This is a genomic window from Streptomyces echinatus (genome assembly GCF_014203595.1).
Lineage (GTDB): Bacteria > Actinomycetota > Actinomycetes > Streptomycetales > Streptomycetaceae > Streptomyces > Streptomyces echinatus.
This window is the reverse complement of record NZ_JACHJK010000012.1, coordinates 262,235-308,618: the sequence shown is the minus strand read 5'-3', so window position 1 is coordinate 308,618 and position 46,384 is coordinate 262,235. Positions and strand designations below refer to the sequence as shown.

44 protein-coding genes, 7 tRNA genes and 1 pseudogene are annotated in these 46,384 nt (G+C 73.0%); 15 read left to right on the top strand and 37 right to left on the bottom strand.

The features are described from left to right. The 9 genes and pseudogenes from FHS34_RS30330 to pgsA form a co-directional block, all read right to left on the bottom strand. Positions 1 to 137 (bottom strand): annotated as a pseudogene (locus FHS34_RS30330) (pyridoxal 5'-phosphate synthase lyase subunit PdxS); the annotation flags it as partial. Positions 138 to 319: 182 nt separating this feature from the next. Then, positions 320 to 751: a lasso peptide biosynthesis B2 protein gene (locus tag FHS34_RS30325; protein ID WP_225817673.1), complete on the bottom strand. Its 432-nt coding sequence runs from the start codon at positions 749 to 751 to the stop codon at positions 320 to 322. Next, the gene (locus tag FHS34_RS30320; protein WP_308288319.1) at positions 748 to 981 is read right to left on the bottom strand and encodes a lasso peptide biosynthesis PqqD family chaperone; all 234 of its coding nucleotides are present in this window, start codon (positions 979 to 981) and stop codon (positions 748 to 750) included. Before FHS34_RS30320 ends, FHS34_RS30325 begins: the two co-directional genes overlap by 4 nt. 1 nt (position 982) lies before the next feature. Continuing rightward, positions 983 to 2,818, bottom strand: a complete 1,836-nt coding sequence (locus FHS34_RS30315) for a lasso peptide isopeptide bond-forming cyclase (protein WP_184971256.1) — start codon at positions 2,816 to 2,818, stop codon at positions 983 to 985. Between the two features lie 33 nt (positions 2,819 to 2,851). Beyond that, positions 2,852 to 2,992, bottom strand: coding sequence for a keywimysin-related RiPP (locus FHS34_RS30310; RefSeq protein ID WP_184971254.1), 141 nt, complete (start codon positions 2,990 to 2,992; stop codon positions 2,852 to 2,854). A gap of 218 nt (positions 2,993 to 3,210) precedes the next feature. Continuing rightward, the gene (locus FHS34_RS30305; RefSeq protein ID WP_184971243.1) at positions 3,211 to 3,756 is read right to left on the bottom strand and encodes a LemA family protein; all 546 of its coding nucleotides are present in this window, start codon (positions 3,754 to 3,756) and stop codon (positions 3,211 to 3,213) included. A gap of 137 nt (positions 3,757 to 3,893) precedes the next feature. Next, positions 3,894 to 5,057: a glycosyltransferase family 4 protein gene (locus FHS34_RS30300; RefSeq protein ID WP_184971240.1), complete on the bottom strand. Its 1,164-nt coding sequence runs from the start codon at positions 5,055 to 5,057 to the stop codon at positions 3,894 to 3,896. After that, positions 5,054 to 5,962, bottom strand: coding sequence for a phosphatidylinositol mannoside acyltransferase (locus FHS34_RS30295; RefSeq protein ID WP_184971239.1), 909 nt, complete (start codon positions 5,960 to 5,962; stop codon positions 5,054 to 5,056). Before FHS34_RS30295 ends, FHS34_RS30300 begins: the two co-directional genes overlap by 4 nt. Further along, positions 5,959 to 6,681, bottom strand: a complete 723-nt coding sequence (gene pgsA / locus FHS34_RS30290) for a phosphatidylinositol phosphate synthase (protein WP_184971305.1) — start codon at positions 6,679 to 6,681, stop codon at positions 5,959 to 5,961. The genes FHS34_RS30295 and pgsA overlap by 4 nt, the downstream gene beginning before the upstream one ends. A gap of 252 nt (positions 6,682 to 6,933) precedes the next feature. Here pgsA and FHS34_RS30285 point away from each other — a divergent pair, with 252 nt between their 5' ends. Continuing rightward, entirely contained in the window at positions 6,934 to 9,135 is a 2,202-nt protein-coding gene (locus FHS34_RS30285) for an elongation factor G-like protein EF-G2 (RefSeq protein ID WP_184971237.1), read from the top strand. 218 nt (positions 9,136 to 9,353) lie between these two features. After that, positions 9,354 to 11,000 carry an AbeC-like domain-containing protein gene (locus FHS34_RS30280; protein WP_184971235.1) on the top strand — a complete coding sequence of 549 codons (1,647 nt, stop codon included), beginning with the start codon at positions 9,354 to 9,356 and terminating at the stop codon, positions 10,998 to 11,000. Between the two features lie 188 nt (positions 11,001 to 11,188). Here the strand turns inward: FHS34_RS30280 and FHS34_RS30275 are convergent, their stop codons facing one another. Continuing rightward, the gene (locus tag FHS34_RS30275) at positions 11,189 to 11,752 is read right to left on the bottom strand and encodes an HIT family protein (RefSeq protein ID WP_184971233.1); all 564 of its coding nucleotides are present in this window, start codon (positions 11,750 to 11,752) and stop codon (positions 11,189 to 11,191) included. A gap of 67 nt (positions 11,753 to 11,819) precedes the next feature. On the opposite strand from FHS34_RS30275, the gene FHS34_RS30270 reads away from it, so the two are divergent. Further along, entirely contained in the window at positions 11,820 to 12,476 is a 657-nt protein-coding gene (locus tag FHS34_RS30270) for a potassium channel family protein (protein WP_184971231.1), read from the top strand. A 36-nt stretch (positions 12,477 to 12,512) separates the two neighbouring features. Here FHS34_RS30270 and thrS read toward each other — a convergent pair whose 3' ends face one another. The 3 genes from thrS to FHS34_RS30255 all read right to left on the bottom strand — a co-directional run bounded on the left by thrS (position 12,513) and on the right by FHS34_RS30255 (position 16,396). Further along, positions 12,513 to 14,489: a threonine--tRNA ligase gene (gene thrS / locus FHS34_RS30265; protein WP_184971229.1), complete on the bottom strand. Its 1,977-nt coding sequence runs from the start codon at positions 14,487 to 14,489 to the stop codon at positions 12,513 to 12,515. Between the two features lie 99 nt (positions 14,490 to 14,588). After that, a complete protein-coding gene (locus tag FHS34_RS30260; RefSeq protein WP_184971227.1) occupies positions 14,589 to 15,833 on the bottom strand; it encodes a hypothetical protein in 1,245 nt (414 codons plus the stop codon). Next, positions 15,830 to 16,396 carry a DUF4365 domain-containing protein gene (locus FHS34_RS30255; RefSeq protein ID WP_184971225.1) on the bottom strand — a complete coding sequence of 189 codons (567 nt, stop codon included), beginning with the start codon at positions 16,394 to 16,396 and terminating at the stop codon, positions 15,830 to 15,832. The genes FHS34_RS30260 and FHS34_RS30255 overlap by 4 nt, the downstream gene beginning before the upstream one ends. 168 nt (positions 16,397 to 16,564) lie before the next feature. On the opposite strand from FHS34_RS30255, the gene FHS34_RS30250 reads away from it, so the two are divergent. Further along, on the top strand, positions 16,565 to 17,290 hold the full coding sequence (locus FHS34_RS30250; protein ID WP_184971223.1) for a 3'-5' exonuclease: 726 nt from the start codon (positions 16,565 to 16,567) through the stop codon (positions 17,288 to 17,290). Between the two features lie 53 nt (positions 17,291 to 17,343). Here FHS34_RS30250 and FHS34_RS30245 read toward each other — a convergent pair. From FHS34_RS30245 to FHS34_RS30230, 4 genes are all read right to left on the bottom strand, one after another. Further along, a tRNA-Val gene (locus tag FHS34_RS30245) sits at positions 17,344 to 17,415 on the bottom strand. 39 nt (positions 17,416 to 17,454) lie between these two features. Next, entirely contained in the window at positions 17,455 to 17,901 is a 447-nt protein-coding gene (locus FHS34_RS30240; protein WP_184971221.1) for an SRPBCC family protein, read from the bottom strand. Between the two features lie 587 nt (positions 17,902 to 18,488). Beyond that, a tRNA-Val gene (locus tag FHS34_RS30235) sits at positions 18,489 to 18,560 on the bottom strand. Between the two features lie 84 nt (positions 18,561 to 18,644). Continuing rightward, positions 18,645 to 19,109 carry a TIGR02611 family protein gene (locus FHS34_RS30230; RefSeq protein ID WP_184971219.1) on the bottom strand — a complete coding sequence of 155 codons (465 nt, stop codon included), beginning with the start codon at positions 19,107 to 19,109 and terminating at the stop codon, positions 18,645 to 18,647. Between the two features lie 191 nt (positions 19,110 to 19,300). Here FHS34_RS30230 and FHS34_RS30225 point away from each other — a divergent pair, with 191 nt between their 5' ends. Beyond that, entirely contained in the window at positions 19,301 to 19,714 is a 414-nt protein-coding gene (locus tag FHS34_RS30225) for an SsgA family sporulation/cell division regulator (protein WP_004002642.1), read from the top strand. 369 nt (positions 19,715 to 20,083) lie between these two features. Further along, the gene (locus tag FHS34_RS30220) at positions 20,084 to 20,644 is read left to right on the top strand and encodes a CGNR zinc finger domain-containing protein (RefSeq protein ID WP_184971218.1); all 561 of its coding nucleotides are present in this window, start codon (positions 20,084 to 20,086) and stop codon (positions 20,642 to 20,644) included. 57 nt (positions 20,645 to 20,701) lie between these two features. Here the strand turns inward: FHS34_RS30220 and FHS34_RS30215 are convergent, their stop codons facing one another. Together FHS34_RS30215 and FHS34_RS30210 are read right to left on the bottom strand one after the other, a co-directional pair. Then, complete coding sequence (locus FHS34_RS30215; protein WP_184971216.1) at positions 20,702 to 20,854, bottom strand: hypothetical protein; 153 nt, start codon at positions 20,852 to 20,854, stop codon at positions 20,702 to 20,704. A 154-nt stretch (positions 20,855 to 21,008) separates the two neighbouring features. Beyond that, the gene (locus tag FHS34_RS30210) at positions 21,009 to 21,452 is read right to left on the bottom strand and encodes a hypothetical protein (protein ID WP_184971214.1); all 444 of its coding nucleotides are present in this window, start codon (positions 21,450 to 21,452) and stop codon (positions 21,009 to 21,011) included. 186 nt (positions 21,453 to 21,638) lie between these two features. Between FHS34_RS30210 and FHS34_RS30205 the strand changes: the two genes are divergently transcribed. Then, positions 21,639 to 22,172, top strand: a complete 534-nt coding sequence (locus FHS34_RS30205; protein ID WP_184971212.1) for a DsbA family protein — start codon at positions 21,639 to 21,641, stop codon at positions 22,170 to 22,172. A 142-nt stretch (positions 22,173 to 22,314) separates the two neighbouring features. Here the strand turns inward: FHS34_RS30205 and FHS34_RS30200 are convergent, their stop codons facing one another. The 3 genes from FHS34_RS30200 to FHS34_RS30190 are packed head-to-tail and all read right to left on the bottom strand — an operon-like array spanning position 22,315 to position 25,061. Continuing rightward, positions 22,315 to 23,139, bottom strand: a complete 825-nt coding sequence (locus FHS34_RS30200; RefSeq protein WP_184971210.1) for a GNAT family N-acetyltransferase — start codon at positions 23,137 to 23,139, stop codon at positions 22,315 to 22,317. Between the two features lie 51 nt (positions 23,140 to 23,190). Further along, positions 23,191 to 24,012 (bottom strand): aminotransferase class IV, encoded by an 822-nt coding sequence (locus FHS34_RS30195; RefSeq protein ID WP_184971208.1) that lies wholly within the window; start codon positions 24,010 to 24,012, stop codon positions 23,191 to 23,193. Further along, the gene (locus FHS34_RS30190; protein WP_184971205.1) at positions 24,009 to 25,061 is read right to left on the bottom strand and encodes a chorismate-binding protein; all 1,053 of its coding nucleotides are present in this window, start codon (positions 25,059 to 25,061) and stop codon (positions 24,009 to 24,011) included. Before FHS34_RS30190 ends, FHS34_RS30195 begins: the two co-directional genes overlap by 4 nt. Positions 25,062 to 25,239: 178 nt before the next feature. Here FHS34_RS30190 and FHS34_RS30185 point away from each other — a divergent pair. The 5 genes from FHS34_RS30185 (at position 25,240) to FHS34_RS30165 (ending at position 25,710) form a co-directional block, all read left to right on the top strand. Beyond that, positions 25,240 to 25,312: transfer RNA gene (locus FHS34_RS30185), tRNA-Gly, on the top strand. Positions 25,313 to 25,350: 38 nt separating this feature from the next. Next, positions 25,351 to 25,424, top strand: a tRNA-Cys gene (locus tag FHS34_RS30180). Position 25,425: 1 nt separating this feature from the next. After that, positions 25,426 to 25,497, top strand: a tRNA-Val gene (locus FHS34_RS30175). A 40-nt stretch (positions 25,498 to 25,537) separates the two neighbouring features. Then, positions 25,538 to 25,609, top strand: a tRNA-Val gene (locus FHS34_RS30170). 29 nt (positions 25,610 to 25,638) lie between these two features. After that, a tRNA-Val gene (locus FHS34_RS30165) sits at positions 25,639 to 25,710 on the top strand. A 52-nt stretch (positions 25,711 to 25,762) separates the two neighbouring features. Here the strand turns inward: FHS34_RS30165 and FHS34_RS30160 are convergent. From FHS34_RS30160 to FHS34_RS30150, 3 genes are all read right to left on the bottom strand, one after another. Next, complete coding sequence (locus tag FHS34_RS30160; RefSeq protein ID WP_184971203.1) at positions 25,763 to 26,068, bottom strand: TFIIB-type zinc ribbon-containing protein; 306 nt, start codon at positions 26,066 to 26,068, stop codon at positions 25,763 to 25,765. Between the two features lie 80 nt (positions 26,069 to 26,148). After that, a complete protein-coding gene (locus FHS34_RS30155) occupies positions 26,149 to 27,132 on the bottom strand; it encodes a phosphotransferase family protein (RefSeq protein ID WP_184971201.1) in 984 nt (327 codons plus the stop codon). Between the two features lie 459 nt (positions 27,133 to 27,591). After that, positions 27,592 to 27,768, bottom strand: coding sequence for a hypothetical protein (locus FHS34_RS30150; RefSeq protein ID WP_184971199.1), 177 nt, complete (start codon positions 27,766 to 27,768; stop codon positions 27,592 to 27,594). Between the two features lie 603 nt (positions 27,769 to 28,371). On the opposite strand from FHS34_RS30150, the gene FHS34_RS30145 reads away from it, so the two are divergent. Beyond that, positions 28,372 to 29,817, top strand: coding sequence for a serine/threonine-protein kinase (locus tag FHS34_RS30145; protein WP_184971198.1), 1,446 nt, complete (start codon positions 28,372 to 28,374; stop codon positions 29,815 to 29,817). A gap of 168 nt (positions 29,818 to 29,985) precedes the next feature. Here FHS34_RS30145 and FHS34_RS30140 read toward each other — a convergent pair whose 3' ends face one another. From FHS34_RS30140 to FHS34_RS30100, 9 genes are all read right to left on the bottom strand, one after another. Then, positions 29,986 to 30,804, bottom strand: coding sequence for a TrmH family RNA methyltransferase (locus FHS34_RS30140; RefSeq protein ID WP_184971196.1), 819 nt, complete (start codon positions 30,802 to 30,804; stop codon positions 29,986 to 29,988). 74 nt (positions 30,805 to 30,878) lie between these two features. Further along, positions 30,879 to 32,111 (bottom strand): uroporphyrinogen-III C-methyltransferase, encoded by a 1,233-nt coding sequence (cobA, locus tag FHS34_RS30135; protein ID WP_184971194.1) that lies wholly within the window; start codon positions 32,109 to 32,111, stop codon positions 30,879 to 30,881. Positions 32,112 to 32,253: 142 nt separating this feature from the next. Next, a complete protein-coding gene (cobT, locus tag FHS34_RS30130) occupies positions 32,254 to 36,804 on the bottom strand; it encodes a nicotinate-nucleotide--dimethylbenzimidazole phosphoribosyltransferase (protein WP_184971192.1) in 4,551 nt (1,516 codons plus the stop codon). Between the two features lie 343 nt (positions 36,805 to 37,147). Next, complete coding sequence (gene cbiE, locus FHS34_RS30125; RefSeq protein WP_184971189.1) at positions 37,148 to 38,371, bottom strand: precorrin-6y C5,15-methyltransferase (decarboxylating) subunit CbiE; 1,224 nt, start codon at positions 38,369 to 38,371, stop codon at positions 37,148 to 37,150. A gap of 102 nt (positions 38,372 to 38,473) precedes the next feature. Next, positions 38,474 to 39,112: a GNAT family N-acetyltransferase gene (locus FHS34_RS30120; protein WP_184971187.1), complete on the bottom strand. Its 639-nt coding sequence runs from the start codon at positions 39,110 to 39,112 to the stop codon at positions 38,474 to 38,476. 228 nt (positions 39,113 to 39,340) lie between these two features. Beyond that, positions 39,341 to 40,171 (bottom strand): MetQ/NlpA family ABC transporter substrate-binding protein, encoded by an 831-nt coding sequence (locus FHS34_RS30115; RefSeq protein WP_184971185.1) that lies wholly within the window; start codon positions 40,169 to 40,171, stop codon positions 39,341 to 39,343. A gap of 66 nt (positions 40,172 to 40,237) precedes the next feature. Beyond that, the gene (locus FHS34_RS30110; RefSeq protein ID WP_184971183.1) at positions 40,238 to 40,975 is read right to left on the bottom strand and encodes a methionine ABC transporter permease; all 738 of its coding nucleotides are present in this window, start codon (positions 40,973 to 40,975) and stop codon (positions 40,238 to 40,240) included. After that, entirely contained in the window at positions 40,972 to 42,006 is a 1,035-nt protein-coding gene (locus tag FHS34_RS30105) for a methionine ABC transporter ATP-binding protein (RefSeq protein ID WP_184971181.1), read from the bottom strand. The genes FHS34_RS30110 and FHS34_RS30105 overlap by 4 nt, the downstream gene beginning before the upstream one ends. A 395-nt stretch (positions 42,007 to 42,401) precedes the next feature. Then, positions 42,402 to 43,052, bottom strand: a complete 651-nt coding sequence (locus tag FHS34_RS30100) for an HAD family hydrolase (protein WP_184971174.1) — start codon at positions 43,050 to 43,052, stop codon at positions 42,402 to 42,404. A gap of 69 nt (positions 43,053 to 43,121) precedes the next feature. Between FHS34_RS30100 and FHS34_RS30095 the strand changes: the two genes are divergently transcribed. Together FHS34_RS30095 and FHS34_RS30090 are read left to right on the top strand one after the other, a co-directional pair. Further along, positions 43,122 to 43,481, top strand: coding sequence for a hypothetical protein (locus tag FHS34_RS30095; RefSeq protein ID WP_184971172.1), 360 nt, complete (start codon positions 43,122 to 43,124; stop codon positions 43,479 to 43,481). A gap of 1 nt (position 43,482) precedes the next feature. Continuing rightward, the gene (locus FHS34_RS30090; protein ID WP_184971170.1) at positions 43,483 to 43,902 is read left to right on the top strand and encodes a hypothetical protein; all 420 of its coding nucleotides are present in this window, start codon (positions 43,483 to 43,485) and stop codon (positions 43,900 to 43,902) included. Between the two features lie 72 nt (positions 43,903 to 43,974). On the opposite strand, the gene FHS34_RS30085 is transcribed toward FHS34_RS30090, so the two are convergent. The 3 genes from FHS34_RS30085 to FHS34_RS30075 all read right to left on the bottom strand — a co-directional run bounded on the left by FHS34_RS30085 (position 43,975) and on the right by FHS34_RS30075 (position 46,291). Beyond that, positions 43,975 to 44,472, bottom strand: coding sequence for a GNAT family N-acetyltransferase (locus FHS34_RS30085; protein WP_184971303.1), 498 nt, complete (start codon positions 44,470 to 44,472; stop codon positions 43,975 to 43,977). A 44-nt stretch (positions 44,473 to 44,516) separates the two neighbouring features. Beyond that, positions 44,517 to 45,023, bottom strand: coding sequence for a sigma-70 family RNA polymerase sigma factor (locus FHS34_RS30080; protein WP_184971168.1), 507 nt, complete (start codon positions 45,021 to 45,023; stop codon positions 44,517 to 44,519). A gap of 92 nt (positions 45,024 to 45,115) precedes the next feature. Next, positions 45,116 to 46,291, bottom strand: a complete 1,176-nt coding sequence (locus FHS34_RS30075) for a glycerophosphodiester phosphodiesterase (protein ID WP_184971166.1) — start codon at positions 46,289 to 46,291, stop codon at positions 45,116 to 45,118. Between the last annotated feature and the right edge of the window lie 93 nt (positions 46,292 to 46,384).

The window sequence follows — 46,384 nt, the reverse complement described above, 5'->3', positions numbered from 1 at the left end:
GCGCCCGCGTCCTCGGCGATCTTCGCCTGCTCCGGCGTGACGACGTCCATGATCACGCCGCCCTTGAGCTGCTCCGCCATGCCGCGCTTGACCCGGGCGGTGCCGGTCTCGGGAGCCTGGTTCTCGATGCTGGACACGGGTGACCTCACTGAAGGGAAGACGATTGATGCTTCCCAGAGGAAACGCGAGTGGACCAGTCCACAGCAAGGGCCAATGGCAAGCCGGTGGATCCTTTTGGCCCGGCCCGTCCGCGCCGCCCCCGCCTCCCCACCCGCGGTTTCCCCTGCCCGACGCGCGGTTCCCTCTTCTCCGCGCGGGGTCAGCGGTCCCTGTCGCGGGACACCGGGGCGATGGACATCAGGGTCTTGAAGTGGCCCTTGGGGTGGCCCTCGCCTACGAGCCGGTCCTCGGCCTCGACCCAGGCGTGGGCGGCGAAGGGGTGGGTGCGCACGCCGGTGCACCAGGTGGGCCAGGAACCGCGCACCCGGCACAGCAGGGCCGTGGCGATCGAGCGCTGAAGGCAGCCCTGCCCGGCACAGCGCAGGCTGACGGACACGACCGCCTCCCGGGCGGCGAGCGCCTGGTCGAAGGTCGCCGGTGCCGCGCCGCGGCGGGCGAATTCCAGGACGGCGCGCAGTCGGGCGGGTCTGACCTTGGCCAGCAGCCGGGCGACGCCCACGACCAGCAGGGGAACCACGCGGCGGTGCGGGGGGAGCCTGCGCCGCTCGGCCAGCACGACGGACATGCTCACGGGATCACCAGCTTCGCGCCGCTCAGGCGCTCGATCACGGCGGTCACGTCGCGCTCCGCCTGCTGGAGGGCGATGCCGTACCGGTCGGCGAGCGCGGCGGCGATGCCGTCGGCCTCCCGCCCGTCCAGCAGTCCCTGGAGCACGCGGGCCCCGGTGTTGTTCAACTGCCAGTACCGGCCGGTGCGTTCGTTGAGCAGTACCGTGCCGTCGTCGGTGACGGTGCTGATCACATCAGGATGAAGACGCACGGGCGTCGAACCTCCAGGCAGGGGTGGGTCGGGTGGCGGCGCGCAGCCAGGTCTCGCAGCCGATCAGCGGTTCCAGCGCGATGCTCGTGGCGTTGTCCGGCTGCGGTGCCAGCAGCCGGGCGCGCAGTGCGCCGGGGTCGATCAGTCCGTGGGCGGCCAGGGCCGAGTCCTCGAACAGCTCCAGGATCCCGGGCAGGTTGTGGCGCAGGCCCCTGTTGGCCTCGTCGCTGAACTCGCCCTTGGTGGAGCGTCCCAGCACGGCCTCGGGTACGACGCCGCGCATCGCCTCGGCCAGCAGCGGCTTGTACCGCCATGGGCCGGCGTGTTCGTGCACCCGGACCGACAGCACGGCCTCGACCACGCGGTCGTCGAAGAACGGCGAGTCGAGCTGCACACCGGCGTCGGCGAACACCCGGGCCAGCAACCGGTACCAGGGGGCGCTGGTGCGCACCGCGAGGAGCAGCTGGTGCTGGGCCAGGTCGGTGGAGAGCGGCCGCACCTCGCTCGCGGTCTGCCGCAGGGCCTCGCGGGTCACGTCGATCGCCGCGTCGGTGGCCCACGCCGGTGCCCGCATCGGCCACACGCCCCATCCGAAAGCGGGGCGGCGCCGGGGCGGGGGCGGGTCGGTGAGCCCGTCGGCCTGGGCCCGCCACCAGGCGGCCTCGTCACCGGGGCGGGCCAGCGCGGCGAGGGTGGGCAGCACGGGCCACCGCCTGAGGGCGGCGTAGCCCCGGACATGCCGCAGGGCGGTCAGCGGGCGGCGCCGGAGCAGCGTGCGCAGATAGCCGGGGAACGGCGTGAACAGCTCGTCCCCGCCGTGTCCCGCGAGGTGCCGGCGTGAGCCGGTGCCGGCGAGCAGCCGCGCCGTGTGACGGGTGCGCGCGATGGTGCGGGCGAAGGGATAGGCCTCCTCCGGGTCCACCGGCCGGTCCGCGTCGGTGAACAGCGGCGGGAGTTCGCCGGGGGGTACGACGAGATGCTCGGCGCGGTCCAGGAGGCCGATGGCGTGGGCGGCGAAGGCGGCGTCGTCGTTGCCGGCCTCGGCCTCACCCCACCGGAAGGTCACCAGGTCGGGCACGTGGCGGGCGGCGAGGAAGCACAGGGAGGTCGAGTCCATGCCGCCGGACAGGTCCGAGCTCAGCCGGCCGTGGCCGGGGGCACGGTCGTCCAGGGCGGCGCCCAGGGCCTTTCCGACGGCTTCGGCGCCCTCGGCCAGGGACAGTTCCGGAGCCGGCGGCCGCCACCATCTCACCTCGCGCACCCGGTCCCGCTCCCACACCAGGCAGTGGTCCGGCGCCGGGGCGGAGATCCCGGACCACAAGGGCCGGCCGGCCAGCGGGGGCGGCAGGAATCCTCCTGTGGCCACCCGGAGGGCCAGCGCCGCTTCGTCGATCCCGGCGCCGGTCATCGCCGCGAGCACATCGGCCCGGTCGGCGGCCACGTCCACCTGGTCCAGCCGGGCGTGGAACACCCGGCGCAGTCCGGTCACGCTGCCCTGGAAGCGGACCTGTCCGTCGACGGACGCCGCCACATGGCAGGAACCGGGCAGGGCCGCCGCCAGCGCGTCCACGTCGGACACGCTCCGGACCCGGGCGGCGAGTCCGGTGAGCCGGGAGGCGGTGACCGGGCAGACCCCGATCACCGCCAGGCGCACCCGGCCCGCGGTGACGGCCGTGATGTCGCCGGGTGACCACCGGCCCACCAGCCACGGCCGCCCCGAGGCGTGCGAGAACTCCTGCGGCGCCTCCCAGGGGACGGCCGCGCGAGCCTCGTCCGCGGCCGCCGTGTCCGGCAGGACCACGAACCCGGTGCTACTCATGCGCTCAGCTCTCCGAGAACCGGTGACCGGTGATCAGAAGCCGCCGCCGTAGTGGCCGAAGATGTCCTTGCCCCAGCCGATGAAGCCCAGGGTGTCCTCGTTGAACTCCCCGACCTCCACCAGGGTCGGCGGCTCGTACGGCTCGGAGTTCGAGATCTCGATGTTCTCGTTCATAACGCCCTCCTCAGTCACGGAAAGCAGCTGGTCAGCTACCAACTGAACCGTACATATGATCGAAGGACATGATCAATCCAGTTTTCACTCACGTCACAGGGGGCCCTCAGGCGGGCCAGGGACACCGGCCGGATCGCCGGTGGCCTGGGGTGATGATCATGGAGCCGGCGGAAGAAAGCGTTCGCTTCACCTGCGCGCGGGTGGCTTGAAATCGAGGCTCATGCCCTCGAACGGTCCGTCAGCACCGCCGGCGGCTCGTCGTCCATCTCGAAGGCCAGCGGGAACGGTGCGTGGCCGGCCAGCCGGAACCAGCGCACCTTGCGGTGTTCACGGAGTCTGCGGGCGGCCCCGACGGCGTCGTTGTGGAAGCGGCGGGCCATCGGCACCCTGCGGACGGCCTCGGCCAGCTCGCGGGCCGCCTCCTCGCCGCCCGGGGCCTCGCGTACCGCCTCCACCTGTGCCGTGTCCTCGAAGACCGCCCGCAGCGCCTGGCTCAGCTCGCTCTCGGCGACCTCCCGCTGCTCCTCCTCGGCCTGCCGGGCCGCGTGGGCGGCCTCGTAGAGCACGATCGAGGCGGCCGGGTCCAGCACGCCCGAGGTCGCCAGTTCCTGTACCACGGAGGCCCGCCGCAGCAACTGGGCGTCGAGCGCGGCCCGGGCGGCATCCATCCGCACGTGCAGCCGGTCCAGCCGCCCGGCCGTCCAGCTGAGGTACACGCCGATGACGAGGAGCGCGACAAGGATCCAGATGAGGGTTGCGGTCACGGCCGAAGGCTATCGGCTGCCGGCCCCCGCTCCCGGCGCCGGTGACGAGCCGCCGCCACCCGCTCCCCGACGTCCCTCACGGTCCGCCGCCGCACTCCCCCGGCGCCGGTCCCGGTCGGCTCCGGGCCGGCCGCCGGTCAGTCCCGGGCCAGCCCGAACCGGGCCCGCAGCCCCGTCGTCCGCTCGTCCGCGCCGACCGCCGCGGCACCGGCCGTCACCGTCTCGTAGACGGACAGGATGTCCGCGCCGACCGTCGACCAGTCGAACCGCCGTACATGAGCGCTGCCGCGCTCACGCAGCTCGGTCCGGCGCACGGGGTCCGCCAGCAGCCGTACGGCCGCCTCGGCCAGCGCGTCCGCGTCCTCGTTGGCGAAGATCTCGCCGGCCTCGCCCTGGTCGAGGACCTGCACGAACGCGTCCAGGTCGGAGGCGAGCACGGGCGCGCCGGCCGACATCGCCTCGACCAGGATGATGCCGAAGCTCTCACCGCCGGTGTTGGGCGCGACGTACAGGTCGACACTGCGCAGGAAGCGGGCCTTGTCCTCGTCGCTGATCATGCCGAGGAACTCCACGCGCGAGCGCAGCTCCGCCGGCAGCTCCGCGACGGCCGCCTCCTCGTCGCCGCGGCCCGCCACCAGCAGCCGCGTCCCCGGACGGGCGGCCAGGATCGCGGGCAGGGCCCTCATGAGCACGGGCAGGCCCTTGCGGGACTCGTCGATCCGGCCGATGAAGCCGATGGTGTCGCCCTGCCACTCCGGCTTGGGCTCGGCCTCGGCGAAGAAGTCCACGTCGACGCCGTTGGGGATGACCACCGCGTCCCCGCCGAGGTGCTCGACCAGCGTGCGGCGGGCGTACTCGCTGACCGCGATCCGGGCGCTGATCTTCTCCAGCGCGGCCTGCAGGATGGCGTAGGCGGCGATCATCGCGCGCGAGCGCGGGTTGGAGGTGTGGAAGGTCGCGACGATGGGCCCCTGCGCCGCCCAGCAGGTCAGCAGGCCCAGCGAGGGCGACGTCGGCTCGTGGATGTGGACCACGTCGAACTTGCCCTCGTGCAGCCAGCGCCGCACCCGCGCGGCCGACAGGAAGCCGAAGTTCAGCCGGGCCACCGAGCCGTTGTACGGCACCGGGACCGCGCGGCCCGCCGAGACGACGTACGGCGGCAGGGGGGTGTCGTCGTCGGCCGGGGCCAGCACGGACACCTCGTGGCCGAGCCGGATGAAGTAGGCGGCGAGGTCGCGGATGTGGAACTGGACGCCACCGGGCACGTCCCAGGAGTACGGGCAGACGATCCCGATTCTCACGCGGGTCCCTTCGCGGGGTCGAGGTCGGCGAGCCACAGGCGCTGGAGCATGTGCCAGTCCTCCGGGTGCTCGGCGATCCCGGTGGCGAAGGCGTCGGCCAGCGACTGTGTCATGGCGGACGTCCTCTCGGCCCGGGTACCCGACTCGGGTACCTCGATCGGGGGATGGACCCGGCCCTTCATGATGGGCGAGTCGTCGTACCGGAGCGTGACGGGCAGCAGCAGCGCGCCCGTCTGCTGGGCCAGCAGGGCGGGCCCGGCCGGCATGCGGGCCGTCTCGCCGAAGAAGTCGACCTCGACACCGGAGGCGGACAGGTCGCGGTCGGCGACCAGGCAGACCAGGCCGCCGTCGCGCAGCCGGCGGGCCAGGGTGCCGAAGGCGGAGCCGCCGCTGTGCGGCAGGACCTCCATACCGAGGCTCTCGCGGTAGGCGACGAAGCGGTCGTAGAGCGTCTCGGGCTTCAGCCGCTCGGCGACCGTCGTGAACGGCGTCTCCAGCTTGGTGGTCACCCAGGCGCCGGCCAGGTCCCAGTTGGCCAGGTGCGGCAGGGCGAGGATCACGCCGCGGTCGGAGGCGAGCCCGTCCGTCAGGTGGTGCACGTCCTTGGGCTCGAAGCCCGTCCGCACCCGCTCGGCGCTCCAGGCCGGCAGCCGGAAGGACTCCATCCAGTAGCGCAGGTACGAGCGCATGCCCGCCCGGGACAGCTCGGCGAGCCGCTCCGGAGTCGCATCGGGCACCACGCGCGCGTAGTTGGCCTCCAGGCGCAGCACGCCCTTGCCGCGCCGTTTCCAGGCGAGGTCGGCGATGGTGCGGCCGAGGCGCACGGCGACGGGCTCGGGGAGTCTCCTGACCGTGCTCCAGCCGGCGCCGTACAGGGCGTCGGTCAGCCGGTCCGCCGCGCTCACTGCGGCGCCTCGCTCCCCTGGGCCGCCGCGGCGGCGGCCTCGGCCTCCGCGGATTCGCGGCGCACGGTGACGACCCGCTGGATCAGCGTGACGAGGCTGCCCGCGGCGACGATCCACAGCGCGATCGGCAGCAGCCACTGGATCCCGGGCACACCGAACTTGTGCAGGCCCGCGAAACCGGCCGCGACCAGCGAGATCACCAGTCGCTCGGCGCGCTCGACGAGCCCGTTGACGGCGACCGGCAGCCCGATCGACTCGCCACGCGCCTTGGTGTACGACACCACCTGGCCGCTGGCCAGACAGAAGATCGACACCGCGCACAGGACGTTGTCGTTCCCGTTGCCCGCGTACCAGAGCGCGAAGCCGCCGAAGATCGCGCCGTCGGCGACCCGGTCCAGGGTGGAGTCCAGGAAGGCGCCCCAGCGGCTGGAGCGGCCGAGCTGGCGGGCCATGTTGCCGTCCACCAGGTCGGAGAAGACGAACAAGGTGATGACCACCGTGCCCCAGAAGAACTCGCCCCGGGGGTAGAAGACCAGCGCGCCCGCGACCACACCGGCCGTGCCGATGAGCGTGACCGTGTCGGGGCTCACGCCCCGGCGGATCAGAAACGTGGCGAACGGTGTGAGGACACGCGTGAAAAATGCACGCGCGTACTTGTTCAGCATGGCCTTCCCGACGGTCGGTGACGCCGCGGCCCTTGCGGCCGCCGGCTGGCCCATCGTAGCCACGCGCGCGTGCGAGTGACGGGCGGGCACCCGTGGCCGCGCCGGGAAGCCGGGACGCTCCGCCGCGCGCGGGACGCGCGTGACGCGAACGGTGTCCCGTACGCACCCTTCGTAGTCCTTCGTATGGACGCGGCGTGACAGGAGTGGAAAGCTCGAATGACCGCGGGCGTCGCCGGAGCCGCCACCACACGCGGGTCCCGCGCGTCCGCGCCCACAGTGACCTCACCGTGCACGGGAGGCAGGATCATGGGCGACAAGGCACAGTCACACCACCCCGGGGCCGCCGGCAGGGCTCTGGCGGCCGACCAACCCGCGTCCGTACGGAATGTGGTGCTGGTCGGCCACTCCGGGTCGGGGAAGACGACTCTGGTGGAGGCCCTCGCGCTGACCGCGGGGGCGGTGAACCGGGCAGGCCGCGTGGAGGACGGCGGCACCGTCTCCGACTACGACGACATCGAGCACCGGCAGCAGCGTTCGGTGCAGCTCTCGCTGGTGCCGGTGGAATGGAACGGCATCAAGGTCAATCTCCTGGACACCCCCGGCTACGCCGACTTCGTCGGGGAGCTTCGGGCCGGTCTGCGCGCCGCGGACGCGGCCCTCTTCGTCGTCTCGGCCTCGGACGGGGTCGACGGCTCCACCCGGATGGTGTGGGAGGAGTGCGCGGCCGTCGGCATGCCCCGCGCGATCGTGATCACGCACCTGGAGGCCGCGCGCGCCGACTTCGAGGAGATGACCCGGACCTGCGCGGAGGCCTTCGGCGGCGACGACCCCGACGCCGTCCTGCCCCTCTACCTGCCGCTGCGCGGCCCCGAGGGGCCCGACGGCCACGCGCCCGTGACCGGGCTGATCGGCCTGCTGTCGCAGAAGCTGTTCGACTACTCCACCGGGGAGCGCAAGGAGTCCGAGCCCGGCGAGGACCAGCTGCCGGACATCGAGGAGGCCCGCAACCGGCTCATCGAGGGGATCATCGCGGAGAGCGAGGACGAGACCCTCATGGACCGCTATCTGGGCGGCGAGCAGGTCGACATCAAGACCCTCGTCGAGGACCTGGAGCGGGCCGTGGCCCGCGGCGCGTTCTTCCCGGTGCTGGCCGCCGCCCCGGCCGCCGAGGGCGCCAGGCAGGGCCTCGGCACGGTCGAGCTGCTGGAACTGGTCACCGGTGGCTTCCCGACCCCGTTCGAGCATCCGCTGCCCGGGGTCACCACGATCGACGGCAAGCGGCGCGAGCTGAAGCCGTGCGACACCGACGGTCCGCTGGTCGCCGAGGTCGTCAAAACCTCCTCCGACCCCTACGTCGGCCGTATCTCGCTGGTCCGTGTCTTCTCCGGCACCCTGCGGCCGGACCAGACGGTGCACGTCTCCGGGCACGGCCTCGCCGACCGCGGGCACGAGGACCACGACGTCGACGAGAAGGTCGGCGCCCTGTCCATGCCGTTCGGCAAACAGCAGCGCCCGGTGACCCACGCCGTCGCCGGCGACCTGGTGTGCGTGGCCAAGCTCGGCCGGGCCGAGACCGGTGACACCCTCTCCGCCAAGGACGACCCGCTCCTGATGGAGCCCTGGCAGATGCCCGACCCGCTGCTGCCGCTCGCCATCCACGCGCACAGCAAGGCCGACGAGGACAAGCTGTCCCAGGGCCTGTCCCGGCTGGTCGCGGAGGATCCGACGATGCGCCTGGAGCAGAACCAGGACACCCACCAGGTGGTCCTGTGGTGCCTGGGCGAGGCCCATGCCGACGTCGCCCTGGAGCGGCTGCGCAACCGCTACGGCGTCCAGGTCGACGTCGTCCCGCACCGGGTCTCCCTCCGGGAGACGTTCGCGAACAAGGCCTCCGGGCGCGGCCGGCACGTCAAGCAGTCCGGCGGCCACGGCCAGTACGCGATCTGCGAGATCGAGGTGGAGCCGCTGCCGGGCGGCTCGGGCATCGAGTTCGTGGACAAGGTGGTCGGTGGCGCGGTGCCCCGCCAGTTCATCCCGTCCGTCGAGAAGGGCGTGCGGGCCCAGGCGGCCAAGGGCGTCGCCGCGGGCTACCAGCTGGTGGACGTGCGGATCACGCTGCTGGACGGCAAGGCCCACTCGGTGGACTCCTCCGACGCCGCCTTCCAGACCGCGGGCGCGCTCGCGCTGCGCGAGGCCGCGGCGGACGCCCGGATCCATCTGCTGGAGCCGGTCGCCGAGGTGACCGTGCTCGTCGGCGACGACTACGTGGGCGCGGTGATGAGCGACCTGTCGAGCCGGCGCGGCCGGCTGCTCGGCACCGAACAGGTGGGCACCGGGCGGACGTTGATCCGGGCCGAGGTGCCCGAGTTCGAGATCGGCCGGTACGCGGTCGACCTGCGCTCGCTCTCGCACGGCACCGCCCGCTTCGACCGGAGCTACGCCCGGCACGAGCCGATGCCGCCGCAGATCGCCGAACGCATCCGCGAACAGGCGGGGGACGAGGGGTAGAGAGGTGGTACGCCGGCGCGCAACGGCGCACGGGCGGGCGGCTTCGGCCGTCCGCCCGCGGGCTGTCGGTACCGGCGGATACGCTGATCACCTGGTCACGTCGTGCCACGGCCGTCCGGCACTCGGCCGGTATCGGCACGGCGGCCGGTCCAACAGGTGTGCGGGGCAGGGAAGTCGGGAAGGCCGCAGGAACGGCACCGGCGGCGATGGGGGCGGGAATGTCGTTTGGAACGGAGTGGGACGGGCCCCAGGTGCCCGTCTCGGGCGACGAGGGGCAGGCCGCGACGGCCGCGCTGGCCTCCGCGGCGTACCGGGACAGCCCGATCGAGGAGATCAAGAAGGCGGACAACGAATGGCACCAGTCGGCCGTCAAGGCGGGCCGGATCAAGCTGTTCCGGCCCAATCTCGGTGAGGCGTTCTCCCGCGCCCTGGTCGACCGGCTGCTCGCCCCCGGCCGCAAGCCGCTCATCCAGTCCTTCGGCACCGAACCGCAGTTCGTGGTGGAGCACGCCCTGGCCGCCAACAACATCCGCCGGGAGCGCGACAACCGCCTGACCGCCGTCACCGTCGTCTGCGGCCTGCTCTTCCTGCCCGGACTGCTGGTCTGGCTCCTCGTCTTCCAGCTGCGCACCCTCGTCGCCAGACGCGACGACAAGCGGGCCGGGACGCTGGCCACCGCGCTCCTCCTGGGCGTCGGTGTGCTCGCCGCCCTGTTCCTGATCAAGATGCCGTTCACCGGCTTCTGGGCCTGGTACGCCCGCGCGGCCGTGGTCCTGCCCGTGCTCGGCTGGTACTGGGCCAAGCAGATCTGCGAGCGCACCGCCACGGACCTGCGGGCCCGCTGGGACGGTCTGCTCTCCGGCACCAGCGTCGGCGCCAAGGTCCCGGAGGCCGTGCCGCGCGGCCCCGGCCAGACCGCCGCCGAGGAGCTGCGCCAGTCACTGGCCCGGCTCACCGCCGAACAGCAGTCCAATTCCGTCTTCTACGCCGGCCCCAAGGGCATACTCGGCATGGGCACCCGCTGGGGCGCCTGGCAGCTCGCCGAGGACCTGAAGCCCGCCGACCCCGGCCGGGAGATCCACCCCTTCCGCAGCTGGGACGTGATACGCGCGGTCCACGACCAGCTGGCCCTCCTGGAGCGCGGCCCGCTCAACACCGGCGGCTTCCCCAAGCCGTCGATACGGCACTGGATCGTCACCCCGATCGGCGAGAAGGCCACGGCCGTGTCCCGGCCCGAGGGCACCGACGTCGAGGCGTTCCAGGTCAAGACGCACGCCATACAGGACATCTGCAACAAGCAGCAGTTCGGCAGTGGCGACCGGCACTACCTGGGCGTGCAGTGGACCCTCTGGGACGGACAGCTGGTGATCACCATGCTGATCACCGTCACCGTGCTGCACGAGACGCTGCGCATCGAGGTCACCGGGCACGCCCTGGGCCCGGTGAACTCCCTGTTCACCTCGAAGCCGGAGGCGCCGACCAAGGAGGTCGCGAAGTCCTTCAAGCCGTGGGAGAACCGCACGATCAAGCTGCCGCTGGTCGGCGCCGACGAGGTCGTACGGCTCGCCGCCCGCGCCCCGCTGACCTGGTACCCGCCGCTGCTGAACTGGCTGGGCGGCTCGCTCGGGCTGCCCGAGCCGTTCGGTCTGCGCCATGCCTGGGCCGACCAGCCGTGGCGCCACCGCTTCATGGCCGACGACGCGCTGCGCGCGGCGACGCCGGTGCTGCGCGTGGTGCACTCGGCCGCGATCAAGGTGCTGGAGGAGAACGGCGTGGACACGGAGAAGTTCGGTGCCCGTTCGTCCTTCCTCAGCGGCGGGGTCCAGGACCCGACGCCGCGAAAGGCCGACCTCTACGACGCGTGAGCCTCCGGCGGTTCGGCCGCGGGGGCGTGGGGGTTCGGCCGGGGTGCGGGTGCGCGGGGGTCGCGGTTTCTGGGGGCTGCCGCCCCCAGGCCCCCGCTTCGGCCGTGGACGGCCTCGTCCTCAAACGCCGGACGGGCTTCCTTGTCCGCTGCCGGCCCAAGCGCTCTTGATCGGCTTTCGGCCCAGGCCTAGGCCACTGCCGGCCAGGCTTCCGCCAGCATCTTGCGGGTGTCGGCCAGCAGCTGCGGCAGCACTCTCGTGTGGCCCACGACCGGCATGAAGTTCGTGTCGCCGCCCCAGCGCGGGACGATGTGCTGGTGCAGGTGGGCGGCGATGCCGGCACCGGCGACCGAGCCCTGGTTCATGCCGATGTTGAAGCCTTGCGCGCCGGACGCGGTGCGCAGGGCCGTCATCGCCTGCTTGGTCAGCTCCGCCAGCTCGCTGGTCTCGGGACCGGTCAGGTCGGTGTAGTCGGCCACGTGCCGGTACGGCACGGTCATCAGGTGACCGCCGTTGTACGGGTACAGGTTGAGAACGGCGTACACATGCTCACCGCGTCGGACGATCAGCCCGTCCTCGTCGGACTTGGCCGGGATGGAGCAGAAGGGGCAGCCGTCGTCGGCCCCCGGGCCGGTCGGCTTGTTCTCGCCCTGGATGTAGGCCATCCGGTGGGGCGTCCACAGACGCTGGAACGCGTCCTGGGTCCCCACTCCGATCTGCTGCTCCGGCTCACTCGTCATGCTAGGCAGCATATGGCGTCACCCTTGCCCGGCGTGTCGCCGGGGCGGTCCCGGGGCACTCACCGGCCAAGCTTGGCCGGTGGACGACGACAGCCGTACGGCACGCTGGGGGCAGGACACCGAGATCCCCCTCTTCGTGGCGGCCCTGGTCTTCCTGGCCGCCTACGCCACCCGCGTCCTGGCCACGGGCCTGCCCGAGTTCTGGCGGGACCTGTGCTGGTTCGTCATGCTCGCCCTGTGGCTGGTGTTCGTCGCGGACTACGCAGTGCGCTGGCGGCTCAGCGGGCAGGGGCCGCGGTTCGTGGCCGGCCATGTGCTGCTCACGGTGGTGGTCGTCCTGCCGCTGCTGCGTCCCCTGCGGATCGTCCCGCTCTACGACGAGGTGCAGCGCGGGCGCGGTCAGCCGCGGGTCTCGCTGTACGCGCGGGTGATCTCCTACGCGGGCCTGTCCACCTTGATCCTCGGCTTTTCCGGTGCGCTCACGGTCTACCAGGTGGAGCGCGGGGCGCCCGGGACCACCATGCACACGTTCGGCGACGCCGTGTGGTGGGCCGCCTCGACCCTCAGCACGGTCGGCTACGGCGACGTCGTGCCGGTGACCGTCCTCGGCCGGGCCATCGCGATCGTGATGATGGCCTGCGGTCTCGCCCTGCTCGGCGCGGTGACGGGTTCCTTCTCCGCCTGGCTGATGCGGACCTTCACACGGGAGACCGACGAAGGGCCCCCGGGGAGCTGAACCTCCCGGGGGCCCTCGGACGGGGCGGGCGCCGGATCAGACCTGCGCGCGCTCCTCCACGACCTTCGCGATCTTGGCGATGGCCTCGTCGAACGGGATGCCGTTCTCCTGCGAGCCGTCGCGGTAGCGGAAGGACACCGAGCCGTTCGACATGTCCTCGTCGCCGGCGATGACCATGAACGGGACCTTCTGCTTCTGCGCGTTCCGGATCTTCTTCTGCATGCGGTCCGAGGAGGAGTCCACCTCGACGCGCAGGCCCTTCTTCCTGGCCGCCGCCGCGAACTTCGCCAGGTAGTCCACGTGCGCGTCACCGATCGGGATGCCGATCGCCTGGACCGGGGCCAGCCACGCCGGGAAGGCGCCCGCGTAGTGCTCCAGGAGGACGGCGAAGAACCGCTCGATGGAGCCGAACAGCGCGCGGTGGATCATGACCGGGCGCTGCTTGGAGCCGTCCGGGCCGGTGTACTCCAGGTTGAAGCGCTCGGGCAGGTTGAAGTCGAGCTGGATGGTGGACATCTGCCAGGTCCGGCCGATGGCGTCCTTGGCCTGGACGGAGATCTTCGGGCCGTAGAAGGCGGCGCCGCCCGGGTCCGGGACGAGGGGCAGGCCCTGCTTCTCGGCGACCTGGCGCAGGGTCTCGGTCGCCTCCTCCCAGACCTCGTCGGAGCCGACGAACTTCTCCGGGTCCTTGGTGGACAGCTCCAGGTAGAAGTCGGTCAGGCCGTAGTCGCGCAGCAGGCCGAGGACGAAGGTGAGCGTCTTGTCCAGCTCCTCGGACATCTGCTCACGGGTGCAGTAGATGTGCGCGTCGTCCTGGGTGAAGCCGCGGGCCCGGGTCAGGCCGTGCACGACGCCCGACTTCTCGTACCGGTACACGGTCCCGAACTCGAAGAGGCGCAGCGGCAGTTCGCGGTACGAGCGGCCACGCGCGTCGAAGATCAGGTTGTGCATCGGGCAGTTCATGGGCTTGAGGTAGTAGTCCACGCCCTCGTCGAGCTGCATGGGCGGGTACATGCCCTCGGCGTACCAGTCCAGGTGCCCGGACGTCTCGAAGAGCTTCCCCTTCGTCGCGTGCGGGGTGTAGACGAACTCGTAGCCCTCTTCCTCGTGCCGGCGGCGCGAGTAGTCCTCCATCACGCGTCGGACGATGCCGCCCTTGGGGTGGAAGACGGCGAGGCCGGAGCCGATCTGCTCGGGGATGGAGAAGAGGTCGAGTTCGTTGCCCAGCTTGCGGTGGTCGCGCTTCTCGGCCTCGGCGAGGAAGTCGAGGTACGCCTTCAGCTCGTCCTTGGACGGCCAGGCGGTGCCGTAGATGCGCTGGAGCATCGGGTTCTTCTCGCTGCCGCGCCAGTAGGCGGCCGCGTTGCGCATCAGCTTGAACGCCGGGATGAGGCGGGTCGACGGCAGGTGGGGACCACGGCAGAGGTCCTTCCAGCACAGGTCGCCGGTCTTGGCGTCCAGGTTGTCGTAGATCGTCAGTTCGCCGGCGCCGACCTCGACGTCCGCGCCGTCGTCGTGGGAGGCCGAGCCCTTGAGGCCGATCAGCTCCAGCTTGTACGGCTCGTTCGCCAGTTCCTCGCGGGCGGCCTCGTCGGAGACCACGCGGCGGGCGAACTTCTGCCCGCGCTTCTGGATCTCCTGCATCTTCTTCTCGACGGCCTTGAGGTCCTCGGGCGTGAACGGCTTCTCGACGTCGAAGTCGTAGTAGAAACCGTCCTTGACGGGCGGACCGATGCCCAGCTTGGCCTCGGGGAACAGCTCCTGCACGGCCTGCGCCATGACGTGCGCGGTGGAGTGGCGCAGGATGTTCAGGCCGTCCTCGGACGAGATCTCGACACCCTCGACCTCGTCACCGTCGGACAGTGCGTGGCTGAGGTCCTTCAGCTCGCCGCCCACGCGCGCGGCGATGATCGAGCGCTCGCCCGCGAAGAGGTCGGCGGCCGTAGTGCCCGTCGTCACCACGCGTTCTTCCCGCTCGGAATCGCGTTGGATGATCACACGGACGTCTGACACCGGTCTCTCCTGACTGAAGGTGGGGTGCGGCGCCATACCAGGAGCGCGCGCACAGGCGATCGTACCGACCCGACGGCGCCGACCGCGAAACGGTCACCCTCAGGCGTCGTCCGCGTACGCTCCCGGCTCCCCCTCTCCGCAGGCCTCCTCGAAGAAGTCCAGGTTCTCCTGGAGCGCCTTCATCAGCCGGTCCCGCTCGGCCTCGTCCACCTGCACGGGTACGACCCCGGAGGCGCCGGTCAGCCGGCGGAAGCCGCCCCGGCGCTCCAGCCGCCCGTGGACGCGGACGGGCAGGCCGACGAGATGGGCGTGGCCGGCGATGCGGTAGTCCTCCTCGTCGAGGGTGACGCGCAGGTGCGGCACGTCGGCGCCGGCCAGGACGCGGAGCCGGACGGTGCCCTCGCCGCAGGGCCCGGAGCGGCGCATGCGGACGACGGCGCCGGTGACGCGGACCGGGACGGAGGGCTCGGCGCTCAAGTAGCGGGCGGCGGCCTCGCGGAGCGCGGGCAGGTCGCCGGGGGAGAACTCCACGGGTTCGGCGGAGGGCGCGCAGCCTTCCGGGACGAGGGTGCCGGGTGCCCAGGCGACGGCGACGCGGGCGCCCTCGGTGCCGTGCACGAGCGCGCCGAGCGCCTCGGTCAGCTCACGGCTGACGCCCGCTTCGACGGCGCCGTCGAAGGCGTCCATGCCGCCGGTGGCCCGCCGGTAGTCGATGGCCTCACGGGCGGCGTGCAGGGCCTGGTGGAGGCGGACGGCGAGGGGGCGGCCGGTGGTCACGGGCGCGAAGGCGGTGAGGGTACGGCCGTCGGTGGCGGGGCCGACGAGGACGTCCTCCAGGAGCGCGGCGGCGGGTCGGCGGTGACGGGCGCCGTAGTAGCCGGCCCGGGCGCGGGTGGCGAGCGCGGCGGCGAGCAGCATCTGCCGGGCGGCGCCGCGCAGCCGGTCGTCGGCGGTCCAGGGGGCGGCGCCGGCGGGTCCGCTCGGGGTGTCACGCCACCAGCGGATCTCGTCGCTGGGCACGGCGAGGGAGATCAGCACCTCGCGCGCGGAGGCGGTGTCGCTGCGGGCGAGGGCGTCGAGGGCCTCGCCGAGCAGGTCGTCGCTGTCGGGGAAGGCGCGGCTCTCGGGGACGAGCAGGCTGGTTCCGCCGCCGCCCGGGCCGGGCGGGGTCCAGCGGCCGTACCGCCCGGCCGCTCCCCCGCGCCGCTGCCAGCCGTGCCGGTGCAGCAGGGCGCCGAGCACGGCGGGGTCGACCTCGGCGGGCTCCGGGGGCCGATGCCAGGACAGGTCGTCGGGGTGCGGCCGGAGCAGCCGTACCGGTTCGTCGTGGGGACGGTTCCTCATGGCCTGCCTCCCGTCCCGACCCGCGTCATGATCTCGCACAGGGCCCGGTCGTCGAAGATGCGTGAGGTCGGTATCCGCACGGTGGTCCGGTGCCGGCCGGTGACGGGCCGGCCGGCCAGGTTGACCCAGTAACAGCAGTGCCTGAGGTCGAGCCGGTCGTGGCTGGCGCGCAGCCAGTCGTCCGGGGAGCGCGGCACGAGCATGACGACCAGGATCTTGTGCACCGAGACGGGCGTGCGGGCGAGTTTGCGCAGGTGGTCGTTGTCGAGGGTGAAGGAGAAGGAGGGGCCCGGGGGGTTCGGCGCGATCTGGTAGGTGGCCTTCAGCTGCACCTTGATGGTGACCTCGTCGTCGACGGTGTGTCCGGGCGCGCTGTGGCTGACGTGCCAGTCGATGCCGTTGTCCGGAAAGGGCTGGGACAGCGAGCAGCCGGCCGCGGCGGCGACCGCGTGCAGATAGCCGACCTGCAGTGTCTCCATGCAGGCGGTGGTGGCGAGTGTGCCGCGAAGGGTGCCCGCACGATCGGGCAGCAGCCCGCCCCGCTCGGGCTGCGCCATGGCCATGACCAACAGCCTTCCAAGCAATGAGTTTCCCCGCTGCGGGCCGCTGAACTGCAAAGACCCGTACTCCTGTTGTCTCCTCCCGGCGTACGGCGCAAACGGCCCGGGTATCACCAAACGGGCAGAAGACGGAACGTCACCTGCCGTGGGTGAACGAGGAGTTGGGTTGGGATGACGAACTGGTACGAGGGGCCGCTGGCCGCCTTCGACACGGAGACGACGGGCGTGGACGTCGAGACCGACCGGATCGTGTCGGCCGCCGTCGTCGTCCAGGACGCCCCGGGGACCCGGCCCCGGGTCGCCCGCTGGCTGGTCAACCCGGGGGTGCCGGTGCCGGAGTCGGCGACGGCGGTGCACGGGCTGACGGAGGAACACCTCCAGCGCAACGGGCGCTGGCCGGCCCCGGTGATGCACGAGATAGCCGAGCAGCTGGCCGAGCACGCGGCGCTCGGACGCCCGCTGGTCGTGATGAACGCGCCGTTCGATCTGACGCTGCTGGACCGGGAGTTGCGCCGGCACCGGGCGTCCTCGCTGGACCGCTGGTTCGAGTCGGTGCCGCTGCGGGTGCTGGACCCGCGGGTGCTCGACAAGCACCTGGACCGGTACCGCAAGGGCCGTCGCACGCTGACCGACCTGTGCGCGCACTACGGCGTGACGCTGGAGGGCGCCCATGACGCGGCGGCGGACGCGCTGGCCGCGCTGGATGTCGTGCGGGCCGTGGGCCGTCGTTTCGCGACCCGGCTGGAGCGCCTGTCCCCCGCCGAGTTGCACACGCTCCAGACGAACTGGCACGCGGCGCAGGCGCGCGGCCTCCAGGCGTGGTTCGCGCGCAGCGGCTCGGAGGAGACGGTCAGCACGGACTGGCCCCTGCGCCCGGAGCTGCCGGCCGCGGCGTGAGCCCGCACAGCACGCAGAAGGCCGGCCCGCTGCTGCGGACCGGCCTTTCCCGGTGGGCGATACTGGGTTCGAACCAGTGACCTCTTCGGTGTGAACGAAGCGCTCTCCCACTGAGCTAATCGCCCGGGAACGCACTGAACAATACAGGTCCGGGCGCCCTTCGTTCAAACCGCTCGCAGGTGGCGCAGCAGTCCGCGGCGCCCGGCCCGCATCATCAGGCGGTGATTGAGGCGGAAGAGGGGCCGTCCCGGTACGGCGAGCGGCCTGAGCAGCGGCTTGCGCACGTGGACCTCCTGGTCGTAGCGGGCGAGCGTGCCGGGGCCGCCGGGGAGGACCGTCCAGCGGGCCCAGCCGTCGATGTCGCCGGACAGGGTGACCTCCAGGACGCCGGCCGCCGGGTCCCGGCGGGTCTCCCGCACGGTGGACGTGAGGCCGTAGGGCAGCGCGGACCGGATCGTGATCACTCCGGTCTCGGCGTCGAGGCGGGTCACCGACCGCACCTGTGGCCACCACCGGGGGTAGTCCTCGGCCCGTTCCAGCGCCGTGTAGACCGCGGCGGGCGGAGCGGGCAGGAGCCACAGGCTGCGGAAGCGGTAGTGATTCCAGTCCATGGGCCGAGTGTGGCGCGATCCGGCGCATGCATCTGAGTACACGTACTCATGCACTCGTTCGTGACCCGGGTCACACTCGGCTCACGAGCGCCGCCGCCCGTGCGACGGCGCTCGCCCGGTCCCCGCCGGGCCGGCATCCGGTTCCCTCGGTGCTCGCGCAACTGATTACGCCTCAGATTTCCTGCCCGCACCCGAGGTTCGAGCTCCGGGGGAATTCCCCGCTTGTCGTACTTGCGAAGGAAAGTGACGGCGTTTTGGAAAACGTCCGGGGGATTTGCGCCGACACCTCAGGGCCCGGAACTTCCCCCGGAAGCTCCGATACATCTGGAAGTCGGTTTTGACCTTGATCTTCGGATATTTCTTCTCGAAGAGTGCGATGGTCCGGTTGATCTTCTCGGCCCGCCCCCCGGTGCCCCGCCATGAGGGGCCCGAGCGTGGCCGCCGAGGGTATGAATCGTTTCAAGCAAGCGCTCGCCGGCACGAGGTACGGAGGGGTCCTAGGGGGCCGTCGCCCGACACCGCGCCGCCGCGGGGTGCAAGAACGCCGACGGCCCACCTGCTGGTCGCAGGTGGGCCGTCGGTCCGGGTGGGCGATACTGGGTTCGAACCAGTGACCTCTTCGGTGTGAACGAAGCGCTCTCCCACTGAGCTAATCGCCCGGGCGCAGGAAGAACATTACCCCATGTCAGGGGGTGCCTCTGACCAGGGGCGGGGCGACGGCGCCGTCCCGCCGTCCGGCGGTGTCACTGGTCCTTGATCTTCCAGGGCATGACGAGGCCGAACTTCCACAGGTAGATCCCTACGAGCACGCCGATGATCACCAGCCCGATCGCGGTCAGGGTGATGTTGCGGCGGCGCACCCTGGGGTCGAGGGCCCGCTGGGCCGCCTCGGTGACCTTGCGTTTGGTCCAGCGGAGCGCGAGCTGGGCCCAGACGAACTCGGTCGCCCAGATCGCCATGCCCCCGAAGATCACCACCCAGCCGGGGCCGGGCAGCGGCAGCATGACGATCCCCGCGGCGACCACCGCGAGGCCGACCACGAAGACCCCGACCTGCCAGCTCAGATGCAGCAGCCGACGCGCCTTGACGAACTCCGGCGCCCGCGAACCGAGGCCGTGCTCGGCGTCCTGGCCGGCTTCCGGCCGGTCCGACCGCGTCTTGTCTGCTGCCACGGCGACCTCGCCCGCCTCGTCACTCCCCGTATTCATACAGACAAACCCTACCCGAGTGAATCCAGTCACTGAAATGGTCGTAGATCCGGTACGAGTTCTCGGCCGGAAGAGTTACGTAAACACACGCAAAACCCTCAGAGGGGTTTACAACGGCACCGTAGGTGGCATGTCGATTTCGCCGACGTGCGAATCCCCGAGCGCACACTGAGCGAAAGGCCCTGGCGCTTATGAACACCACGGTCAGCTGCGAGCTGCACCTGCGCCTCGTTGTGTCGAGCGAGTCCTCCCTGCCTGTCCCCGCAGGCCTGCGGTACGACACGGCCGACCCCTACGCCGTGCACGCCACCTTCCACACCGGAGCCGAGGAGACCGTCGAGTGGGTGTTCGCCCGCGACCTCCTCGCCGAGGGGCTGCACCGGCCCACCGGCACCGGCGACGTCCGCGTCTGGCCATCGCGCAGTCATGGCCAGGGCGTCGTGTGCATCGCCCTCAGTTCCCCGGAGGGGGAGGCGCTGCTCGAGGCCCCGGCGCGGGCCCTGGAGTCCTTCCTGAAGCGAACCGACGCCGCCGTGCCGCCCGGCACGGAGCACCGGCACTTCGATCTTGATCAGGAGCTCTCGCACATCCTGGCGGAGAGCTAGGCCGCGGCCGCGGCCCCTCGAAGCAGCCCGGCGCCGTCCACTCGGGGAGACGGCTCGGGCCAAGACAACCGCATACGGCATGGGCCGACGCCGTCACCGTGAGCATGCGCGGGGCGGCGTCGGCCTGTGCCCGCCGGCTTCGCTCCGCGCACGGCCGGCCGCGGCGCGTGTGCCGCCCGCGGCGGTCCGCCCACGGCCCGCCGGCCGCGTCCCGGCAGCGGGGTCCGGCGCCGCGGGAACCCCGCGAGGCACCGGGGCGTTCTACGGGCGAGCGAGGACGGGCAAGGACAGGTGCGGCCGGCACGGTTGTCGCTACCATCGGCCACCATCGACGGGCGCCCGCCCGACCCCCAGGCCAGGGAGCGTAACGTGCTGATCACCCACGACACCCGGTGTGCCCTCGACACCGTGGTGGATCTGGTGAACTCCGCGCCGGAGGACGACGCGGCGGCGGACGGACTGCCCGATGTCCGGGCTCTCGCGGAATTCGTACGGAACCACGAGATCAGCGATGTCGGCGTGCTGTCGGAGTTCGACCTCTCGGCGGTGCGCAGGGTCCGGGGCCGGTTCGCCTCGATCTTCGCGGCCCCGGACGCCCGGTCGGCCGCCATGATGATCAACGAGCTGGTCGCCGCGGCGGGCACGACACCCCGCCTCACGGACCACGACGGCTACGACTGGCATGTGCACTACTTCGCGCCGGGCGCCTCCGTGGCCGACCATCTCGCCGCCGACTGCGGGATGGCGCTGGCCTTCTTCGTGGTGGCCGGGGAGGAGGAGCGGCTGCGGCGCTGCGAGGCACCGGACTGCCGGCGCGCCTTCGTGGACCTCTCCCGCAACCGCTCGCGCCGCTACTGCGACAGCCGCACCTGCGGCAACCGGCTGCACGTCGCCGCCTACCGGGCCCGGCGCAAGGAGGCCACGGGCTGAGAGACGCGCTGTGGCGACGTCGGCCCCGGCGGGTGGCGCCGGGACGGACGCGTCGGCTCACAGCAACAGCAGGTCGTGCAGCGCAGCCGTGAGGAGCAGACACCCGATCACCGCTAGGAAGATCATCAGCGGTGGCTGGGAAAGGGCGAAGAGGCACCCGCGCGGCTCGTCCTTCGGCGGCGCGGCCTCGCTCTGTGTCGTGTCCAGCATCTCGCGGGAGATCATGGCGCACCCGGTGCCCCGCCCGCGATCACGCACAAGGATCTTGCGGGAGTGCGCCGAATACCGTGAGGTCTCGTTCGGCTGGTGAACGATTCCGGACGCCCGCGGACCCACTGTGTCGTTTCAGCGAGTCATGTGACTGTCATATGCCGTGCTTCTTGAGGATGGCCTCGATGTCGCTGAAGTCCTCCGACGAGCCGCCGGACCGGGGCTCCGCGCCGGGGCGTGCGGCGGGACGGGACGCCCCGCCCAGGGAGGGTGCGGAGGCCGCGGGTGCCACCGCGTCCCGCTCCGCCCGCCCGGCCGCCTTGCGACCGGCACCGGCACCTCCGCGCCGGCGTTCCGCGGCGCGCGTGCCGGCGAACAGGAGCCAGGCCGCGCCCAGCACTCCGAAGCCGGCCCAGGCGGTGGGGCTCAGCGCGGTGTCGGCGAGCCAGCCGACGATCCCGGTCATCACCAGACCGATCGGCACCAGCGAGTAGGCGGCGATGCGGGCCGCCGACAGGAAACGCTTGCGGTAGGCGGTGACCACCGCGATACCCAGGCCCGCCGCGGACACGGCGGAGCAGACTGTCTCGGCGATCATCCGGTCCTCCTGGCGGCTCGGTCGGTCGCTTCCATCGTGCACCTTCGGATCCCCGTGAGGCCACGCTCGCACCCGACTTCAGGGACATCTCCGGGTCGGCTCCTCCTCGGGTGCCGGTGCCGGGACGGCAGCGCGGGCCGCGGTCCCGATTGGGTCGCCCGCGCCCGGCCTGGAAGACTGGAGGGCATGAGCGACTCCTCCCCCGCACGCACCGACGCCCCCGTCCTAGACGTCTGGTGCGAGCTGCAGTGCCCCGACTGCCGTACCGCCCTGGACGACGTCCGCGCCCTGCGCGCCCGCTACGGCGACCGGCTGGAGCTGCGGCTGCGGCACTTCCCGCTGGAGAAGCACAAGCACGCCTTCGCCGCCGCCCAGGCCGCCGAGGAGGCGCTGGAGCAGGGCAAGGGGTGGGAGTACGTGGAGGCCGTGCTGGAGCGGGTGGCCGAGCTGGACGGTCGGGGAGAACCCCTCCTGGTCGAGGTCGCCGGGGAACTCGGCCTGGACGCCGAGGAGTTCGACACCGCGCTGATCGACGGCCGGCACATCCTGGTCGTCGACGCCGATCAGGCCGAGGGCAAGGCGATCGGTGTGACCGGCACCCCTACGTACGTCATCGGCGGCGAACGCCTCGACGGCGGCAAGAGCCAGGAGGGGCTGCGCGAGCGCATCGAGGAGATCGCGGACCGGCTGCTCGCCGACCGGTCCGGCCAGGGGGCCTGAGGACCGGACCCTTCAGGGGTTCCCGGACCCGGCGGCGCCCGCTCCGGACCCGGCTCCGGCTACGACTCCGGAGGCGCCTCCCCGTACCGGCACCGGCGGCCGCACCCCCGCCGGCCGCGTCACGGGCCCGTCCGGCCGGCGCTCAGAGCAGAGGCTTGCTCAGGGAGTGGGTCACCGTTTCGTAGCCGAGTGACGTGTACAGACGCTCGGCCGGGGTGTTGCCCGCGAACACGTTGAGCCCGAGGACCGGCCGGGCGGCCTCGATCGCCTGGCGCTCCGCCAGCAGCATGAGCGTACGGCCGTGCCCCCGGCCGCGGTGGGCCTCGTCGGTCGCCACGTCGAACACGTACGCCCTGGCCTCCTCCAGCGCCACCCACAGGGTGCCCACCGGGCCGCCCGCCTGCTCCAGCACGCTGAAGAGCATGCCGTCGGTGGCGAGCCCGTGCGGCAGCAGCCGGGCGTGGTCGTCGCGGGCCTTGGCGCGGGCCGCGGCCTCGGGGATGCCCCGGTCGATCCACGTGCGCGCGTACCGCTCGCTCTCCGCCTCGTGCCACGCGTCGAACTCGGCCCCGGTCATGGGCCGCGCGTGAGCGTCCGGCGGCAGCTCGGGCGGAGTGCCGCCGAGGCGCTTCTCCATGCCGCGGTTGCGCACGGTGTAGCCGAGGGTGCCGAACAGGCGCAGCGCGGCGTCCGCCGCGACGGGCACCACCGTCTCCACCAGAACGCAGCCCCAGCCGCGGGCCACCTCCTCGGCGGCGAGCGCCGCGACGGTGCCCCGGCCGCGCCTCCGGTCGGGCTCGGCGATCCGCAGGTCGACGATGCGGGCCACCGAGGCGCCGAGGTTCGGCGAGGTGCCGAGGTGGATCTCACCGACGGGACGGCTGTTGACGCACACCGCGAAGCGCCGGGAGCGGGTCCCGTCGGGGTGCTGCTGGAGCGGCTCGGCCGGCCGCAGGGTCGTGGTCATCACAGGTGTTCTACCCGCGACGCCCCCTCGCGTCAGCCCGTTTTACGGGGCTCAGGGGTCCAGGTCGCGCCCGGCGTGCTCGTCGAAGATCCGCATGGCCTTGGCGGTCACCGGGCCGGGAGTGCCGGGCAGTTCACGGCCGTCGACGCGGTGCACGGCCTGTACGTCCCGCAGGGTCGAGGTCAGGAACACCTCGTCGGCCCGGTCCAGGACGTCCAGCGGCAGGTCGGTCTCCTTGGCGCCCGTCCACTCGGCCGTCAGGGCGCGGGTGATGCCGGGCAGGCAGCCGGAGGCGACCGGCGGAGTGTGGATCTCGCCGTCCAGGACGACGAAGACGTTCGAGCCGGTGCCCTCGCAGAGCTGCCCGACGGTGTTGCCGAACAGCGCTTCGGAGGCTCCGTGTTGGTGGGCACGGGCCAGGGCCACGACGTTCTCGGCGTAGGAGGTGGTCTTCAGGCCGGTGAGGGCACCCCGCTCGTTGCGGGTCCAGGGGACGGTCACCACCGAGGTGGTGTCCGGGCGGCGGCTGGTCGCGCCCACGGCGACGACCAGGGTCGGGCCGTGATCACCCCGGTCGGAGCCGAGCGGGCCGTGGCCGCCGGTGTAGGTGATCCGCAGTCGGCCGAGCGGCATCGGGTTGGCCTCCAGCACGGCCGTGCAGGCGCGGCGCACCTCGTCGTGGTCGGGCTCGGGCAGGCCGAGGCCGTGGGCCGAGCGGGTCAGCCGGTCGAGGTGCCGGGTGAGCGCGAACGGCCTGCCGTCCACGGCCTTCACCGTCTCGAAGACGCCGTCGCCGACCGTCAGCCCGTGATCGAAGACGGAGACCAGGGCCGAGTCCGGTTCCCGCAGCCCGCCGTCCAGCCAGATCCTCATGTGAGCGCCCCTTCGGTCTCCTCGTACGTCCCCGACGCTATCGCGAGCAGCCGGGACGCCTTCAGCTCGGTCTCCCGCCACTCCCCCTCCGGGTCGGATCCCCAGGTGATGCCCGCACCGGTGCCGAAGCGCAGGGTCGCCCCGCCCTCGGCGGACCGGTCGATCCAGAAGGTGCGGATGCCCACGGCCAGCTCGGCGGTGCCCCGGTCGGCGTCCACCCAGCCGATGCCGCCGCAGTAGGGGCCGCGCGGTGCCGTCTCCAGCGCCTCGATGATCCGCAAGGCGCTCGACTTGGGGGCGCCCGTGACCGAGCCGGGCGGGAAGGCCGCGGCCAGCAGCTCCGGCCAGCCGGCCCCCTCGCACAGCTCGCCGCGCACGGTGGAGACGAGGTGGACGAGCCCCGGGTGCTTCTCCACGGCGCACAGGTCGGGGACGCTCACGCTGCCGGTCGCGCAGACCCGTCCGATGTCGTTGCGGACCAGGTCCACGATCATCACGTTCTCGGCGTAGTCCTTCTGCAGGAGGTCCGCCTCGGTGCGCCCGGTGCCCTTGATGGGGCCGGACTCGACCGTGCGGCCGTCCCGGCGCAGGAACAGCTCGGGCGAGGCGGTGGCGATCTCCACGCCGTGCTCCGGCAGCCGGATCGTCCCCGCGTACGGCGCCGGGTTGCCGCGGGCCAGCAGGGCGGTCAGGGCGTCCACGTCGGCGCCGGGGGCGACGGGCGCGCCGAGCACCCGGCAGAGGTTGGCCTGGTAGACCTCGCCGGCCGCGATGTGCTCACGGATGCGGCGGACGGCCGCCGTGTAGGCGGCGCGGTCCAGGGAGGAGGACCAGTCCCCCGGCTCCGGGCCCCGCCAGCCGCCGGGCACCGGCGCAGGCACCGGTTCCTTCCGTACGTCGGCGAAGCGGGCGCAGGTCAGCCGGCCCTCGAAGTCCGCGCAGACGGCCCAGAAGCCGGTGGAGTCCAGGGCCGCCGGATCGCTGGTGACGTCGAGGAGGCCGGTGGCGACGCGGTCACCGAAGCGGGCGAGAGGAGGGTGGTGGAGCACATGGCCGAGTCTAGGTCGGGTGTCCGAGAGGTGGCTCCGGGATGTCCCCGAGGGGGCCCTGACCACCGGGTCCCCCGGACGCACCGCAGCACGCTGCGCAAACGCGTTTTTGTACTGGCCCGGGAATCCGCTAGAGTTCAACACGTCGCCGGGACGCGGAAGCGGAACGAAACGACAAGCGGACGTAGCTCAGTTGGTAGAGCGCAACCTTGCCAAGGTTGAGGTCGCGAGTTCGAGCCTCGTCGTCCGCTCGAAGGAAGAAGGGGTCATCCCGATCCCCTACACTCCTGGTGGAGTGGCCGAGAGGCGAGGCAACGGCCTGCAAAGCCGTCTACACGGGTTCAAATCCCGTCTCCACCTCCAAGGACGATTAGCTCAGCGGGAGAGCGCTTCCCTGACACGGAAGAGGTCACTGGTTCAATCCCAGTATCGTCCACTGGATCCTCGGATCCTGGATCTTCTCGAAGATCCCACCCGCGCGATTAGCTCAGCGGGAGAGCGCTTCCCTGACACGGAAGAGGTCACTGGTTCAATCCCAGTATCGCGCACTGCCTGTGACGCAGCGGTCACAGCCCGCGGACGATTAGCTCAGCGGGAGAGCGCTTCCCTGACACGGAAGAGGTCACTGGTTCAATCCCAGTATCGTCCACACAGCAAGAAGCCCCCGGCCGTCTCGAACGGCCGGGGGCTTCTTCGTGTGCTCAGCTGGAGAAGAGCATGTGGCCGAAGCTCTTGTGGCGCTGGTGGCCGTAGTGACCGTGACCGCCGTGGCCGCCGTGGCCGCCGCCGTGCGGGGCACCCCAGGCGGGCGCGGCCGGGGCCGCGGGGTAGGCCTGCGGGGCGGCGGGCGGGGGCGGGGCCGGCTGCGACCACTGGGACTCCAGGCGGGTCAGCGCCTCCAGCTCGCCGTAGTCGAGGAAGATGCCGCGGCAACCGCTGCACTGCTCGATCTGGACGCCGTTGCGGTTGTAGGTGTGCATCGGCGCATGGCACTTCGGACACTGCATGCTCGGCTCAACTCCTCGCCGGTCGGTACTGCTTCGTGTTTCCCCAGGACAGACTCCGTCCGGCCCCGGGCGGTTGCAGCCTAGTCCGGGATTCCGGGCGCCCGCCGAGGGGGGAGGGCGGGCATGCGCGCGCAGGCGTCGGCCACGGCCTGCTCCACCTCGTCCAGCGGGCGGGCGGCGGCGAGGGCCTTGGTGACCGCGAGGGCGGCCGTCTGCACGGTGAGCGCGCGGGCCGGGACGTCCAGGGCGGGCCAGGGGTCGCCGTCCGGGGGGACGGCCGGGCCCCCGGCCCGCCGGTAGGCGGTCAGGAATCGGGTCCACTCGTCGGGCGGGAGGAGTCCGCAGGCGTACCAGGCGGCGGGGCGGGCGAGGTCCCAGGCCGGCACACCGGCTCCGAGGTCGTCGACGTCGATCAGCTTCCACGGTCCGTCCGGGGCCGGGTGCCGCACGAGCTGGCCGAGGTGCAGATCGCCGTGGCAGAGGGCGGCCGGGCCGGGCATGGGGGCGGCGGCCCCGGCCCAGCCGGGGAGGGCGGCCCAGGCCGCCAGGACGGGACCGGCGGCCGCGCGGGCCGGCGCGTGGGGTGTGGCGCGCAGTGCCGAGCGGAGCCGGTCGACCGCGCGGGCGGCCTTGGCGGGGCCGCGCATCGGGGGGAGGCCCGGCGGCACGGGGGCCCGGTGCAGCCGGGCGAGGAGGGTGGCGGCGGACTCCCAGGGGGCGGCGTCGGGGTCGTCCGGGTCCACGGGGGCGCCGTACGGCCAGAAGGTCACCAGACGGTCGCGCAGCGGCACCGGGGCGGGAGCGAGCGGAGCCAGGAGCACGTCGGGGAGGCGGGCGGCCACGCGGACACGGAGGGCCAGGGCGGTGGGGTCGGCGTCCGGGGCGTGGGCCTTGGCGACGGTGCCGGCGTGCCGGACGACGGTGGCGTCGGGGCGGTCCGCGAGGGGGGCGTCGGCGCAGGCACAGGGGCCGGTGGGGGCGTGGGGGTGAGCGGTGGCCCTGGCCCGGGCGGTCAGGGCGGATATGAGGGTGGTTCCTGGGCGGGTGTCTGCGTCTGCGGTCAAGGCTGCCTCGGGCGGGGTCGGCTGATGGGCCGAGGGTACTGGGGCGGCCGGCGGGGTCGGACCGGTCGCCGGCGCCGGCGGGGTGCCGGGCCGGGGTCCGGCGCCGCCGTGTCCGGCACCGTCGCGCGCGTCCGGGTGGAGCGACCGCGGCTCCTCAGGGGCGCGCGGCACCGCGCGAGCGCCCGCGCCGCGCCTGCCCGCGCCACGGCCCCCACCCTCCCGCGGGCCCGCCGCGGCTCCGGGCCCGGCCCACGCCACCTGCGCGCGGGGGCGAGCGACGGTCCTCGCGGCCCTTGCGCACGGTGCCACCGGCTCGCCGTTCGAGGCCCGAAACGGCCAATGCCGGCGCAGCTCCCCAGCTGCGCCGGCATATTTGCCGTCCGTCGCACCCCCGTCCCCACGGGGTTTCATGGATAGATGTCCCCGCCCGGACCGCTCTTCCGGGCCTGGGGTCGCCGCTCAGCGCCCCAGCATCGCACCCACGGACGACGCCTGTGTGGCCACCGTCTCCCACCCGTCGAACACGAGCAGGAGCAGGGCCGCCAGGGGAAGGGCCATGACCGTCGCCACCAAGGGGTGGCGGCGGCCCGTCCGGCGGGGGGCGAACGCGGTGCGTCGCGGTGCCGTGTGGGCCATGGTCCCTCTCCTGACCGTTTCGGTTGTTGTCGACAGCGGCGGGTACCTGACCTCGGGGGACGAGTGCTGCACCCGCCGCTTGACCTCAAATCTAGGCGCGCGGCGCGCGCGGGACGTCATGCCTTCGTACCGATTGCCGGGCCTCCCGGAGGATGAGCCATGACCTGGGGACTACTCCCCTGGGTGGAGACGCGCGCCCGGGTCTCGGGGTCTTCCCTGAGGTGCCGCCCGCTCTGTCCGGTCATTTCCGAAGCGTCCTGCGGGCCGGACGGAGTGACTTCGATCACTGCCGACGGCCTCCGGAGAGGGCCCGGAGGCGGCCCGGGGGCCGGGGCGCGCCCGGACCCGCGGGCCGTCGGCGACCGCCGGCCGGCGGACGTACCGACCCCTGCGCCGGGTCATCGCGGAGGCCCAACCTCCCTGCTTTGTCGACGCGTTGTCCGCGCCGTCCACACAAAGTCGCCCTGAGGCACGGCTTCCTGACCGAGTTTCAACTCCCCCGGACGGCCCGCACAATCCGTCCGGCCGAGAGGGCGCGGCCTCTGCGCGCAGGCGGCCGTGGAAACGTAAGCTGTGCCACGTCACAGGGACCGGGCAGCGGGGATGAACATGGCGATGATGCGCCTGAGGCGCGAGGACCCGCGCGTCGTCGGCTCGTTCAGGCTTCACCGACGGCTCGGCGCGGGCGGGATGGGCGTGGTCTACCTCGGCTCCGACAAGAAGGGTCAGCGGGTCGCGCTGAAGGTGATCCGGCCCGACCTGGCGGAGGACCAGGAGTTCCGGTCGCGGTTCGCGCGCGAGGTGTCCGCGGCCCGGCGGATCCGGGGCGGGTGCACGGCCCGGCTGGTCGCCGCCGACCTGGAGGCCGAGCGGCCCTGGTTCGCCACCCAGTACGTGCCCGGCCCCTCCCTGCACGACAAGGTCGCCGACGAGGGCGCTCTCGGGGCGGCGGACACGGCGGCGGTCGGCGCGGCCCTGTCCGAGGGGCTGGTCGCCGTGCACGAGGCGGGTGTCGTGCACCGGGACCTGAAGCCCTCCAACATCCTGCTGTCCCCCAAGGGGCCGCGGATCATCGACTTCGGCATCGCCTGGGCCACCGGCGCCTCCACGCTCACCCATGTGGGCACCGCGGTCGGCTCCCCCGGCTTCCTCGCCCCCGAGCAGGTGCGCGGCGCGGCGGTCACGCCGGCCACCGACGTCTTCTCCCTGGGCGCGACCCTGGCGTACGCCTCGACCGGCGACTCGCCCTTCGGGCACGGCAGTTCCGAGGTGATGCTGTACCGGGTGGTGCACGAGGAGCCGCAGCTGTCCGGGGTGCCGGACGCGCTCGCCCCGCTGATCCGGGCCTGCCTGGCGAAGCACCCCGAGGAGCGGCCCAGCACGCTGCAGCTGTCGCTGCGGCTCAAGGAGATCGCCGCCCGGGAGGCGCAGGGCCTGGACGGCGTACGGCCGCCCGCGCCACGCGCCGCCGAGGCGGACCGGCCCACCGGCCGGCTCGTCGACACCTACCCCGAGCAGCAGCGCACCCAGCGGCGTACCGCCCCCGGTACGCCGCTGCCGCGCGGGGGCACGCCGCCGCGGGGCGGGGTGTCGTCCAGGGGCGGGGTCTCCGCGCGCGGTGACATGGCGTCCCGTGGTGGCGCGCCCTCACGCGGCGGCAGCGGTGCGCGCGGCGGCGGCGCCTCCTCCCGGGCGGGTACGGCCCGTCCCACTCCGGTGCCCCGCGTCGGCGGCCCGCGTTCCGGCGGCGGCCGGCCCGCGCCGCGCGGTGGTTCCGGCCGGGCGGGGCGGCGGCCGGCGCTGTTCGGGCTGCGGCCGGCCAATCCGCGGCTGCTGCGGCAGCGGCTGTTCGTGTTCGTGGTGGTGACGCTGCTGGTGGCGCTCGGGATCGCGGTGGCCCAGGGCTGCCAGGGCCCGGCGCGCGGACTCGGCGACGACGGCGGAGGCCGGCGGCCGCGGCACACGCAGCCGGGCTATCCGACGCCGGGTGACAGCACGTTCCCGTCGGGCCGGCGCCCGTCGGTGCTGAGCCACGACGCCGGCAACTGAGCACACCGGCTCCGGGGCGGTCCCGGCAGGCGAGCCGGGCCCTGCCTCGCCCAGGACTTCGTAAAGCACAAACGTGCTCCCCTGCCCGGCCGGGGCTCCGGGACGCGAGAACGGGCCGGGCCCCGCCCGGTCACGGCTCCGGGAAACGGCGAGTCCCGGCCCGCTCGGTCAGGCCCCCGGGCGGCCCGTCGCCACCGCGTAGAACGCGACCGCGGCGGCCGCTCCCACGTTGAGCGAGTCGACGCCGTGGGACATCGGGATGCGTACCCACTCGTCGGCGGCGACCAGGGCCTGGGTGGACAGCCCGTCGCCCTCCGCGCCGAGCATCAGCGCCACCCGCTCCATCCGGTGCGGGGCGGCCTCGTCCAGGGTGCTGGCCTTGTCGTCCGGGGTGAGCGCGAGCAGGGTGAAACCCGCCTCGCGGACCGAGTCGAGATCCCGCGGCCAGCTCTCCAGACGGGCGTACGGCACCGAGAAGACCGCCCCCATGGAGACCTTGACGCTCCGCCGGTACAGCGGGTCGGCGCAGTCGGGCGACAGCAGCACCGCGTCCATGCCGAGGGCCGCCGCCGAGCGGAAGATCGCGCCGATGTTGGTGTGGTCGTTCACCGACTCCATGACCACCACCCGGCAGGCGGAGCGGAGCAGCTCGCCTGCCGTCGGCAGCGGCTTGCGCTGCATGGACGCGAGGGCACCGCGGTGCACGTGGTAACCGGTGACGCGTTCGGCGAGTTCCGGGCTGACGGCGTACACCGGGGCCGGGAGTTCGTCGATGACGTCGCGCATGACGTCGACCCACTTGGCCGAGAGCAGCATCGACCGCATCTCGTAGCCGGCTTCCTTGGCTCTGCGGATGACCTTCTCGCCCTCCGCGATGAACAGGCCTTCGGCGGGCTCCCGCTTGCGGCGCAGCTCGACGTCGGTCAGGCCTGTGTAGTCGGAGAGGCGCGGGTCGTCGGGATCCTCGACGGTGATGAGATCGGCCACAGGGTGATACTGCCTTGTCCTGGGTGTGGTGCCAACGGCTCGGAAGGGGTTGCGTTACCCCGGGTTACGCGTGATCAAGCGGCGGGCTCCGGCCCGACCCGCACGACCTCGCCGATGACGATGACCGCCGGGGGCTTCACGTCCTCGGTCCGTACCGTCTCGGCGACCGTGGCCAGGGTGGCGTCCACCCGGCGCTGGGCGGCCGTCGTCCCCTCCTGGATCAGGGCGACCGGGGTGTCTGGGGACCTGCCGTGCGCGACCAGCGTCTCCGCGATCTTCCCGATCTTGTCGACGCCCATCAGGACGACCAGCGTGCCGGTGAGCTTGGCCAGCGCGGGCCAGTCGACCAGGGACCGTTCGTCGTCGGGCGCCACATGGCCGCTGACCACGGTGAACTCGTGGGCGACCCCGCGGTGCGTGACCGGGATGCCCGCCGCGCCCGGCACCGAGATCGAGCTGGAGATGCCGGGGACCACCGTGCACGGGATGCCGGCCTCGGTGAGCGCCTGGACCTCCTCCATGCCGCGGCCGAAGACGAACGGGTCGCCTCCCTTGAGCCGGACGACCGCCTTGCCCTGCCCGGCGTGCTCGATGAGCGCGTTGTTGATGGCCTCCTGGGCCATGTAGCGGCCGTAGGGGATCTTCGCCGCGTCGATCACCTCGACGTGCGGCGGGAGTTCGGCGAGCAGGTCGCGCGGGCCGAGGCGGTCGGCGATGACGACGTCCGCCTCGGCGAGGAGGCGCCGGCCGCGGACCGTGATCAGGTCGGGGTCGCCGGGGCCGCCGCCGACCAGCCAGACGCCGGGCGTGCGGGTGCGGTGGTGCGGGGCGACGAGGGTGCCGTCGCGCAGGCCCTCCACGACCGCGTCCCGGATGGCCGCGGTGTGGCGGGGGTCGCGGCCGCGCGCGTCCGTGGTGAGCACGGCGACGGTGACGCCCTCGCTGTGGCCGGTCGCCGGGGTCCACGCCGTCGCCCGGTCGGCGTCGTCGGAGCGGACGCACCAGACGCGGTGCCGCTCGGCCTCGGCGGAGGCCCGCGTGTTGGCCTCGGGGTCACTGGTGGCGATGAGGGCGTACCAGGCGTCGGCGAGGTCGCCGTCCTCGTACCCCCGCCTCGCCCAGGTGATCTCGCCCGCGTCCGCCATGGCCTCGACGGAAGGAGTCGCTCCGGGGGAGACGAGCAGGATGTCCGCACCCGCGGCGATGAGCGCCGGCAGACGCCGCTGGGCCACCTGGCCGCCACCGAGGACGACCACGCGGCGGCCGGCGAGGCGGAGACCTACGGGATAGGCGGGGTGTTCGGCCATGAGGTACGGCTCCTCGTGCAGCTGTGAGATGGGCGCGCTGCACCTTCGGAGCGGCCCTGACGTGCGGATTTTATGCCGTGGACACGGCACACGGCACGGGTGGTCCGGCAGCTGAACACCGGACCACCCCGCCTGGCGGCGACTACTTCTCGGTGACGCCCGCCGAATCGAACGTCGCCACCTCGTGCATGGCACGGGCCGCGCTCTGCACCAGCGGCAGCGCGAGCAGCGCGCCCGTCCCCTCGCCGAGCCGCAGGTCGAGGTCGACCAGCGGGCGCAGGCCCAGCTTGTTGAGGGCCGCCACATGGCCGGGCTCGGCGCTGCGGTGACCGGCGATGCAAGCGGCGAGGACCTCGGGGGCGATGGCGCGGGCGACGAGGGCCGCGGCACCGGCGCTGACCCCGTCGAGGATCACCGGCGTGCGCAGCGAGGCCCCGCCGAGCAGCAGGCCGACCATGGCCGCGTGCTCGAAGCCGCCGAGCGCGGCGAGGACGCCGATGGGGTCGGCCGGGTCCGGCTGGTGGAGTTCCAGGGCGCGGCGGACGACCTCGGTCTTGCGGGCCAGCGTCTCATCGTTGATGCCCGTGCCGCGTCCGGTCACCTCGGCCGGGTCTGCGCCGGTGAAGACGGAGATCAGCGCCGCGGACGCGGTGGTGTTGGCGATGCCCATCTCTCCGGTGAGCAGCGCCTTGTTACCGGCCGCCACCAGGTCGCGGGCGGTCTCGATGCCCACCTCGATGGCCGCCTTGGCCTCCTCGCGGGTCATCGCGGGGCCGGTGGTCATGTCGGACGTGCCGCCGCGGATCTTGCGCGGCAGCAGGCCCGGGGTGGCGGGCAGGTCGGCGACGACACCGACGTCCACGACGCACACCTCGGCGCCGACCTGGTTGGCGAAGGCGTTGCAGACCGCTCCCCCGCCCAGGAAGTTGGCCACCATCTGGGCGGTGACCTCCTGCGGCCAGGGGGTGACGCCCTGGGCGTGCACGCCGTGGTCGCCCGCGAAGATCGCGACGGCGGCGGGCTCCGGGATCGGCGGCGGGCACTGCCGGGACAGCCCGGACAGCTGCGCGGAGATGATCTCCAGCATGCCGAGCGCGCCGGCCGGCTTGGTCATGCGCTTCTGGCGCTCCCACGCCTCGCCGAGCGCCTTGGCGTCGAGCGGGCGGATCTGTGCGACGGTCTCGGCGAGCAGGTCGTGGGGTTCCTCTCCGGGCAGGGCGCGGCGGCCGTACGTCTCCTCGTGCACCACCCAGGACAGGGGGCGCCGCTTGGACCAGCCGGCCTGCATCAGCTCGGGCTCGTCCGGGAACTCGTCGACGTACCCGACACACAGGTAGGCGACGACCTCCAGGTGCTCGGGCAGGCCGAGCGTGCGGACCATCTCCCGCTCGTCGAAGAAGCTGACCCAGCCGACGCCGAGGCCTTCGGCGCGGGCGGCGAGCCAGAGGTTCTCCACCGCGAGCGCCGAGGAGTAGGGCGCCATCTGCGGCTGGGTGTGACGGCCGAGGGTGTGACGGCCGCCGCGGGTGGGGTCGGCGGTGACGACGATGTTGACCGGGGTGTCGAGGATGGCCTCGATCTTCAGTTCCTTGAACTGCTTCGCCCGGCCCTTGGGCAGCGACTTGGCGTACGCCTCGCGCTGGCGCATCGCCAGTTCGTGCATGGTGCGCCGGGTCTCGGCGGACCGGATGACGACGAAGTCCCAGGGCTGCGAGTGGCCCACGGAGGGCGCGGTGTGCGCGGCCTCCAGGACCCTGAGCAGCACCTCGTGCGGGATGGGATCGCTGCGGAAGCCGTTGCGGATGTCGCGGCGCTCGCGCATCACCTTCAGGACGGCCTCGCGTTCCGCGTCTGCGTAGCCGGGCGCGGCCGGGCCGGTGGACTGCCGTGGTTCCGCCACTTCGGCCGTGCCCTCCTCCTGGTCGGCGGCCCTGGTCTGCAGGTCCTCCGCGTGCTGTACGACATCGGGACCGGGCTCCGCGTCCGGCACGGCCGGTGCGACGGCCGGCTCGCCCTCACGCGGCGCGGGCACGGTGGCCACCGGCTCCGGCTGCTCCTGCGGACCCTGCGCGGTGTGCGCCTCGACGGGCAGGACGAGCGGGTGCGGCGGGGTGGGCGCCAGGTGCGGGGTGGTGGGCACCTGGCCCTCCACCGGTACGAACTGCCCGAGCGGCTGCTCCGGGTGCGACTCGCCCGGGAGACCGGAGAGCAGGAGCTGGTCCGGGTGCTGCGCGGGCGGGACGACGTGCTGCGTGTGCGGGGCGGCCGAGGGGTCCGGAAGGGCACCGTCCGGCATCTGCGGCGGAAGCTGCGCGCCCGCGGCGGCCGGGGCCGGTGCGGGATCGGCAGGTGGCGCCGCGGCGGCGGCCTGGGCCGGACCGGCGGGCTGTGCGGCGCCCGGGTCGCCGGGGTCCGCCGCTTGCGGCTGCCGCGCCACGACGGGCGTGGCCGGGACGCCGGCGTCGTGCGCGGCGTTCTCGGCGATCTGGGGTCCCTGCACCTGGAGCACGGCCGGCTCGGACGCCTGCCCGGCCTCGGCGGCGTCACCGGCGGACGGGGCGGGCACGGCGTCCTGGGCGGCGGCCACGGCCGACTCGGTCTGCGGCGCCTCGGCGGCGCCGACCGTGCCGGCCTCCGGCGCCTCGGCGGCGGCCGTCCGGAGCTGGGGCTGCGGTGCCTCCGGGGTGGCGGCGCCGGGCTCCTGGGCCTGCCCGGCGGCCTGCTGGGCCGCCGGTACGGCGTCGTCGGCAGCGGGAGCGGCCGGGCCCGGCTGAGCCGCGGCGGCTTCGGCGGCCACAACGGCGGCATCGGCGACGGCCTGGACGCCGGCAACGGCAGGGTCCGGCACACCGGCGCCGGCGGCTGCCTCAGCGGCGGCTTCGGCGGGAGCCGGTACACCGGCGTCGGCGGTCTCGGCGGCGTTCTGCGGGACGACGGGCTCGGCGACGGGGCCGGCCTGGGCCTCGGCGAGGGCCGGATCGGCGGCCGGGGCCGGGTCCTGGACGGCGGTCGGGTCGGAGGGGGCGACCGCGCCCTGGGCGGCCACAGGGGCCGCGGCCTGGGCGGAAGCGTCCGCCGGGGCGGTTTCGGCGCCCTGTGTGGCGTCGGCGGGCTGAGCGGCGTCGGCGAGCTGAGCGGCCTCGGCGGCCTGCGCGGCGGCATCCGGCCGCACGCCCTCGACGCTCTCCGGGGCCGCGGCCGGCAGAGGCTGAGCCGCCCCGGCTTCCGCTGCCCCGACGACCTCTGCCCCGACGACCTCTGCTTCGGCGACCGCCGGCTCGACGACCGGCGTCTGCGCCACCACGGTCTCCTCGGCAACCCCCGGAGCGCCTCCCGGCGTTGCCACGACACCGGCGGGTTCCGCCGCCTGCGCGGCCTGCCCGGCGTCCGGTGTCTGGTCGGGTGCCGTCTGGTCGGGTGCGGTCTGGTGCGCCGCAGCCGGGTCCGGTACGGCCTGCCCCGGCGCCGCCTGCTCCAAAACGCCCTGCTCCACCGGGTCCGGGCCCTGGGCGACGTCGGCGTCGGGTCCCTGACCGGCGGCGGCAACGGTTCCCTGAGCGAGCGCGGGGTCCTGGGCATCGCCCGGTACCTCGGCGGCCCGAGCCGCTTCCGCAGGCGCCGGACCGGGCTCCGTACCTTCGGGCGCGGCCACGGCACCGGTGGCGACGGTCTCCCCCGCCGGCGGTACCTCGGCGACCGGGACACCACCGTCCGCGCCGGCACCGTCCACCGCGCCGCCGTCACCGGCGGTCACCTCCGCGGCGGCCACGGCGGCCTGCGCGCCGTCGGCGGCCGGCATGCCCTCGGCGGCCCGGTCCGCCGGAACCGGTGCGCCCTCGGCAGCCGCGCCGTCGGGCACTCCCGGCACCTGACCGTTGTCAGCCCCCTGGGCCCCTGCGGCCGGAAGGCCCTCCGTGCCCGGTCCCGTCGGCGCGGTGTACACGCCGTCGTGGCCGTGCAGCGGCTGCATCCCGTCGTGAGCGTGCACGACGGGCACGTGGCCGGTGTCGCCGGGTGCGGTCTGGACCGCCACCTGGTGGGCGAGGCGGGCCATCGCGGCCTGGGCGGCGTCGGCCGGCTCGGCGGCCACGGGCGGATCAACCGTTTCGGCAGCCGGTGCCGGTGAGCCGACCTGGGCCGGGGCGGCGGGCGCCGCGCCCCAGGGGGCCGCGTTCTGGGGTGCCATCTCGCGCAGCGGCTGGGCGTCGAGGTACTCGGGGCCGGTGGCCGTCGGTCCGGGCTGCCGTACCGGCGCCCCGGCGGGGCCGCGGTCGGCGAGGGAGCGGACCGGGCTCGCGGCGGCGTTCGGGATCGGCGGGCCGAGGTGCAGCGGGCGGCGGGCCTGCTGCTGGGCGGCCGCCGGGTCGTGCGGCGCCGAGAGGATGGGCGACGGCGTCACCGATGCCGGACCCGGGTCGGGCAGGCGGACGCCGCTGAGGTCGACCGAGCCGCTGTCGCGGCCGGACGTCTCGTGCGGGCCCGGCTCGTGCACGGCCTCCACCACCGGTTCCGGAGCGGGTGGCGGCACCTCGTTGCCCCACGCGCCCTGGGCACCCGGCAGCAGCAGGTCTTCGTCCTCGGCGGGTGCCTCGGAGAGGTAGGTGTACGCGCCGTGAGCGGGGACGCCCGGCTGCTCCACCATGCCTGCGCTCTCCGGCTGCCCCTCGCCCGGGACCTGGCCGGTGTCGGTCATGCGTACCCCTCGCCCATCGGTTAGTGCTCCTACGACCAGCTCGCCCGGAACGGCGCACCGACCGCCCCGCAGTGAAGAACGAGCGTCCGTGCCCAGCGGCACGAACGACCCGCCGGAAAAGGCGACAAAGCCATTCAGTGGCATTGTCCCGGCCGTTCCGCCGTCGCGACAGCATGATCCGCGACAGTCCGCTGTGGACTGCGCCACGTTGCGCGTCCTCCGGTTCCGCCGTACCACACCCACCCCAAAGCGGGCGCGCGTTCCGGACATTGGCGAACGAAGTTCGGGCCACCGGTGCGGTACAACGATCGGCCAGCCTACCGCGCGCGGTACGACAACAGGATCACGGGGCGCGATCGGGGAGAACGCCGCTGAGCAGGAACGCGACGCTCCGCTCGGTCTCGGTCCAGGCCCTGGTGTCGAGTTCCACGGACTGGAGCAGGGCGCACTCCACCCGGTACCCGTGCTCGGTCAGGTCGCGGCCGACGCGTTCGGCGGCGTCCCGGGTCGAGGCGTGCGTGACGATGCGCTGCGGACGCCGGTCGGCGACCGAGGAGACCACGGCCGGTCCGCCGCCGCCGACCCGTACGACGTCCGGTTCGGGCAGGTATTCGAGGACGTGCGGGGCGGCGCCGTGGACGACCTGGAGCTGGACGCCGGCCCGGCGCGCGGCCCCCTCGGCGCGGGCGCAGGCGGCCGGGTCGCGGTCGACGGCGATGACGGCCGCGCCGGCCCGGGCGGCCTCGGCGGCGAACGCGCCGGCGCCGCAGCCGATGTCCCACACGAGGTCGCCGACCCGGGGCCCGAGACGGGCGAGTTGGGCGGCGCGCAGCAGCTCCGTCTCGCCCTCGCCGAGCCGGCCGCCCGGTCCGGCGCCGTAGGTCTCGTCGGGCTGTACCCAGCCGCGCGGACCGGCGGCCGGGTCGCGTCCGGCGATCCAGCCGCCGCCCTCCGCCGCGCCGGCCGGGCCGCCGATGACGATCACCACGTTGGGGTCGCGCCAGGTGTGGTCGGGGGCCTTGTCGGAGGTGACGACGGAGACCTGTTCGCGTTCGGTGCCCAGTTCCTCGCAGATGACGAAGGTGCGGTGGACGCCCTCCAGCAGGAGGCCGAGCTCGGCGGGGCCGGCGCCGGGTGCGGTGAGCACGGCGACCTTGGTGTGGGCCCGGCAGACGTTCACGGCGCGGCGCAGGGTGCGCGGGTGGGCGACGACGACCTGGGCGTCGTCCCAGGGCATGCCGGCGCGGGCGAAGGCGGCGGCGACGGCGGAGACGGCCGGGACGACCTCGACCTCCAGGCCGAACTCGGGGGCCCGCAGGGTCCGTACGACGCCGAAGAAGCCGGGGTCGCCGTCGGCGAACACGACCGCGGTGCCGCGGTGGGCGGCGATACGCCGGGCGGCCAGGGCGAGGCTGCCGAGGCGGATGCGCTCGGCGGTGGGCGGCACCTCGGGCAGCGCCAGGTGGTGGGCGGCACCGGCCACGAGGGTGGCGGCGCCGAGGGCGGCCCGTGCCGCGTCGGTCAGCGGGGAGCCGTCCCAGCCGATCACCGTGACCCGGTCGGCCATCGTCGTCAGTCTCCAGAGGTTCTGCGCGGGTCTTCGGGAGGGAACCCGGGGCGGGTCCCGTGAGGGTACCTGGTGAGGCTCGGGGGCTTTACGCCCGTGGGCTCAGTTCCAGTCCGAGTACGAGGTGAAACCACCCGTGTCGGCCAGCTGCTCGCCGGCCCCGGCCAGGTCCTCCGGCAGCAGGCTCCAGACGATGACGTCCGTGCGCGTCTCGGTCCAGGATCCGTCCCCGGTCCTGGTCCGCGCTATCCAGGCGTTGCGGAGCACGCCCTCGCTGATGCAGCCGATCTTCTGGGCCACCTGCTGGGAGGCGGTGTTGTCGGCGGCGGTGCGCAGTTCGAGCCGCTCGAACTTCTGGTCGTGGAACAGCCACTGGGCGATGGCGAGGGCCGCTTCGGAGGCGTAGCCCTCGCCGCGGGCCCAGGGGGCGGTGACGTAGGCGATCTCGCTGGAGCGGACCCGCCAGTCCGTGTTCCTCAGGTGCACGACACCCACGAGCCGCTGGGTGAGGAACTCGGTGACCGCGAGGACGATGCCGCGGCCCGCGGCGCGTTCGTCCGGGGCGAGGCCGGTGATCCACCCGCGGGCGTCGGCCTCGGTGTAGGGGTGGGGCACGGTGGTCCAGGCGACGACCTGTTCGTCGTTCATCATGTCGGCCAGGGCGGGCACATCGTCCTCGTCGAGGGGACGCAGCACCAACCGCTCCGTGCTGATGGAGATGCTGGGGAAGGTGCTCGTCATGCGCCGCTCCGTAACCTTCGGAAATTCCTCGACAGACCGTCAGGGCCGTCAGGCCTGCTGAACTGCCCAGCATGCAGCATGCAACCACCGAACCGCACAACGGGGTCCACACCCCGTGAGGGAGTGGACCCCGTGCGTGGCGAAACGCCGTATACGTGCCGTCAGCGGCCGGTCACCGCGGAACGGCCCCGGCGGCCGGCCGGACCGCCCGTGGAACCGGACGTGGGATCAGAAGGACGGGATGACCGAGCCCTGGTACTTGTCCTCGATGAACTTCTTGACCTCGGGCGAGGTGAGGAGCTTGGCGAGCTTCTTGACCCGCGGGTCCTTCTCGTTGCCCTCCTTCACGGCGAGGAAGTTGCCGTAGGGGTTGTTCTTCGGGGACTCCAGGACGAGGGCGTCCTCAGCCGGCTTCAGGCCCGCGGAGATGGCGTAGTTGCCGTTGACCACGGCCGCGTCCACGTCGTCCAGGGAGCGCGGGGTCTGGGCCGCCTCGACCTCCTTGAACTTGAGGTCCTTGGGGTTCTTGGTGATGTCCCGCGGGGTGGCCTCGTTGCCGACGCCGTCCTTGAGGGTGATGAGCCCGCCCTCGGCGAGCAGCTTCAGGGCGCGGGCCTCGTTGACGGCGTCGTTGGGGACGGCGACGGTCGCACCGCTCTTGAGGGCGTCGGCCTTCTCGACCTTGTGGGAGTACAGGCCGAGCGGCTCCAGGTGCACCGTGACGACGGGCACGATGTGGGTGCCGCGCTTCTTGTTGAAGTCGTCGAGGTACGGCTGGTTCTGGAAGTAGTTGGCCCCGACGGAGCCGTCCTCGGTCGCCGTGTTCGGCGTGATGTAGTCGGTGAACTCCTTGACCTCGAGGTCGAGGCCCGCCTTCTTCGCCAGCTTGTCCTTGACGAAGTTGAGGATCTCGGCGTGCGGGGTCGGGCTCGCGGCGACGACCAGCGGCCCGTCGGTGTCCAGGGAGGCGGAGTCCTTGCCGGAGCCGCAGGCGGTCAGACCCAGGGTGAGGGCTCCGGCGGCGAGGACGGCGGTGGTGAGCTTGGCGGTGTTACGCACGAAAAGTGCCTTTCCTTCAGGGTGGTGCGACCCCGTGTACGGGTGAACGGGGGGTCCGGGGGAGGCTTACGCGACCTTGCTGACGTCGGCCGCCGCGGGCTCCTTGGCCTTCAGCAGGCGGAGCGCCGGCGCGGGGCCGGAGCGGGCGCCTCGGCTGTGCAGGGAGCGGGCGGCGAAGTCGCCGGCGAACTGGATGAGGGAGATGACCACGGCGAGGATCGCCACGGTGATCCACATCAGCTGGGTCTCGAAGCGCTGGTAGCCGTAGCGGACGGCGAGGTCGCCGAGGCCGCCGCCGCCGACCGTGCCGGCCATGGCGGAGTAGCCGATGAGGGCGATGACCGTGGTGGTGGTGCTGGCGATCAGCGAGGGCAGGGCCTCGGGGACGAGGACCTTGCGGACGATCGTCCAGGTGTTGCCGCCCATGGACTGCACGGCCTCGACGAGCCCGTGGTCCACTTCGCGGACGGCCGTCTCGACCAGGCGGGCGAAGAAGGGGATGCCGCCGATCGCGAGCGGCACGATCGCCGCGGTCGTACCGATCGTGGTCCCGGTGACCCAGCGCGTGAAGGTCATCAGCGCGACCATCAGGATGATGAACGGCATGGAGCGGCCGACGTTCACGATCTGGCCGATCACCTTGTTGGCGACGACGTTCTGGAGCAGGCCGCCCCGGTCCGTGAGGACGAGGAGGATGCCGAGCGGAAGGCCGACGACGACGGCGATCAGGGTGGACCAGAGCACCATGCTGAGCGTCTCGGAACACGCCTGGGACAGCAGTGGCTGCATCTCCGACCAGGTCACTTGGCACCTTCCTTCACCAGCAGGGCCTCCTGGCCCACGACGTCGATCTGCAGGCCCTGCTCGCGCAGGAATCCGACCGGCACCACGTTGTCCTCGTAGCGGCCGGGCAGTTCGATGCGCATCCGGCCGACCTGCAGGCCGCCCACGGTGTCGATGGCGGCGCCGAGGATCGAGATGTCGACGTTGTAGGTGCGCGCGAGCTGGGAGATCACCGGCTGGGTGGCGGCCTCACCGTGGAAGGTGACGTCGAGGACGGTCCGGTCGGCGCCGGAGGCCTCGCCGCCCACCGGGAACAGCGCGGCGGCGAGCTCCGAGCCCGGGGTGGCCAGCAGCTCGCTGACCGTGCCGGACTCCATGATCCGGCCCCGCTCCATCAGGGCGGCGGAGTCGCAGATCGACTTCACGACGTCCATCTCGTGGGTGATGAGCAGGACGGTCAGGCCCAGCTGCCGGTTCAGGTCGCGCAGCAGCTGGAGGATGGAGCGGGTGGTCTCCGGGTCCAGGGCGCTGGTGGCCTCGTCGGAGAGCAGCACCTTGGGGTCGCCGGCCAGGGCGCGGGCGATGCCGACGCGCTGCTTCTGGCCGCCGGAGAGCTGGGCGGGGTGGGCCTTGGCCTTGTCGGCGAGGCCGACGAGGTCCAGCAGTTCCAGTGCCTTGCGGGAGCGCTCCTTGCCGGACTTGCCGAGGATTTCCAGCGGCAGCTCGACGTTGTCCTGGACCGTCCGCGAGGACAGCAGGTTGAAGTGCTGGAAGACCATGCCGATCCGGCTGCGCGCCCGGCGCAGTTCCCTCCCGGCGCGCGGGCCGCGGCCGGCCAGGGCGGTGAGGTCCTGCCCGGCGACGGTCACGGTGCCGGAGGTGGGGCGCTCCAGCAGGTTGACGCAGCGGATGAGGGAGGACTTGCCGGCGCCGGACTGGCCGATGACGCCGTAGACCTCGCCTTCGCGGACATGGAGGTCGACGCCGTCGAGGGCGGTGACCTCACGGCCGCGGGAGCGGTAGACCTTGGTCAGGCCCGAGGTGGTGATCACGTGGGTTTCCGTCACTGTCGAGTGCGCGGGCGTGGGTGTGCCCGGGCACGGTGCGTTTCGTGCGTTCGTTCAGGGACGCGGCACGGTTCTCGGGTGGCGGTGCAACCGGGGAGAACGTCGTGTGCGCGGCGGCCTTCGGTCACGTACGGCCGGAGTCGGACGCCGGACGGGCCGCGGCTCTCGCTTCGGGGCGCGAGGCTGGATTGGTGCGGGGGCCCTCTAGAAGGCGCACATTCGACACGGACACATACAACGAGCACCGGGCGTGCGGGTCGCCTCGGTCGCAAGGGTGCGGCAGCTCGTCGTGGTCATGCGATCAGTAAAGCAGACGGGCGGTCCTGACCGGACGCCGCTGTCCGCATAGTGGACAGCGGCGGACAGTGCCGGCGGACGGCTCAGCCGCGGACGGCTATCTCCACTCCCCCGTCGGTCACCAGTGCGGACAAGGCCGACAGGTCCCTCACCACCAGGTCGGCGTCGAGTTCGGCCGCCTCATGGGTTGTGGCCAACGCCACGGTGGTCATGCCGGCCGCGCGGCCCGCCCGCAGCCCGGCGGGGGCGTCCTCGAAGACCACGCAGCGGGCGGGGTCGACGCCGAGCCGCCGGGCGGCGAGCAGGTAGGGCTCGGGGTCGGGCTTGCCGCGGCTGACGTCGTCGGCCGAGACCAGGGATTTCGGGGTGATGCCGACGGCGCCCAGGCGGGCCTCGGCCAGGCGCCGGGTGGCGGAGGTGACCACGGCCCAGCGGTCGGCCGGCAGGGCGTCCAGGAACTCCCGGGTCCCGGGCAGCAGGCGCACGCCGCCGTTCGGCACGTCCTCGACCTCCAGCTGCTCGACCCGGGCGACGGCCTCCGGCACCAGGCGGGCGGGCAGCAGGTCGCCGACGATCTCGACGGCCGTGCGTCCGTGCAGTTCCACGCGGCCGAACTCCTCGGCGGTGATCCCGTACTCCCCGGCCCAGCAGGTCCAGCAGCGCTCGACGGAGTCGAGGGAGGAGACGAGGGTGCCGTCGTTGTCGAACAGGAGGGCGTGCGCGTGGATCGTCATGGTCTAGACCCTACGGGGTACGCCGGGGTCGGCCGCTCCCGCCCGTTTCGGCCGTAATAAGGTCACGGCATGCTCAATGCCCTGACGCTGCTGACCGGCGTCGCCGCGCTGCTGCTCGCCGCCTGGTGCGGCTGGGCCGCCTATCGTGACCAGCCGACGAAGGACTGGCACTTCATCGGCATGGCCGTGGTGTCGCTGCTGGCCGTCGTCCAGCTGGTGATCGGGATCGTGCAGCTGGCGCGGGGCGAGAAGCCGGAGCAGGGCACGACGATCTTCGTGGCGTATCTGCTGGGCGCGTTCGCGTGCGTTCCGGCGGCGGGCCTCATGTCGCTGGCCGAGCGGACCCGCTGGGGTTCGGTGACGGTCGCCGCGGGCGGTGTGGTGCTGGCCGTCCTGGAAGTACGGCTCTACGACATCTGGGGAGGCTGAGATGACGGCGGTGGAGGAGAAGCCGGCCCGGCTGATCAGCGGGCCGGGCATCCTGCTCGTCTGGCTCTACGGCGTGATGGTGGTCGGCGCGGTGTCGCGCTCGGTGTACCAGATCGCGACGGAGTTCGACCGCGCCCCGCTCGCGTACGCGCTGTCGGCCGTGGCCGGGGCGGTCTACGCGTTCATCACGTACACGCTGGTCCGGGGCGGCGAGACGGCCCGCAGGGCGGCGCTGGTGTGCTGCGCGGCCGAGCTCGCCGGTGTGCTCGTCGTGGGCACCTGGACCCTGATCGAGCCGTCCGCGTTCCCGGACGCGACGGTGTGGTCGAAGTACGGCGCGGGCTACCTCTTCATCCCCGTCCTGCTGCCGCTCTCCGCGATGTACTGGCTGCGGAAGGCGCGCACGCGCGAGGGCGCCTGAGGAGCGCGGGCGACCGCGGGCCGGGCGGGACCGCCGGCGCGGTGGGCCGCACCCCTCGCGGTGCGCCGGCCCTCACGCGGTCTGCGCGTACTGGCCCGCCCGCTTCTCCAGGACGATCAGCTCCACGCCGTCGGAACCCTTCCGCCGGCCCACGGTCTCGTAGCCGGAGCGGCGGTACAGGCGCAGGTTGCCCTCGCTGCGGTGGCCGGTGAAGAGGCGGAACCGGATGACGCCCCGCTCCTCCGCCAGGGCCGCTTCGGCGGCGCGCAGCAGCCGCGCGCCGATGCCGTGACCCTGCAGGCGCGGGTGCACGCAGAGCTTTCCGATGTCGGCCGCGCCGTCCTCGGTCACCTTGCCGCGCACCGAGCCGACCACCTCCTCGCCGAGCCGGGCGACGAAGACGCAGTCGGAGGCGACCTCCTGGCGGACGGAGTCCAGGCTCTGCACGAGCGGCTCGATGCGGTAGTTGCCGTACAGCGCCGCCTCGCTCTGGAAGCACAGGTACTGGAGCCGGAAGATCTGCTCCGCGTCCTGCTCGGCCGCCACCGAGATGGTCACGCTCATGCCCATGTGCGCACGCCTCCCGCTCACCTGATCACCTGTCGTCCTCACTCCTATCCCCGTGCTTCGCACGGTGCAACCTCCGGTGTGAGCAATCGGCGCAGACATCCCAGACATCTGGATCGTTCCGGGCCGAGGCTGCCCTGTGAGATACCCAACTCCCCTGCGATTTCCCGGTATGTCAGGTCCCGCGGGGAGAGCAGCGCCTCCATGAGGCGGGGGCAGCGTCCGGGCAGGCGGCGGACCGCGTCGCGCAGGGCGCGGTACCGGGCGGCGGCCAGCACGTGCTGTTCGGGCCCGGGACGGAGGTCGTCGGCCGGTTCACCGTCGTACGGCCGTTCCCGGTGCGTGGCGCGGCGGCTGCGGCGGCCCTCGGCGCGGACGGCCTCGCGCAGCCAGCCGGGCGGGTCCGGGGGCGGGCCGTCGGTCTCCAGCCGCTCCAGGAGGCGGAGCCACACGGCCTGCTCCAGGTCACCCGGCTCACCTCCGCAGGCATATGCCTCGGCGGAGGCCTCGGCGGTGAGGAGCGGGCGCAGGGCGGCTACCAGGTCATGCGTCATATGCGGAACGACGAGCCGCCCCGGCGGCGGGTTGCCGGGGCGGCGCACAGTCACTCCGAACGGGGTGGCTGCCGGTGTGGTGGTTGACGGCGTCAGCGGCCGAGGAAGTCGGCGCGGGCGAGCAGTCCGGTGTCGGCGTTGTCGGTGAAGACGCCGTCGATGCCGGTCGCGAGGTACGTCCGCCAGGCGCCGAAGACGTCGCCGTAGGCGTCGGCGGCGGTGCCCTTGCGGTACTCGGCGGGCAGGAAGGGGTTCTCGTTGCGCATGGTGTACGGGTGCAGGATCAGCCCGACCTTGTGCGCGTCGGGGACCAGCGTGGTGGGCTCGGCCAGGGTGCCGTCGGCCTTCTTCGGGATGACCAGGTCCAGGGTCGGGCCGATGCCCTGGGCGTAACCGGCGATCTCCCGCAGGCCCTTGGGGGTGATCAGGTCGGCGACCGTGCGCGGGTCGTTCGCCTCGACGAAGTCGTACGGGCGGCTGCCGGCCGAGGAGAGCAGGACCACGAGCGGGTTGTCGACCAGCCGGTTCAGCCGCTGGATGCTGGTGGGCTCGAAGGACTGCAGGATGACCGGGGAGTTCCGGCTGTCCTTGCCGTACTTGTGCAGCAGCTTCGCCACCCGCTCCTCCAGGCCGAGGCCCAGCTTGCGGAAGTAGGTGGGGTGCTTGGTCTCCGGGTAGATCCAGACCTGCCTGCCGCGCTTGCGGGTCTGCTCGTCCTGCCACTTGAGGACCTCTTCGAAGGTGGGGATCTCCCAGCGGCCGTCGTAGAGGGTGTTGTGCGGCCGGTTGGCGGGGATGCGTTCGACCGCGCGCAGCGTCTTCAGTTCGGCGAGCGTGAAGTCCTCGGTGAACCAGCCGGTGACGGGGACGCCGTCGAGGACCTTGGTGGTCCTGCGGCCGGCGAACTCCGGGTGGGAGGCGACGTCCGTGGTGCCGCCGATCTCCGGCTCGTGCCGGCAGACCAGGTGGCCGTCCTTGGTGGGCACCAGGTCGCCCGCCTCGACCACGTCGGCGCCCAGGTCCAGGGCCAGCTCGTACGAGCCGAAGGTGTGCTCGGGGCGGTACCCGCTGGCGCCCCGGTGGCCGATGATGGTCGGCACCGGCAGGCTCTTCAGCCCCCGGCCCCCGTGTCCGGCCGTCCGGGCGTCGGCGGCCCGGGCCGTGCCGGGCAGTCCGAGGACCGCTCCGCCCGCGCCGAGCACCGCGGCGCCGAGAAGCGCCCGCCGTCCCGTTCCCTGCGTCTGCCCGTTCGCCTGGTCGCTGCCCATGAGCGCCCTCCTGCCGCTTTCGCTCCGTCAGTGCGGGCCGATCGTAGGGGCGTACACATGACCGGGGGGAGGCCCTCGTTCGAACACCCGGGT

Bases quoted from the DNA above. Each gene is read 5' to 3' on its own strand.
- FHS34_RS30315 (WP_184971256.1), bottom strand. From the start codon at position 2,818: ATGAGTAGCACCGGGTTCGTGGTCCTGCCGGACACGGCGGCCGCGGAC.
- FHS34_RS30310 (WP_184971254.1), bottom strand. From the start codon at position 2,992: ATGAACGAGAACATCGAGATCTCGAACTCCGAGCCGTACGAGCCGCCG.
- pgsA (WP_184971305.1), bottom strand. From the start codon at position 6,681: ATGGGCCAGCCGGCGGCCGCAAGGGCCGCGGCGTCACCGACCGTCGGG.
- FHS34_RS30285 (WP_184971237.1), top strand. From the start codon at position 6,934: ATGGGCGACAAGGCACAGTCACACCACCCCGGGGCCGCCGGCAGGGCT.
- FHS34_RS30280 (WP_184971235.1), top strand. From the start codon at position 9,354: ATGTCGTTTGGAACGGAGTGGGACGGGCCCCAGGTGCCCGTCTCGGGC.
- FHS34_RS30275 (WP_184971233.1), bottom strand. From the start codon at position 11,752: ATGCTGCCTAGCATGACGAGTGAGCCGGAGCAGCAGATCGGAGTGGGG.
- FHS34_RS30260 (WP_184971227.1), bottom strand. From the start codon at position 15,833: ATGAGGAACCGTCCCCACGACGAACCGGTACGGCTGCTCCGGCCGCAC.
- FHS34_RS30255 (WP_184971225.1), bottom strand. From the start codon at position 16,396: ATGGCCATGGCGCAGCCCGAGCGGGGCGGGCTGCTGCCCGATCGTGCG.
- FHS34_RS30250 (WP_184971223.1), top strand. From the start codon at position 16,565: ATGACGAACTGGTACGAGGGGCCGCTGGCCGCCTTCGACACGGAGACG.
- FHS34_RS30240 (WP_184971221.1), bottom strand. From the start codon at position 17,901: ATGGACTGGAATCACTACCGCTTCCGCAGCCTGTGGCTCCTGCCCGCT.
- FHS34_RS30230 (WP_184971219.1), bottom strand. From the start codon at position 19,109: ATGAATACGGGGAGTGACGAGGCGGGCGAGGTCGCCGTGGCAGCAGAC.
- FHS34_RS30225 (WP_004002642.1), top strand. From the start codon at position 19,301: ATGAACACCACGGTCAGCTGCGAGCTGCACCTGCGCCTCGTTGTGTCG.
- FHS34_RS30215 (WP_184971216.1), bottom strand. From the start codon at position 20,854: ATGCTGGACACGACACAGAGCGAGGCCGCGCCGCCGAAGGACGAGCCG.
- FHS34_RS30210 (WP_184971214.1), bottom strand. From the start codon at position 21,452: ATGATCGCCGAGACAGTCTGCTCCGCCGTGTCCGCGGCGGGCCTGGGT.
- FHS34_RS30205 (WP_184971212.1), top strand. From the start codon at position 21,639: ATGAGCGACTCCTCCCCCGCACGCACCGACGCCCCCGTCCTAGACGTC.
- FHS34_RS30200 (WP_184971210.1), bottom strand. From the start codon at position 23,139: ATGACCACGACCCTGCGGCCGGCCGAGCCGCTCCAGCAGCACCCCGAC.
- FHS34_RS30195 (WP_184971208.1), bottom strand. From the start codon at position 24,012: ATGAGGATCTGGCTGGACGGCGGGCTGCGGGAACCGGACTCGGCCCTG.
- FHS34_RS30160 (WP_184971203.1), bottom strand. From the start codon at position 26,068: ATGCAGTGTCCGAAGTGCCATGCGCCGATGCACACCTACAACCGCAAC.
- FHS34_RS30150 (WP_184971199.1), bottom strand. From the start codon at position 27,768: ATGGCCCACACGGCACCGCGACGCACCGCGTTCGCCCCCCGCCGGACG.
- FHS34_RS30145 (WP_184971198.1), top strand. From the start codon at position 28,372: ATGAACATGGCGATGATGCGCCTGAGGCGCGAGGACCCGCGCGTCGTC.
- cobA (WP_184971194.1), bottom strand. From the start codon at position 32,111: ATGGCCGAACACCCCGCCTATCCCGTAGGTCTCCGCCTCGCCGGCCGC.
- cobT (WP_184971192.1), bottom strand. From the start codon at position 36,804: ATGACCGACACCGGCCAGGTCCCGGGCGAGGGGCAGCCGGAGAGCGCA.
- cbiE (WP_184971189.1), bottom strand. From the start codon at position 38,371: ATGGCCGACCGGGTCACGGTGATCGGCTGGGACGGCTCCCCGCTGACC.
- FHS34_RS30120 (WP_184971187.1), bottom strand. From the start codon at position 39,112: ATGACGAGCACCTTCCCCAGCATCTCCATCAGCACGGAGCGGTTGGTG.
- FHS34_RS30100 (WP_184971174.1), bottom strand. From the start codon at position 43,052: ATGACGATCCACGCGCACGCCCTCCTGTTCGACAACGACGGCACCCTC.
- FHS34_RS30095 (WP_184971172.1), top strand. From the start codon at position 43,122: ATGCTCAATGCCCTGACGCTGCTGACCGGCGTCGCCGCGCTGCTGCTC.
- FHS34_RS30090 (WP_184971170.1), top strand. From the start codon at position 43,483: ATGACGGCGGTGGAGGAGAAGCCGGCCCGGCTGATCAGCGGGCCGGGC.
- FHS34_RS30085 (WP_184971303.1), bottom strand. From the start codon at position 44,472: ATGGGCATGAGCGTGACCATCTCGGTGGCGGCCGAGCAGGACGCGGAG.
- FHS34_RS30080 (WP_184971168.1), bottom strand. From the start codon at position 45,023: ATGACGCATGACCTGGTAGCCGCCCTGCGCCCGCTCCTCACCGCCGAG.
- FHS34_RS30075 (WP_184971166.1), bottom strand. From the start codon at position 46,291: ATGGGCAGCGACCAGGCGAACGGGCAGACGCAGGGAACGGGACGGCGG.